52 protein-coding genes, 7 tRNA genes and 1 pseudogene (1 of these 60 cut by a window edge) are annotated in these 55,948 nt (G+C 72.2%); 21 read left to right on the top strand and 39 right to left on the bottom strand.

The features are described 5' to 3' along the window. From AC069X_RS23955 to AC069X_RS23940, 4 genes are all read right to left on the bottom strand, one after another. Positions 1-334, bottom strand: partial view of a replication-associated recombination protein A gene (locus AC069X_RS23955; protein WP_478731227.1) — the beginning only. 1,016 nt of this gene lie to the left of the window's left edge; only the first 334 of its 1,350 coding nucleotides appear in the window; the start codon lies at positions 332-334; its stop codon lies beyond the left edge, outside the window. A gap of 44 nt (positions 335-378) precedes the next feature. Then, entirely contained in the window at positions 379-993 is a 615-nt protein-coding gene (locus AC069X_RS23950) for a vitamin K epoxide reductase family protein (protein WP_478731225.1), read from the bottom strand. 185 nt (positions 994-1,178) lie between these two features. Next, positions 1,179-2,441 carry a histidine--tRNA ligase gene (gene hisS, locus AC069X_RS23945; protein ID WP_478731223.1) on the bottom strand — a complete coding sequence of 421 codons (1,263 nt, stop codon included), beginning with the start codon at positions 2,439-2,441 and terminating at the stop codon, positions 1,179-1,181. Between the two features lie 10 nt (positions 2,442-2,451). Continuing rightward, positions 2,452-3,162 (bottom strand): MBL fold metallo-hydrolase, encoded by a 711-nt coding sequence (locus tag AC069X_RS23940; protein WP_478731221.1) that lies wholly within the window; start codon positions 3,160-3,162, stop codon positions 2,452-2,454. Between the two features lie 152 nt (positions 3,163-3,314). Between AC069X_RS23940 and AC069X_RS23935 the strand changes: the two genes are divergently transcribed. From AC069X_RS23935 to AC069X_RS23925, 3 genes are all read left to right on the top strand, one after another. Continuing rightward, positions 3,315-4,097: a peptidylprolyl isomerase gene (locus tag AC069X_RS23935; RefSeq protein WP_478731219.1), complete on the top strand. Its 783-nt coding sequence runs from the start codon at positions 3,315-3,317 to the stop codon at positions 4,095-4,097. Between the two features lie 187 nt (positions 4,098-4,284). Beyond that, positions 4,285-5,514 (top strand): DUF349 domain-containing protein, encoded by a 1,230-nt coding sequence (locus tag AC069X_RS23930; RefSeq protein ID WP_478731217.1) that lies wholly within the window; start codon positions 4,285-4,287, stop codon positions 5,512-5,514. Positions 5,515-5,800: 286 nt separating this feature from the next. After that, a complete protein-coding gene (locus AC069X_RS23925) occupies positions 5,801-7,051 on the top strand; it encodes a glycosyltransferase family 39 protein (RefSeq protein ID WP_478731215.1) in 1,251 nt (416 codons plus the stop codon). An 85-nt stretch (positions 7,052-7,136) separates the two neighbouring features. Here AC069X_RS23925 and AC069X_RS23920 read toward each other — a convergent pair whose 3' ends face one another. From AC069X_RS23920 to pgsA, 18 genes are all read right to left on the bottom strand, one after another. Beyond that, positions 7,137-9,560: a RelA/SpoT family protein gene (locus AC069X_RS23920; RefSeq protein ID WP_478731213.1), complete on the bottom strand. Its 2,424-nt coding sequence runs from the start codon at positions 9,558-9,560 to the stop codon at positions 7,137-7,139. A gap of 277 nt (positions 9,561-9,837) precedes the next feature. Next, positions 9,838-10,395, bottom strand: coding sequence for an adenine phosphoribosyltransferase (locus AC069X_RS23915; RefSeq protein WP_478731211.1), 558 nt, complete (start codon positions 10,393-10,395; stop codon positions 9,838-9,840). Then, the gene (gene secF, locus AC069X_RS23910; RefSeq protein ID WP_478731209.1) at positions 10,392-11,447 is read right to left on the bottom strand and encodes a protein translocase subunit SecF; all 1,056 of its coding nucleotides are present in this window, start codon (positions 11,445-11,447) and stop codon (positions 10,392-10,394) included. The genes AC069X_RS23915 and secF overlap by 4 nt, the downstream gene beginning before the upstream one ends. A 3-nt stretch (positions 11,448-11,450) precedes the next feature. Next, the gene (gene secD / locus AC069X_RS23905; protein WP_478731207.1) at positions 11,451-13,265 is read right to left on the bottom strand and encodes a protein translocase subunit SecD; all 1,815 of its coding nucleotides are present in this window, start codon (positions 13,263-13,265) and stop codon (positions 11,451-11,453) included. Between the two features lie 150 nt (positions 13,266-13,415). Beyond that, on the bottom strand, positions 13,416-13,865 hold the full coding sequence (yajC, locus tag AC069X_RS23900; RefSeq protein ID WP_478731205.1) for a preprotein translocase subunit YajC: 450 nt from the start codon (positions 13,863-13,865) through the stop codon (positions 13,416-13,418). 164 nt (positions 13,866-14,029) lie between these two features. Next, positions 14,030-15,091: a Holliday junction branch migration DNA helicase RuvB gene (gene ruvB, locus AC069X_RS23895; RefSeq protein ID WP_478731203.1), complete on the bottom strand. Its 1,062-nt coding sequence runs from the start codon at positions 15,089-15,091 to the stop codon at positions 14,030-14,032. Between the two features lie 97 nt (positions 15,092-15,188). Beyond that, positions 15,189-15,818, bottom strand: a complete 630-nt coding sequence (gene ruvA, locus AC069X_RS23890; RefSeq protein WP_478731201.1) for a Holliday junction branch migration protein RuvA — start codon at positions 15,816-15,818, stop codon at positions 15,189-15,191. Next, positions 15,815-16,351 (bottom strand): crossover junction endodeoxyribonuclease RuvC, encoded by a 537-nt coding sequence (gene ruvC, locus AC069X_RS23885; protein WP_478731199.1) that lies wholly within the window; start codon positions 16,349-16,351, stop codon positions 15,815-15,817. Before ruvC ends, ruvA begins: the two co-directional genes overlap by 4 nt. A gap of 115 nt (positions 16,352-16,466) precedes the next feature. Further along, entirely contained in the window at positions 16,467-17,219 is a 753-nt protein-coding gene (locus AC069X_RS23880; protein WP_478731197.1) for a YebC/PmpR family DNA-binding transcriptional regulator, read from the bottom strand. Between the two features lie 57 nt (positions 17,220-17,276). Beyond that, entirely contained in the window at positions 17,277-17,867 is a 591-nt protein-coding gene (pdxT, locus tag AC069X_RS23875) for a pyridoxal 5'-phosphate synthase glutaminase subunit PdxT (protein ID WP_478731195.1), read from the bottom strand. 8 nt (positions 17,868-17,875) lie between these two features. Beyond that, positions 17,876-18,793, bottom strand: a complete 918-nt coding sequence (gene pdxS, locus AC069X_RS23870; protein WP_007263067.1) for a pyridoxal 5'-phosphate synthase lyase subunit PdxS — start codon at positions 18,791-18,793, stop codon at positions 17,876-17,878. Between the two features lie 136 nt (positions 18,794-18,929). Next, positions 18,930-19,472: a LemA family protein gene (locus tag AC069X_RS23865; protein ID WP_478731193.1), complete on the bottom strand. Its 543-nt coding sequence runs from the start codon at positions 19,470-19,472 to the stop codon at positions 18,930-18,932. 48 nt (positions 19,473-19,520) lie between these two features. Next, positions 19,521-20,522 (bottom strand): aminoglycoside phosphotransferase family protein, encoded by a 1,002-nt coding sequence (locus AC069X_RS23860; RefSeq protein WP_478731191.1) that lies wholly within the window; start codon positions 20,520-20,522, stop codon positions 19,521-19,523. After that, entirely contained in the window at positions 20,510-21,514 is a 1,005-nt protein-coding gene (locus tag AC069X_RS23855) for a phosphotransferase family protein (RefSeq protein WP_478731189.1), read from the bottom strand. The genes AC069X_RS23860 and AC069X_RS23855 overlap by 13 nt, the downstream gene beginning before the upstream one ends. After that, entirely contained in the window at positions 21,514-24,015 is a 2,502-nt protein-coding gene (locus tag AC069X_RS23850; protein WP_478731187.1) for a hypothetical protein, read from the bottom strand. The genes AC069X_RS23855 and AC069X_RS23850 overlap by 1 nt, the downstream gene beginning before the upstream one ends. A gap of 83 nt (positions 24,016-24,098) precedes the next feature. Further along, positions 24,099-25,259, bottom strand: coding sequence for a glycosyltransferase family 4 protein (locus AC069X_RS23845; RefSeq protein WP_478731185.1), 1,161 nt, complete (start codon positions 25,257-25,259; stop codon positions 24,099-24,101). Continuing rightward, positions 25,259-26,161: a phosphatidylinositol mannoside acyltransferase gene (locus tag AC069X_RS23840; protein ID WP_478731183.1), complete on the bottom strand. Its 903-nt coding sequence runs from the start codon at positions 26,159-26,161 to the stop codon at positions 25,259-25,261. The genes AC069X_RS23845 and AC069X_RS23840 overlap by 1 nt, the downstream gene beginning before the upstream one ends. Next, the gene (pgsA, locus tag AC069X_RS23835) at positions 26,161-26,823 is read right to left on the bottom strand and encodes a phosphatidylinositol phosphate synthase (protein ID WP_478731181.1); all 663 of its coding nucleotides are present in this window, start codon (positions 26,821-26,823) and stop codon (positions 26,161-26,163) included. Before pgsA ends, AC069X_RS23840 begins: the two co-directional genes overlap by 1 nt. A gap of 254 nt (positions 26,824-27,077) precedes the next feature. Here pgsA and AC069X_RS23830 point away from each other — a divergent pair, with 254 nt between their 5' ends. The 3 genes from AC069X_RS23830 to AC069X_RS23820 all read left to right on the top strand — a co-directional run bounded on the left by AC069X_RS23830 (position 27,078) and on the right by AC069X_RS23820 (position 31,655). After that, the gene (locus AC069X_RS23830) at positions 27,078-29,282 is read left to right on the top strand and encodes an elongation factor G-like protein EF-G2 (RefSeq protein WP_478731179.1); all 2,205 of its coding nucleotides are present in this window, start codon (positions 27,078-27,080) and stop codon (positions 29,280-29,282) included. Positions 29,283-29,520: 238 nt separating this feature from the next. Next, positions 29,521-31,203 carry a hypothetical protein gene (locus AC069X_RS23825; RefSeq protein WP_478731177.1) on the top strand — a complete coding sequence of 561 codons (1,683 nt, stop codon included), beginning with the start codon at positions 29,521-29,523 and terminating at the stop codon, positions 31,201-31,203. Positions 31,204-31,244: 41 nt separating this feature from the next. Next, a complete protein-coding gene (locus AC069X_RS23820) occupies positions 31,245-31,655 on the top strand; it encodes a DnaJ family domain-containing protein (protein ID WP_478731175.1) in 411 nt (136 codons plus the stop codon). Positions 31,656-31,713: 58 nt separating this feature from the next. On the opposite strand, the gene AC069X_RS23815 is transcribed toward AC069X_RS23820, so the two are convergent. Together AC069X_RS23815 and thrS are read right to left on the bottom strand one after the other, a co-directional pair. Then, positions 31,714-32,262: an HIT family protein gene (locus AC069X_RS23815; RefSeq protein WP_478731173.1), complete on the bottom strand. Its 549-nt coding sequence runs from the start codon at positions 32,260-32,262 to the stop codon at positions 31,714-31,716. A gap of 174 nt (positions 32,263-32,436) precedes the next feature. Next, complete coding sequence (thrS, locus tag AC069X_RS23810) at positions 32,437-34,413, bottom strand: threonine--tRNA ligase (RefSeq protein ID WP_478731171.1); 1,977 nt, start codon at positions 34,411-34,413, stop codon at positions 32,437-32,439. Between the two features lie 295 nt (positions 34,414-34,708). On the opposite strand from thrS, the gene AC069X_RS23805 reads away from it, so the two are divergent. Both AC069X_RS23805 and AC069X_RS23800 read left to right on the top strand, forming a co-directional pair. Further along, a complete protein-coding gene (locus AC069X_RS23805) occupies positions 34,709-35,176 on the top strand; it encodes a GNAT family N-acetyltransferase (RefSeq protein WP_478731169.1) in 468 nt (155 codons plus the stop codon). Positions 35,177-35,303: 127 nt separating this feature from the next. Next, complete coding sequence (locus AC069X_RS23800; RefSeq protein WP_478731167.1) at positions 35,304-35,984, top strand: hypothetical protein; 681 nt, start codon at positions 35,304-35,306, stop codon at positions 35,982-35,984. 6 nt (positions 35,985-35,990) lie between these two features. On the opposite strand, the gene AC069X_RS23795 is transcribed toward AC069X_RS23800, so the two are convergent. Together AC069X_RS23795 and AC069X_RS23790 are read right to left on the bottom strand one after the other, a co-directional pair. Beyond that, positions 35,991-37,196, bottom strand: coding sequence for a hypothetical protein (locus tag AC069X_RS23795; RefSeq protein ID WP_478731165.1), 1,206 nt, complete (start codon positions 37,194-37,196; stop codon positions 35,991-35,993). Then, on the bottom strand, positions 37,196-37,774 hold the full coding sequence (locus AC069X_RS23790) for a DUF4365 domain-containing protein (protein ID WP_478731163.1): 579 nt from the start codon (positions 37,772-37,774) through the stop codon (positions 37,196-37,198). Before AC069X_RS23790 ends, AC069X_RS23795 begins: the two co-directional genes overlap by 1 nt. A gap of 224 nt (positions 37,775-37,998) precedes the next feature. Here AC069X_RS23790 and AC069X_RS23785 point away from each other — a divergent pair, with 224 nt between their 5' ends. Then, positions 37,999-38,724: an exonuclease domain-containing protein gene (locus AC069X_RS23785; RefSeq protein WP_478731161.1), complete on the top strand. Its 726-nt coding sequence runs from the start codon at positions 37,999-38,001 to the stop codon at positions 38,722-38,724. A gap of 134 nt (positions 38,725-38,858) precedes the next feature. On the opposite strand, the gene AC069X_RS23780 is transcribed toward AC069X_RS23785, so the two are convergent. After that, a tRNA-Val gene (locus AC069X_RS23780) sits at positions 38,859-38,930 on the bottom strand. A 38-nt stretch (positions 38,931-38,968) separates the two neighbouring features. After that, the gene (locus AC069X_RS23775) at positions 38,969-39,442 is read right to left on the bottom strand and encodes an SRPBCC family protein (RefSeq protein WP_478731159.1); all 474 of its coding nucleotides are present in this window, start codon (positions 39,440-39,442) and stop codon (positions 38,969-38,971) included. A gap of 118 nt (positions 39,443-39,560) precedes the next feature. On the opposite strand from AC069X_RS23775, the gene AC069X_RS23770 reads away from it, so the two are divergent. After that, on the top strand, positions 39,561-41,933 hold the full coding sequence (locus AC069X_RS23770; RefSeq protein ID WP_478731157.1) for an SCO7613 C-terminal domain-containing membrane protein: 2,373 nt from the start codon (positions 39,561-39,563) through the stop codon (positions 41,931-41,933). A gap of 89 nt (positions 41,934-42,022) precedes the next feature. Here AC069X_RS23770 and AC069X_RS23765 read toward each other — a convergent pair. Both AC069X_RS23765 and AC069X_RS23760 read right to left on the bottom strand, forming a co-directional pair. Next, positions 42,023-42,094: transfer RNA gene (locus tag AC069X_RS23765), tRNA-Val, on the bottom strand. 82 nt (positions 42,095-42,176) lie between these two features. Then, entirely contained in the window at positions 42,177-42,614 is a 438-nt protein-coding gene (locus tag AC069X_RS23760; RefSeq protein ID WP_478731155.1) for a TIGR02611 family protein, read from the bottom strand. A 177-nt stretch (positions 42,615-42,791) separates the two neighbouring features. On the opposite strand from AC069X_RS23760, the gene AC069X_RS23755 reads away from it, so the two are divergent. Both AC069X_RS23755 and AC069X_RS23750 read left to right on the top strand, forming a co-directional pair. Further along, a complete protein-coding gene (locus AC069X_RS23755) occupies positions 42,792-43,205 on the top strand; it encodes an SsgA family sporulation/cell division regulator (protein ID WP_030011909.1) in 414 nt (137 codons plus the stop codon). Positions 43,206-43,417: 212 nt separating this feature from the next. Continuing rightward, complete coding sequence (locus tag AC069X_RS23750) at positions 43,418-44,053, top strand: CGNR zinc finger domain-containing protein (RefSeq protein WP_478731153.1); 636 nt, start codon at positions 43,418-43,420, stop codon at positions 44,051-44,053. On the opposite strand, the gene AC069X_RS23745 is transcribed toward AC069X_RS23750, so the two are convergent. Further along, entirely contained in the window at positions 43,994-44,224 is a 231-nt protein-coding gene (locus tag AC069X_RS23745) for a hypothetical protein (protein WP_478731439.1), read from the bottom strand. The two genes, AC069X_RS23750 and AC069X_RS23745, sit on opposite strands and share 60 nt — an antisense overlap. Positions 44,225-44,570: 346 nt before the next feature. Between AC069X_RS23745 and AC069X_RS23740 the strand changes: the two genes are divergently transcribed. Continuing rightward, positions 44,571-45,251 carry a dioxygenase family protein gene (locus tag AC069X_RS23740; RefSeq protein WP_478731151.1) on the top strand — a complete coding sequence of 227 codons (681 nt, stop codon included), beginning with the start codon at positions 44,571-44,573 and terminating at the stop codon, positions 45,249-45,251. A 158-nt stretch (positions 45,252-45,409) separates the two neighbouring features. Here AC069X_RS23740 and AC069X_RS23735 read toward each other — a convergent pair whose 3' ends face one another. After that, a complete protein-coding gene (locus tag AC069X_RS23735) occupies positions 45,410-45,850 on the bottom strand; it encodes a hypothetical protein (RefSeq protein WP_478731149.1) in 441 nt (146 codons plus the stop codon). A gap of 152 nt (positions 45,851-46,002) precedes the next feature. On the opposite strand from AC069X_RS23735, the gene AC069X_RS23730 reads away from it, so the two are divergent. Continuing rightward, the gene (locus tag AC069X_RS23730) at positions 46,003-46,503 is read left to right on the top strand and encodes a DsbA family protein (RefSeq protein WP_478731147.1); all 501 of its coding nucleotides are present in this window, start codon (positions 46,003-46,005) and stop codon (positions 46,501-46,503) included. Between the two features lie 34 nt (positions 46,504-46,537). Here the strand turns inward: AC069X_RS23730 and AC069X_RS23725 are convergent, their stop codons facing one another. The 3 genes from AC069X_RS23725 to AC069X_RS23715 are packed head-to-tail and all read right to left on the bottom strand — an operon-like array spanning position 46,538 to position 49,336. After that, on the bottom strand, positions 46,538-47,362 hold the full coding sequence (locus tag AC069X_RS23725) for a GNAT family N-acetyltransferase (RefSeq protein WP_478731145.1): 825 nt from the start codon (positions 47,360-47,362) through the stop codon (positions 46,538-46,540). 58 nt (positions 47,363-47,420) lie between these two features. Further along, positions 47,421-48,242 (bottom strand): aminotransferase class IV, encoded by an 822-nt coding sequence (locus AC069X_RS23720; protein WP_478731143.1) that lies wholly within the window; start codon positions 48,240-48,242, stop codon positions 47,421-47,423. Continuing rightward, the gene (locus tag AC069X_RS23715) at positions 48,239-49,336 is read right to left on the bottom strand and encodes a chorismate-binding protein (protein ID WP_478731141.1); all 1,098 of its coding nucleotides are present in this window, start codon (positions 49,334-49,336) and stop codon (positions 48,239-48,241) included. Before AC069X_RS23715 ends, AC069X_RS23720 begins: the two co-directional genes overlap by 4 nt. Before the next feature lie 180 nt (positions 49,337-49,516). Between AC069X_RS23715 and AC069X_RS23710 the strand changes: the two genes are divergently transcribed. From AC069X_RS23710 to AC069X_RS23690, 5 genes are all read left to right on the top strand, one after another. Further along, positions 49,517-49,589: transfer RNA gene (locus AC069X_RS23710), tRNA-Gly, on the top strand. A gap of 39 nt (positions 49,590-49,628) precedes the next feature. Beyond that, positions 49,629-49,702, top strand: a tRNA-Cys gene (locus AC069X_RS23705). A gap of 1 nt (position 49,703) precedes the next feature. Beyond that, positions 49,704-49,775: transfer RNA gene (locus AC069X_RS23700), tRNA-Val, on the top strand. A 34-nt stretch (positions 49,776-49,809) separates the two neighbouring features. Then, positions 49,810-49,881: transfer RNA gene (locus AC069X_RS23695), tRNA-Val, on the top strand. A 49-nt stretch (positions 49,882-49,930) separates the two neighbouring features. Next, positions 49,931-50,005 (top strand) — tRNA-Val (locus AC069X_RS23690). 203 nt (positions 50,006-50,208) lie between these two features. Here AC069X_RS23690 and AC069X_RS23685 read toward each other — a convergent pair. Next, positions 50,209-50,418 (bottom strand): hypothetical protein, encoded by a 210-nt coding sequence (locus tag AC069X_RS23685; protein ID WP_478731425.1) that lies wholly within the window; start codon positions 50,416-50,418, stop codon positions 50,209-50,211. Between the two features lie 527 nt (positions 50,419-50,945). Here AC069X_RS23685 and AC069X_RS23680 point away from each other — a divergent pair. Then, positions 50,946-52,121, top strand: coding sequence for a serine/threonine-protein kinase (locus AC069X_RS23680; protein WP_478731423.1), 1,176 nt, complete (start codon positions 50,946-50,948; stop codon positions 52,119-52,121). 48 nt (positions 52,122-52,169) lie between these two features. Here the strand turns inward: AC069X_RS23680 and AC069X_RS23675 are convergent, their stop codons facing one another. From AC069X_RS23675 to AC069X_RS23665, 3 genes and pseudogenes are all read right to left on the bottom strand, one after another. Next, positions 52,170-52,985 (bottom strand): TrmH family RNA methyltransferase, encoded by an 816-nt coding sequence (locus AC069X_RS23675; RefSeq protein WP_007263096.1) that lies wholly within the window; start codon positions 52,983-52,985, stop codon positions 52,170-52,172. A 42-nt stretch (positions 52,986-53,027) separates the two neighbouring features. Continuing rightward, complete coding sequence (gene cobA / locus AC069X_RS23670) at positions 53,028-54,251, bottom strand: uroporphyrinogen-III C-methyltransferase (protein WP_478731139.1); 1,224 nt, start codon at positions 54,249-54,251, stop codon at positions 53,028-53,030. Positions 54,252-54,971: 720 nt separating this feature from the next. After that, positions 54,972-55,094: pseudogene (locus AC069X_RS23665) on the bottom strand (haloacid dehalogenase); the annotation flags it as partial. 198 nt (positions 55,095-55,292) lie between these two features. On the opposite strand from AC069X_RS23665, the gene AC069X_RS23660 reads away from it, so the two are divergent. Next, positions 55,293-55,598, top strand: coding sequence for a hypothetical protein (locus tag AC069X_RS23660; RefSeq protein WP_478731137.1), 306 nt, complete (start codon positions 55,293-55,295; stop codon positions 55,596-55,598). Positions 55,599-55,948: the final 350 nt, after the last annotated feature.

Genomic DNA, 55,948 nt, shown 5'->3' with positions numbered 1-55,948 from the left:
GCTTGGCGCCCTCGATGACGGCCCGGACCTCCTTGACTCCGGCCGTGATCGCCGACAGCTCGACGAACCGCTTCTGCGTGGCCTGGCTGACCACGTAGGCGAGGGTGGTCTTGCCGATGCCGGGCGGCCCCCACAGGATCACCGACGAGGCTCCGGCCGGTCCCCCGGCGCCCTCCCCCACCAGCCGGCGCAGCGGGGAGCCCGGCTTCAGCAGGTGCTGCTGGCCGACGACCTCGTCCAGGTTGCGCGGGCGCATGCGGACGGCGAGCGGGGAGCTCGCGGGGTCCTTCTCCTGGCGGTCCTCGGCGGCGGCGGTGAAGAGGTCTGGTTCCACACCGGAAGCCTAAGCCAGCCCACCGACAGGACGGCGGCCGCGGCTCAGGAGGTCCAGAAGTCCCACCAGCGGGTCAGGATCAGCATGCCGATGATCCCGATGTGCAGCACGGGCAGGACCCAGGTGAACTCGTCCAGGAAGCCGCGCAGCCAGCCGGGGGCGGGCAGCAGGCCCTGGCGGACGTTGTGCGAGGTGACGTACCAGAACATCAGGATGGTGGCGGCCCAGGCCAGGCAGCACCACAGGCACAGCGAGTTGATGTTGTACAGCGACTGGTACATCAGCCAGGTGCAGAACCCGACGCCGAAGAGGGTGCCGGCGTTCAGGGTGAGCCAGTACCAGCGCCGGAACCGGGCGCCGGCGAGCAGGCTCATGCCGACGCAGATCACGATGCCGTAGGTCACGAGGCCGAGCATCGGGTTCGGGAAGCCGAAGACGGCCGCCTGCTCGCTCTTCATGATGTTGCCGCAGGAGACGATCGGGTTCAGGGAGCAGCCGGGGACGAAGTTCGGGTCCTCCAGCAGCTTGAACTTGTCGATGGTGATCACCCAGGCGGCCAGCAGGCCCGCCGCTCCGGTTATCACCAGCAGCCAGGCCAGTGCCCGGCTCGCGCCGACGGTCCGCACGGTGTTGTCGCCTGTTGTGGTCATGCGCTGCATTCTGCCGCACGGACCTTTGTGCCCGGTCCGTGAGCAACCGTCGCCCCAGCCGTTCGTTGACCGGGCCGTGCTCCCCGCCCGTGCGGGGGTGACCCGGAGATCTACGCGTTCGACACGAACGGCGGCGTCCGCTCCCCGATCCCCCGGGGATCCGGGCCGGACGGCTGTGCCGTCCGGCCCTCACGTCACGCGAGCTTCGCGCGAATGCTCTCGACCAGCCCGTCGAGGGGAACGGCCGTCTGCTCGCCGGACAGCATGTCCTTCAGCTGGACGACTCCCTCGGCCAGGTCCCGGTCACCGGCGATGACCGCCAGGCGTGCGCCCGAGCGGTTGGCACCCTTCATCGCGGCCTTCAGTCCCTTCCCGCCGTACGAGAAGTCGGACGCGATGCCGGCCGCGCGCAGCTGCGTGACCGTACCGAACAGCACACGCTTGGCTTCCTCGCCCAGAGAGACCGCGAAGACCTCGGTGGCCGCCGGGATGTCCAGCTCGATCCCCTCGGCCTCGAGCGCCAGGACGGTGCGGTCGACGCCGAGCGCCCAGCCGACCGACGGCAGCGCCGGTCCGCCGATCATCTCGGACAGGCCGTCGTAGCGGCCGCCGCCGCCGACCGCGGACTGCGAGCCCAGGCCGTCGTGGACGAACTCGAAGGTGGTGCGGGTGTAGTAGTCGAGGCCGCGCACGAGCTTCTCGTCGTCCTCGAAGGCGACCCTGGCGGCCGTGATCAGCGCCCGGACCTCCTCGTGGTAGGCCTTGCACGCGTCGCACAGGTAGTCGCGCAGCAGCGGAGCGCCGACGAGCTGCTTCTGGACCTCGGCACGCTTGTCGTCGAGGACCCGCAGCGGGTTGATCTCCGCCCGGCGGAGCGTCTCTTCGTCCAGATCCAGATCCCGCAGGAAAGTCTGGAGGGCCTCCCGGTAGACCGGACGGCACTCCTTGTCACCCAGCGAGTTCAGCAGGATCCGGAAGTTGCTCAGGCCCAGCGAGCGGTAGGCCTGGTCGGCCAGGATGATCAGCTCGGCGTCCAGCGCCGGGTCCTCCGCGCCGATGGCCTCGGCGCCGACCTGCGAGAAGTGGCGGTAGCGGCCCTTCTGGGGGCGCTCGTAGCGGTAGTACGAGCCCGAGTACCAGAGCTTGACCGGCAGACCTCCGGCCTTGTGGAGGTTGGCCTCCAGCGCCGCACGCAGCACGGAGGCGGTGCCCTCGGGGCGGAGCGCGAGGTTCGCGCCGCCCTTGGTGGTCAGGGTGTACATCTCCTTGGTCACGATGTCGGTCGACTCGCCGACGCCGCGGGCGAACAGCTCCACGTCCTCGAAGCCCGGCGTTTCGACGTACCCGTATCCGGCCTTGCGCAGCGGGCCGGAAATGGCCTCGCGAACGGCCAGGTACTTCGCGGAGTACGGCGGGATCAGGTCGTACGTGCCCTTGGGGGCCTGAAAAGTAGCCACGAAACTCTCGTCACATTCCTCGTCGTGGGGCGGCGGTGCCGTCACCCAGGCCGGCGGCGACTTCCCGGAGGTACGGGTTGGTCGCGCGCTCGCGGCCGATGGTGGTCTGGGGACCGTGGCCGGACAGCACCACCGTCGAGTCGTCCAGCGGCAGGCACACGCGGGCCAGCGACTGGAGCATCTCGGCGTGGGAGCCGCCGGGCAGGTCGGTGCGTCCGATGGAGCCGGCGAAGAGCAGGTCACCCGAGAAGAAGACCGGCGGGATGTCGGCCTGCTCGGGCATCCGGAAGGTCACCGACCCCTTGGTATGCCCGGGCGCGTGCGCCACCGAGAACTCCATTCCGGCCAGTTTCAGGCTGCTGCCGTCGGTGAGCTCGCGGACGTCGTCCGGCTCGCCCACGGTCAGCTCCCCCATGAGCGGCATGCCGATGGAGCGTCCGAGCGCCTTCTCCGGGTCGCTCATCATGTAGCGGTCCTCGGGGTGGATCCAGGCCGGTACGTCGTGTGCTCCGCACACCGGGACCACCGAGGCCACATGATCGATGTGGCCATGGGTGAGGACGACCGCGACGGGCTTGAGACGGTGCTTCTTCAACGTCTCCTCGACCCCTTGGGCGGCCTGGTGGCCGGGGTCGATGATGACGCACTCCTCACCGGCGGCGGGGGCGACCAGGTAGCAGTTGGTGCCCCAGGCCCCGGCGGGGAATCCGGCAATCAGCACGTTCGTCCTCAATCGTCGTCCGGCGGGAGGCAGCGGATCGGAATCTGCTGCTCAGAGCCTACCGGCGCCCCTCATTACACAGCGAACCCATATACGGTACGGCCTAACCCAGCCCGGACAGCGGTACCAGAGACGCACAAGGAGACGACCCGGTGGTCACGAGCGATCAGCGTCGGCGACAGCTCGCCAGGGAGAAGTACGAGCGCCAGCAGAAGCGCCGCGCGGAGGCCCGCCGCAAGTCGCGGCAGCGCCTGGCGGTCATCGGCGCGGCCTCGGCCGTGGTGATCGCCACGCTGGTCGGCCTCGTCGTGGGCGGTGTCTTCGACGGTGAGGACACCAAGGACGCGGCGGCCGACCCGTCGGCGTCCCCGTCGGCGCCGACGCCCAAGAAGTCCCCCTCCCCCGCGATGGCCATCGACGACAAGGCGAAGTACACCTTCGACCTGAAGACCAGCGCGGGCGACGTGAAGTTCGAGATGGACGCGGCGAAGACCCCGCAGACGGTCAACTCGTTCAAGTCGCTCGCCGACAAGGGCTTCTTCGACAAGACCAAGTGCCACCGCCTGGTGACCGGCGGGATCTTCGTCCTCCAGTGCGGTGACCCGGAGGGCACGGGCATGGGCGGCCCCGGGTACAACATCCCCGATGAGAACCTGGACGCCCTGGGCAAGCCGAACGAGCAGGGCCAGGTGATCTACCCGGCCGGCACGGTGGCGATGGCCAATACCGGACGCCCCGGCACCGGCGGCAGCCAGTTCTTCCTCGTCTACAAGGACAGCCCGCTGGCGCCGTCCTACACGCCCTTCGGCAAGATCGACGCGGCCGGGCTGAAGGTGCTGGAGGAGGTGGCCAAGGCCGGGACCGCCGACGGAGCCCAGGACGGCGCCCCGAAGACCGCGGTGACCATCGAGAAGGGCACCGTCACCAAGAACTGACGGTACGCGCGGCCCCGGACCGGGCCGGCCCGCCGCCCGTGCGTCGATATTCCGTCGTGCGGGATGCGGACAGCCGGCCCGGCGGTCGCCTATGTTGGCGTTGTGCAGGGCGGGCGCTGCCCGCCCCAGGAAACTGTGGACGATGCCCGGGGGCCTCCCCCGGCGGGCATCAGGTGGAGGAGGCGCTGTGAGCAGCGACCCGTGGGGCCGAGTCGACGAGACCGGCACCGTGTACGTGCGTACTTCCGAGGGCGAGCAGGTCGTCGGCTCGTGGCAGGCGGGCACCCCCGAGGAGGCCCTGGCCTACTTCGAGCGCAAGTACGAGGGCTTGGTGGTCGAGATCGGCCTCCTCGAACGGCGGGTGCGGACCACCGATCTGTCCGCCAAGGACGCCCAGACGGCCATCGAGCACCTGCGGACGCAGGTGGACGAGCACCACGCCGTGGGCGACCTGGACGCGCTGCGCGTCCGGCTCGACAAGCTGGTGGCGACGGTGGACTCGCGCCGCGAGGAGCGCAAGGTCCAGAAGGCCAAGCAGGCGGACGAGGCCCGTACGGCCAAGGACGCCCTGGTCACCGAGGCGGAGCAGCTGGCGCAGAGCGACCAGTGGCGCAGCGCGGGCGAGCGGCTGCGCGCGCTGGTGGACATCTGGAAGGGCCTGCCCCGGCTCGACCGCAAGTCGGACGACGAGCTGTGGCACCGCTTCTCGCACGCCCGCTCCGCCTTCTCCAAGCGGCGCAAGGCCCACTTCGCCGCGCTGGACGCCCAGCGCGAGGACGCCCGCAAGGCGAAGGAGAAGCTGGTCGCGGAGGCCGAGTCGCTGTCGAAGTCGACGGACTGGGGTCCGACGGCCGCCCGCTACCGCGAGCTGATGGACAGCTGGAAGGCGGCGGGCCGGGCGCAGCGCGAGGCCGAGGACGACCTGTGGAACCGTTTCCGCGGTGCGCAGGACGTGTTCTTCGCGGCGCGCGGCGAGGTCTTCGCGGAGCGCGACGCCGAGCAGGTCGAGAACCTGAAGCTGAAGGAGGAGCTGGCCGTCGAGGCGGAGAAGCTCGTCCCGGTGACGGACCTGAAGGCGGCCCGTGCCGCGTTCCGCTCCATCAACGAGCGCTGGGAGGGCATCGGCCACGTGCCGCGCGACGCCCGCCCCAAGGTCGAGGGCCGGATGCACGCCGTGGAGCGGGCCATCCAGGAGGCCGAGGAGGGCGAGTGGCGCCGTACGAACCCGGAGGCGCGGGCCCGTGCGGCCGGTCTGACGGGGCAGCTGCAGGCGGCCGTCGACAAGCTGCGTGAGCAGATCGACGCGGCGCGCGCGGCCGGCAACAACGCGAAGGCGGACAAGCTGGCCCGTGAGCTGGAGGGCCGGCAGGCCCTGCTCGACCAGGCGCTGAAGGGTCTGGAGGAGTTCGGCGGCTGACTGCCGCCGACCCTGCCGCCCCCGGCGGTTCACGTGACGGGCGCCACCGGTTTCCTCCGGTGGCGCCTGTCGGCGGTTCCGGGGCGGGAGCGGTCGCGGCGCCCTTCGTGCGCGTTCCGTGGGCGTCGGACACGCGCTCCGTACGATCTTCTGACGCGTCCCATTTGTGCGTCCTATTCGTTACGTGAATTCGACGCAGGGTGCGCGCTGGTCGCACCTGGCACCTGTGTACCGTTGTACGGTGCCGCCTCGGCGGCCCTCTGCCGGGCGACGACCAGGATCGAATGTGACGCATACCCAGATACGCGCTGATGTCCCAGACTCCCTTCTCGTTGCCCGGCCGGTCGCCAACAAGAAGGAATCGGGACTCAGGGGGGCCGGACGGCGCGTACTCGCCAATCTGAAGCGTGCCCGGAAGGCGCTGCTGATCCACATCGCGCTGCGCGCCACCGGGCTCGCCGTGATGGCGATCTGGGCGGAGCGCAAGGACGTGCGGCCGCTGGAGATCCTGGGCGGGCGCTGGGACGCCGTCTACTACCTGCACATCGCCGAGAACGGTCTGACGACCCCGCTGGCGACGCCGTCGCCCTGCGCGTTCGCGGGGCCGAGCTGCCAGATGGCGTTCTTCCCCGTCTACCCGACGCTGGTGCGGTACACGTCGTACGTCACGCACCTGCCCATGAACTGGGTGGCGATGGGGCTGGCGCTGCTCGCGTCGGTGATCGCCGCGTGGGGCATCTTCGCCGTCACGGACAAGATCTACGGACGCCGGGTGGCCCTCTTCACCTGTGCCCTGTTCGCGATCGTGCCGGCGGCGCTGGTCCAGTCGATGGCGTACACCGAGCCGCTGTTCCTCGCCCTGTCGGTGTGGGCGATGTACGCGGTGATGACGAAGTCCTGGCTGACGGCCGGTGTGCTGGCCTTCTTCGCCGGTGCCACCCGGCCTTCCGGTTCGGCCATCGTGGCGGCCGTGGTGCTGGCGGGCGTCTGGGAGTACGTGCAGTGGCGCCGCAAGCGGCGTGCGCAGCGTCCGGCGGTGGGCAGGATCATCACTGCCGCGTTGATCGCGCCGCTGGGCTGGTTCGGGTACGTCGGCTACGTGGGCTGGCACTTCGGCCGCTGGGACGGCTACTTCGAGCTCCAGCGCCGGTGGGGTTCCGTCTACGACGGCGGTTTCGACACCCTCACCGAGCTGAAGAAGACCTTCACCGAGGTGCACACCACCCTCAACCACGTGGTGGTCTCGCTGACGGTGGTCACGGCCGTGGTGCTGTTCGTCCTGATGACCCGCAGGCGCCGGCCCCCGATGGTCGTGTGGATCTTCGCGGCGATGATCATGCTGATGGCGCTGGGCGGCGCGGGCTTCTACTTCTCGAAGATGCGCTTCATCATGCCGGCCTTCCCGCTGCTGTTCCCCTTCGCGCTGGCGCTCGCCCGGGCCCGCCGCAGCACCGTGGTGTGGATCATCGGCTCGGCCACCGCGGTCTCGGCGCTCTTCGGCGGCAACCTCAACTTCGTCTGGTGGGGCTGCCCCTGACCGGGCTCTCGCCGCTCCGGACATGACGGTGGGCGCCACCCCCCCAGGGGGGTGGCGCCCACCGTCATGCGGGGCTGCGTGCGGCCTACGGCCGGCGGGCCGAGGTGACGCGGTACACGTCGTAGACGCCCTCGACGCCGCGTACGGCCTTCAGGACGTGGCCCAGGTGCTTCGGGTCGCCCATCTCGAAGGTGAACCGGGAGGTGGCCACCCGGTCGCGGGAGGTCTGCACGGCCGCGGACAGGATGTTCACGTGCTGGTCCGACAGGACCCGGGTGACGTCCGACAGCAGGCGGGACCGGTCCAGCGCCTCGACCTGGATGGCGACCAGGAAGACGGAGGACTGGGTCGGCGCCCACTCCACCTCCAGCATCCGCTCGGGCTGCTGGGAGAGGGAGTCGACGTTGACGCAGTCCGCGCGGTGAACCGATACGCCACTGCCGCGCGTGACGAAGCCGATGATCGGGTCGCCCGGCACCGGGGTGCAGCAGCGGGCCAGCTTGACCCACACGTCCTCGACGCCCTTGACGACCACACCGGGGTCCGCGTTCCCCCGCCGCTTGGTGCGGGCGCGCGACGGCGGGACGCTCTCCTCGATGTCCTCGTTGGCGGCCTCCTCACCGCCCAGGGCCTGCACCAGCTTCTGCACGACGCCCTGCGCGGCCACGTGGCCCTCGCCGATCGCCGCGTACAGGGAGGAGATGTCCGGGTAGCGCATCTCGTGCGCCAGGGTGACGAGGGAGTCGCCGGTCAGGATGCGCTGGATCGGCAGGTTCTGCTTGCGCATGGCCCGCGCGATGGCGTCCTTGCCGTGCTCGATGGCCTCGTCGCGGCGCTCCTTGGAGAACCAGGCGCGGATCTTGTTGCGGGCCCTCGGGGACTTCACGAAGCCCAGCCAGTCGCGGGACGGGCCCGCGCCCTCGGCCTTGGAGGTGAAGACCTCGACCAGGTCGCCGTTGTCCAGGGTCGATTCGAGCGGTACCAGCCGCCCGTTGACCCGGGCCCCTATGGTGCGGTGGCCGACCTCGGTGTGGACCGCGTACGCGAAGTCCACGGAGGTCGCACCGGCGGGCAGCGCGATGACGTCGCCCTTGGGGGTGAAGACGAAGACCTCGTTGCGGGAGAGGTCGAAGCGCAGCGAGTCGAGGAACTCGCCCGGGTCCTCGGTCTCCTTCTGCCAGTCGAGCAGCTGGCGCAGCCAGGCCATGTCGTTGACGGTGTCCTGGCCGGCGCTGCCCTTGGCCGCCTGCGGCACGTCGGTGCGGATCTTGGAGGCGCCGGCGACGGTCTGCTGCTTGTACTTCCAGTGCGCGGCGATGCCGTACTCGGCGCGGCGGTGCATGTCGAAGGTGCGGATCTGGAGTTCGACCGGCTTGCCGTTGGGCCCGATTACCGTCGTGTGGAGCGACTGGTACATGTTGAACTTGGGCATCGCGATGTAGTCCTTGAACCGGCCGGGGACCGGGTTCCAGCGCGCGTGCACGGTGCCGAGGGCCGCGTAGCAGTCCCGCACGGTGTCCACGAGGACGCGGATGCCCACCAGGTCGTAGATCTCCGCGAAGTCACGGCCGCGGACGATCATCTTCTGGTAGACGCTGTAGTAGTGCTTGGGCCGGCCGGTGACGGTGGCCTTGATGCGGGCGGCCCTGAGGTCGACCATCACCTCGTCGGTGACCAGGGCGAGGTACTCGTCGCGCTTGGGCGCCCGCTCGGCGACGAGCCGCACGATCTCGTCGTACATCTTGGGGTAGAGGATCGCGAAGGCGAGGTCTTCGAGCTCCCACTTGATCGTGTTCATGCCGAGGCGGTGGGCCAGCGGCGCGTAGATCTCGAGGGTCTCGCGGGCCTTCTTCTCCTGCTTCTCCCGCTTGAGGTAGCGCATGGTGCGCATGTTGTGCAGGCGGTCGGCGAGCTTGATGACGAGGACCCGGGGGTCCTTGGCCATGGCGACGACCATCTTGCGGACGGTCTCGGCCTGCGCCGCCTCGCCGAACTTGACCCGGTCGAGCTTGGTGACGCCGTCGACGAGGAGGGCGACGGCGTCGCCGAAGTCGCGGCGGAGCTGCTCCAGGCCGTACTCGGTGTCCTCGACGGTGTCGTGCAGCAGGCCCGCCATCAGGGTGGCGGGATCCATGCCCAGCTCGGCGAGGATGGTGGTCACCGCGAGCGGGTGGGTGATGTACGGGTCGCCGCTCTTGCGCTTCTGGCCGCGGTGCCAGCGTTCGGCGACTTGGTAGGCCTGCTCGATCTGGCGCAGCGTCGCCGTCTCGATCTTCGGGTCGTTGCTGCGGACTATACGGAGCAGCGGCTCCAGCACCGGGTTGTACGGGTTGGAACGCTGCACGCCGAGGCGCGCCAGCCGGGCCCGCACCCGGTTGGAGGACCCGCCCGGCCTGGCCGGTACGGGCTTGACCGGCGGGGCCGGCGGGGGCGTGGCAGCGGCCGCCGCGGCCGGGTCGGCCTTCGGGTCGGGCTGAGCGGCGGAGAGTGGCTGGACCTCGTCTGGCAAGAGCGCTCCTCTGGGATCCGGGGCCCCGGTCAGGTCCGGATAACCCATGGTAGCGAGGGTTCCGCCGCCCCGTTCTCCGTGGTCGCTCCGCGGGACACGGCCCCAGGCCCGCTCCGGCCCGCCCCCAGCGACCACCGTTTCCGGCCCGCGGTCCGGCCCCCGCCCGGGGCACCTCGGGGAGGGTCCGGGCGGCAGGGCCCCCGGCACCCGCCCCGCACACGGGAACGGCGGGCCCCCGGGGTGTCCCGGGAACCCGCCGTTCCGGCAGAAGCGGTGGTCAGACCACGATCAGCGCGTCCAGCGGGGCGTCGCCCAGGGCCGGGGCCAGCTTGGCCCGCCCCGGGAGGAACGACAGCTCCATCAGGACCGCCACCCCGGCGACCTCGGCCCCGGCCCGCCGGATCAGCTCCAGCGAGGCCTCGGCCGTACCGCCGGTCGCCAGGACGTCGTCGATGACCATGACCTTGTCACCGGCCGACAGGTCCTCCGCGTGGACCTCGATCTCGGCGGTGCCGTACTCCAGCTCGTACGACTGCGCGAGCGTGGCGCCCGGCAGCTTGCCGGCCTTGCGGACCGGGACGAAGCCGATGCCCGCCTGGACGGCGACCGGGGCGGCGAGGATGAACCCGCGCGCCTCCAGCCCGACGATCTTCGTCGCGCCGTACCGGACGGCCAGCTCCACCAGCGCCTCCGTCAGCGCCGCGAAGGCCTTCGGGTCGGCGAGCAGCGGGGTGATGTCCTTGAACACCACTCCGGGCTTCGGGTAGTCCGGTACGTCCTTGATCCGGCCGAGGAGCAGCTCGCGGAGTTCGGGGGTGGAGGAGGGGGCCGTCACCGGCGACGCCTCCCCTGGCCGCCCTGGGACACGACCTGCGCGCCCTCGTCCGGCCCGGCGTCCTCGGCGTCCTCGCCCTTGGCCGCCGCGGCGGCGCGCTTCGCGAGCACCCGCTTGGTCAGCGCCTTCATCGCCGGCTCGCGCTCCTTCAGGTCCACGACCAGCGGGGTCGCGATGAAGATCGAGGAGTACGCACCGGCCGCGAGGCCGACGAACAGGGACAGCGAGATGTCGTTGAGCATGCCCGCGCCCAGGAAGCCGCCGCCGATGAACAGCAGGCCGGCGACCGGGAGCAGCGCGACGACGGTGGTGTTGATCGAGCGGACCAGAGTGCCGTTGATGCTGCGGTTGGCGATCTCGCTGAACGTGTAGCGGGTCTGCTTGGTGATGTCCTTCGAGCCCTCCTTCAGACCGTCGAAGACGACGACGGTGTCGTAGAGGGAGTAACCGAGGATGGTGAGCAGACCGATCACGGTGCCGGGGGTGACCTCGAAGCCGACCAGCGCGTACACGCCGACGGTGATGGTGAGGTCGTGGATCAGCGCGATCAGCGCGGCGACGGCCATGCGCCACTCGAAGGCGATGGCGAGGTAGATCACCACGAGGATCATGAAGACGCCGAGGCCGGTCCAGGCCTTGTTCGCGATCTGCTCGCCCCAGCTGGGGCCGACCAGGTCCGCGTTGATCTGGGCCGCGTCGACCTTGAGGTCGGCGCCGAGCTGCTTCTTCACGGAGGCGGCGGAGTCGGTGTCCAGACCGGAGATCTGGATGCGCAGGCCGCCGGTCCCGAGCTCCTGGACGATCGCGTCGTGCCCGGAGGCCTTCTCCGCGCTCTCCGTCGCCTTGGCCACGGAGACGGCCGTCTTCGGGGTGGTGAAGACGGCACCGCCCTTGAACTCGATGCCCATGTTGAGGCCCTGCACGGCCAGGGCCACGATCGCCGTGATGGTGATCAGGATGGAAACGCCGTACCAGAGAAAGCGCTTGCCGACGAAGTCGTAGCCGACCTCACCGCGGTACAGCTTGGCGCCGAGATCTCCCAGCTTCGACATCTCTCACGCCTCCTTTGCGTCGACGGGGGCGGGTACGGGCGCGCTGCGGCGGGACCGGCGCAGCGGCGGCTTGGCGCCGAGCCGCTGGGGGTCGAGCCCGGACCACGGGTGCCCGCTGGAGAAGAACTTCGTACGGGCCAGCAGGGTCATGACCGGCTTGGTGAAGAGGAACACCACGACCACGTCGAGGAGGGTGGTCAGACCCAGCGTGAAGGCGAAGCCCTGGACCTTGCCGACGGTGACGATGAAGAGCACGGCCGCGGCGAGGAACGACACGAAGTCGGAGACCAGGATCGTGCGGCGGGCGCGCGGCCAGGCGCGCTCGACGGCCGGACGCAGGGTGCGGCCCTCGCGGATCTCGTCACGGATGCGCTCGAAGTACACGATGAACGAGTCCGCCGTGATGCCGATGGCGACGATCGCGCCGCAGACGGCGGGCAGGTTCAGGGCGAAGCCGATGCCCTTGCCCAGCAGCGCCATGATCGTGTACGTGAGGATCGCCGACACCAGGAGGCTGACGATGGCGATGAAGGCCAGGCCCCGGTAGTACACCAGCAGGTAGATCACGACGAGGGCGAGGCCGATGGCGCCGGCGATGAGGCCCGCCTTCAGCTGCTCGCCGCCGAGCGCGGCGGTGACGGTGGTGACGCTGTCCTCCTGGAAGGACAGCGGCAGGGCGCCGTACGAGAGCATGTTGCCCAGGTCCTGCGCGGACTGCTGCGTGAAGCCGCCGGAGATCTCGGCGTTGCCGCCGGTCAGCGCCTGGCTCACGGACGGGTCGGAGATGACCTCGCCGTCGAGCACGATCGCGAACTGGTTCTGCGGGGACTGCTTGGTGGCGAGCTCACCGGTGATCTTGGCGAACTTGTCGGCGCCCTTGTCGGTGAACTGCATGGTGACGATCCACTGACCGCGCTGCTGGTCGATGACGCCCTGGGCGTCCTTCACGTCCGTACCGGCGACCTGGGCCGGGCCGAGGACCCACTTGCCCCACTGGTTGCCGCGCTGACCACAGGCGATCATCGGGTCCTCGGGCTTGACGCCCTGGCCCGCTGCGGCGCGCTGGTCCTCCTTGGTGCAGTCCAGCGCGGCGAACTTCGCCTGGAGGTCCGCGACGGCCTGGTCGGCCGACGGGGTCGGGACGGGGGCCGGCGCCGAGGCGGACGGCGTGGCCTTGTTGTCGTCTGCCTTCTTCGACTCGCTCGCCGAGGGCGAGGGAGTGGGGGTGCCCGGGGCCTTGAGGGCCTCGCTGAGCACACGGCCCTGGGAAGTGGCGCTGGACGACGGGGTGGCCGACGCGGAGGGCTTGGAGCCGCCCTCTGCCTTCGGGGCGCCCGAACCGCTCGCGGAGGGGCTCGGGGACGTACCCGGGGACGTGCTCGGCTTCGGCTCGGGAGCGGCGGGGGCGCCGTCGGCGAAGGCCAGCACGGGGCGGAAGTACAGCTGGGCGGTGGTACCGACCTGCTCGCGCGCCTGCTGCTCGTTCGTCCCCTTGGGGATGTTCACGATGATGTGGTCGCGGCCCTGGGTCTGGACCTCGGCCTCCGAGACACCGAGACCGTTGACGCGGCGCTCGATGATGCCGACCGCCGTGTTCATGTTGGTCTCGTTGACGGCGTCCGGCTTGCCGGGCTCGCTCTTGGCCTTGAGCGTGATGCTCGTACCACCGGCGAGGTCGATGCCCAGGCGGGGCGTCGTCTGCTTCGTGAGGAACATCCCCGCGGTGAGCGCCACCATCGCGATCAGGATGAAGGCCAGGGCGCGCCCCGGCCTCCCCTGAGCCCCCGTGGGCCGCCGGCCCTTCTTCGGTGCTGCCACCTTGTCGTTTCTCCCTGTCCAACCGCCCTGCGCCGGGTCAGCGCGCGGACGGCCAAGAAATGTGTGGTGGGGACCCCTGCCCCCCGCAGAAGTTCACTGCGGGAACCGCGGCGGACGCCGGTCGGACGCCGCCGCGGTCCCTGCCGGGCCCTACTTGGCGCCGGGCTCGCCGTCGGTCTTGCCGTCCTTCGGCTCGTCGCCCTTGGGCTCGTCGGCCTTGGGCTCGTCCTTCTTGCCCAGGTCGAGCTTGGGGGCGTCGCCCTCGGTCAGCGAGGAGGCGTCGTCGGGGACGACCGGAGCGTCCTCCACGGTCTCGGAGGTGCCGTGGACGATGCGGTTGTACTCGTCGTCCTCCAGCACGGCGCCGATGGCGTTCTTCGCGTAGACCGCGTGGACACCGGGGGCCACCTCAAGGGTGACGGTGTCGTCGCCGATCTCCTTCACCGTGGCGTACATGCCGCCGATGGTGCGGACGCCGGTGCCCGGCGTCATGTTGTCGCGCATCTGCGCGGCCTGCTGCTGCTTCTTCTTCGCGGAGCGGGTCATCAGGAACATCGCCCCGATGAGCACGATGAACGGGAGGAGTGTCACGAGATTCACGGGACGGAGATCCTTCGCACGACCGCACGGGAGACGGCCTTTTTCTACGGGGGTGGGCACGCCGACCTGAAGGGTCGGCATCGGCGGAGTCTAGGCGAGTCCGCACCGATGGAACAACGCCCAGCATGGCACCGCAGTTCCTGACCGGTCGAACCTCCGCGCCGTCAGGCCCCGAACAGGCCCTGTTGTCCGCTTGATCCGCCGCCCGGGTGCTGTGGCGGAACAAGCCCCAGGTGAGCCCATGCCGCCGGGGTCGCGACCCGGCCGCGCGGGGTACGGGCGAGCAGCCCCTCCCGTACCAGGAAGGGCTCGGCCACCTCCTCGACCGTTTCGCGCTCCTCCCCCACGGCGACGGCGAGGGTGGACAGCCCGACGGGCCCGCCGCCGAACAGCTTGAGCAGCGCCTCCAGCACGGCCCGGTCCAGCCGGTCAAGGCCGCGCGCGTCCACCTCGTACACCTGGAGGGCCGTGGCCGCCACCTCGCGGGTGATCACCCCGTCGGCCCTCACCTGCGCGTAGTCGCGGACGCGGCGCAGCAGCCGGTTGGCGATACGGGGGGTGCCGCGCGAGCGGCCGGCGATCTCGGCGGCACCGGCGGTGTCGATCTCGACGTCGAGGAGGCCGGCGGAGCGGCGGATGACGCGTTCCAGCTCGGCGGGGGCGTAGAACTCCATGTGGCCGGTGAAGCCGAAGCGGTCCCGCAGCGGCGGGGGCAGCAGGCCGGCGCGGGTGGTGGCGCCGACGAGGGTGAAGGGCGGCAGCTCCAGCGGGATGGCGGTGGCTCCCGGACCCTTGCCGACGATCACGTCGACGCGGAAGTCCTCCATGGCCATGTACAGCATCTCCTCGGCGGGCCGGGACATGCGGTGGATCTCGTCGAGGAAGAGGACCTCGCCCTCCTGGAGGGAGGACAGGATCGCGGCGAGGTCGCCCGCGTGCTGGATGGCGGGGCCGGAGGTGATCCGGATGGGCGCGCCCATCTCGGCCGCGATGATCATGGAGAGGGTGGTCTTGCCGAGGCCGGGCGCGCCGGACAGCAGCACGTGATCGGCGGTGGCACCGCGCTGGCGGGCGGCCTTCAGCACGAGGTCGAGCTGCTGGCGGACCTTCTCCTGGCCGACGAACTCGCCGAGGTCCTTCGGGCGCAGGGCCGCCTCGACGGCGGTGTCCTCCCCGTCGGCGGCGGCCGCCACGATCCGGTCGTCGCTCTCGTCGTCCCAGTTCACGGTGCTCAGTCTGCCTTCTACGTCGTTGCGGTGGTCGATCCGGACCCCGTCCCGGGGGACGGGGTCCCGCCGCGCGGTCCCGCGCGGCGGGAGCCGGTCAGCGGGCCCGGTTGAGGGACTGGAGCGCGGCCCGCAGGAGCTGCGGAACCGGCGCCGAACCGCCGGCGGCGATGGCCGCCTCGGCCTGCGGGGTCACCGAGACCACGGCCTCCTCCGCCTCGCGCGACGCGTACCCCAGCCCGATCAGCGCCGCCGTCAGCTGCTCGGTCCACGGCGCGGGCCCCGCGGCCACGCGCTGCGCACCGACCACCGGACCGGCGGCGGCAGGGGCGCCCAGCTTGCCCTTGAGCTCCAGCAGCAGCTTCTGGGCGCCCTTCGGCCCGATGCCCGGCACCGCCGTCAGCGCCTTCGCGTCCCCCGCGGCGAAGGCCACCCGCAGCGCGTCGGGGGTGTGCACCCCGAGCATCGCCTGGGCCACCCGGGGACCGACCCCGCTCGCGGTCTGGAGCAGCTCGAAGACCTGGCGTTCGTCGTCGTCCGCGAAGCCGTACAGGGTCAGGGAGTCCTCCCGTACGACCAGCGAGGTGGCCAGCCGGGCCTGCTCGCCCATCCGCAGCCCGGCGATGGTGCCGGGCGTGCACTGCACGGCCATGCCCACTCCGCCGACTTCGATCACGGCCAGGGTGGGGGTGAGCGCGGCGACCTGGCCGCTGACGAAGGCGATCATCGGGTACGGCCTTTCGGGGCTGTGGCGTGCTGGGCGACCGCCTGCCGGAGGCGGTTCTGGGCGGGGGCCCGCCAGATGTGGCAGATGGCGAGGGCGAGCGCGTCGGCGGCGTCGGCCGGCTTCGGGGGCTCGGCGAGCCGCAGCAGCCGCGTCACCATCGCCCCGACCTGCGCCTTGTCGGCGCGGCCGCTGCCGGTGACGGCGGCCTTGACCTCGCTCGGGGTGTGCAGGGCGACCGGTATCCCGCGGCGGGCGGCGCACAGCATGGCGACGGCGCTGGCCTGGGCGGTGCCCATGACGGTGCGGACGTTGTGCTGGCTGAAGACCCGCTCCACGGCGACGTACTCCGGACGGTGCGCGTCGAGCCATTCCTCGATGCCGGCCTCGATCGCGACGAGCCGGTGCCCGAGCTCGGCGTCGGCCGGGGTCCGCACGACCCCGACGCCGATCATGGTCAGGGGCCGCCCCGCGACTCCCTCGACCACGCCGACACCACACCGCGTCAGCCCCGGGTCCACACCCAGTACGCGCACTCCGCCCCCTCGTTCGACACCTGTCCGTGCAGGCTATCCGGCCCCACTGACAAAGCGGCGGGCCGACAGGGTGTGTCCTGTCGGCCCGCCGGAGGGAAGGGGGTACGGGCGCCGGTCAGGCGTCGACCTTCTCCATGACCTCGTCCGAGACGTCGAAGTTGGCGAAGACGTTCTGCACGTCGTCGCTGTCCTCGAGCGCGTCGATCAGCTTGAAGATCTTGCGCGCGCCCTCTTCGTCGAGCTCGACCTGCATGGTCGGGACGAAGGAGGAGTCGGCGGAATCGTAGTCGATGCCGGCGTCCTGGAGCGCGGTGCGGACCGCGACCAGGTCGGTGGCCTCGCTGATGATCTCCCAGGTCTCGCCGTTGTCGTTGACCTCTTCGGCACCCGCGTCCAGGACCGCGCCCAGGACGTCGTCCTCGGAGAGCTCGGCCTTGGGCAGCAGGATGACGCCCTTGCGGTTGAACAGGTACGAGACCGAGCCCGGGTCGGCCATGGAGCCGCCGTTGCGGGTCATGGCGACGCGGACGTCGGAGGCGGCGCGGTTGCGGTTGTCGGTGAGGCACTCGATGAGCACCGCGACACCGTTGGGGCCGTAGCCTTCGTACATGATCGTCTCGTAGTCGGCGCCGCCGGCCTCCAGGCCGCCGCCGCGCTTGACCGCGGAGTCGATGTTCTTGTTCGGGACCGAGCTCTTCTTGGCCTTCTGGATGGCGTCGAAGAGCGTCGGGTTGCCGTCGACGTCGACGCCGCCCATGCGCGCCGCGACCTCGATGTTCTTGATCAGCTTCGCGAAGAGCTTGCCGCGCTTGGCATCGATCACGGCCTTCTTGTGCTTCGTCGTAGCCCATTTAGAGTGGCCGGACATCCGCCTGTCTCCTTCGCGTAACCAACAGTGTTCACCGACGATCCTACCGGGACCTCGTCACAGCCCCGCGCGCACCATGTCGACGAAGTACGCGTGTACGCGGTCGTCGCCGGTCAGCTCCGGGTGGAAGGAGGTGGCCAGTACGTTGCCCTGGCGGACGGCGACCGTGTGGCCGTCGTACGTGGCGAGCACCTCGGCGCTCGCACCGACCGACTCGACCCACGGGGCGCGGATGAAGACGCCCTCGACGGGGCCTCCCGCTATGCCCGCGAAGTCGATCCGGGCCTCGAAGGACTCGTTCTGCCGGCCGAAGGCGTTGCGGCGCACGATCATGTCGATGCCGCCGAGCGTCTCCTGGTCCTCACGGCCGTCGAGCAGCTTGTCCGCGAGCATGATCATGCCGGCGCAGGTGCCGTAGACGGGCATGCCGGCGCGCACGCGCTCGCGCAGCGGCTCCAGCATGCCGAACAGCACGGCGAGCTTCGACATGGTCGTGGACTCGCCGCCGGGGATCACCAGGGCGTCGACCTCGGCGAGCTCCTCGGGGCGCCGGACCGGCCTGGCCACGGCGTCCGCCGCGGCCAGGGCGATCAGGTGCTCCCGTACGTCGCCCTGGAGGGCCAGGACACCAATGACGGGGGTGGTCATGACAGTGACTACCAGCCGCGGTTGGCGTAGCGCTCGGCCTCGGGGAGGGTGTCGCAGTTGATGCCGACCATGGCCTCGCCCAGGTTGCGGGACGCGTCCGCGATGACCTTCGGGTCGTCGAAGAAGGTGGTGGCCTTGACGATGGCGGCGGCGCGCTTGGCCGGGTCGCCGGACTTGAAGATGCCGGAGCCGACGAAGACGCCCTCGGCACCGAGCTGGCGCATCAGGGCGGCGTCGGCCGGGGTGGCGACGCCACCGGCGGAGAACAGCACGACCGGGAGCTTGCCGAGCTCGGCGACCTCCTTGACGAGCTCGTACGGGGCGCGCAGCTCCTTGGCGGCGGCGTACAGCTCGTTGTTGTCGTAGCCGCGCAGCTGGGCGATCTCGTTCTTGATCTGGCGCAGGTGGCGGACGGCCTCGACGACGTTGCCGGTGCCGGCCTCGCCCTTCGAGCGGATCATGGCCGCGCCCTCGGCGATGCGGCGCAGGGCCTCGCCCAGGTTGGTGGCGCCACAGACGAAGGGGGTGGTGAAGGCCCACTTGTCGGAGTGGTTGATCTCGTCGGCCGGGGTCAGGACCTCGGACTCGTCGATGTAGTCGACGCCGAGGGACTGGAGGACCTGGGCCTCGACGAAGTGGCCGATGCGGGACTTGGCCATGACCGGGATGGAGACGGCCTCGATGATCTCTTCGATCATGTTCGGGTCGGACATGCGGGCCACGCCGCCGTCCTTGCGGATGTCGGCCGGAACCCGCTCCAGGGCCATGACGGCCACGGCGCCGGCGTCCTCGGCGATCTTCGCCTGCTCGGCGTTGACCACGTCCATGATCACGCCGCCCTTGAGCTGCTCGGCCATGCCGCGCTTGACGCGGGACGTGCCGATGGCCGACTCAGCGGACTGGGAAGAGGTGGGAAGCGTGCTCACGGGTTGACCTCACTCGAAACGAACTCGAACGGAAGACGGGTGGTACTTGGCTGAGAAAACCCCACCGACCAGTCCACTACAAGGGCCAATGTGGAGCCGGTGGCTCTTTCATTTGTCCCCTGCGGCACTGGAACACTCAGGCGGGACGGTCCGCGAGGTCCGCCGGAGGCTCATCGTCCATTTCGAAGGCCAGCGGGAACGGCGCGTGTCCCGCCAGTCTGAACCATCGGACCTTGCGGTGGCGGCGCAGCGCGCGGGCGGCCCGTACGGCGTCGTTGAGGAACCGGCGGGCCATGGGGACGCGGCGCACCGCGGCGGCCAGCTCCTCGGCCGCCGCCTCCCCGCCCGGGGCGGCCTTGAGCACCTCCACCTGGTCCGCGTCGGCGAACACCGCCCGCAGCGCCTGGCTGAGCTCGCTCTCGGCGACCTCCCGGTGCTCCTCCTCGGCCTGCCGCGCGGCGTGCGCGGCCTCGTACAGCACGAGGGAGGAGGCGGGGTCGAGCGCCCCGGAGGTGGCCACCTCCAGCACCACGGAGGCCCGCCGCACGAGCTGTGCGTCCAGGGCGGCCCGGGCGGCGTCCATCCGCGTGTGCAACCGGTCCAGCCGCCCGGCGGTCCAGCTGAGGTAGACCCCGACGACGGCGAGCGCCACCGCGATCCAGACAAGGTTTTCGATCACGGGCGGCGACACTACCGTCCCGGATGGCCACAGGACGAAGGAGGCGGCTCAGGCGACCCAGCGGGCCACGGCCTCCACGACGTCACGGGGCTCCGGTTCGGTCCGCATGCCCACCTCCCAGTGGGGGCGGGCCGCGGCGAGTTTGGCTGCGAGCTCCCGTGCGAGACGGCTTCGTTCAGCCATGTCCTCCGCGCGGGCGATCCGCCTCCCCCACCGGACGGTGTCGACCACGGCCGACTTCACCGCCTCGAACGCCAGGTAGTGGCCGAGGTCGGGGCGCCAGCCCACACGGCACTCCGCCGGTGCGGCCCTTTCCCATCCGGCGGTCACCTCACCCGCCTCGTCTTCGGTGTATCCCATCTTGTGCAGGTGATCGGCCAGGTCGTAGACGGGGTCCCCCCACAGGGCGAGCTCCCAGTCCAGGAAGGACACGCCCCCGCCCACGGTGAGGATCATGTTCTGCCGGTGCAGGTCTGCGTGCAGCAGCCCCGTCCGGCGTGCGGCCATACCGCGGAAGCGTTCCCTCAGCAGGCCGCAGGGGTCCTTTGGCACGCCGAGCTCCTCGTACAGTCCCATGGCTTCCCGGCCGCCCCTGTGACGGATCGTCTGGACGAGTGTGATGAGGCGGTCGGCAAACCCCGCCGTGTCTGCCCCTCCCGGCCAGCCCCGGGGCAGCTGCGGCAGCGCCGAGAGCGGCACGCGCAGCAGCTCCGCGAAGAGCCCTTCCACAGCCTTGAGCACGGCCTCGGGCACCCTGGCCCCGTCAGGGGCCAGGGTGTCGAGCCGTCGGCCCGGGACGAAGCCGTGGATCTGGAACTCCGGGTCCACGCCCGCGTAGAGGAGGCGGGGCGCCGAGGGAACGTAGGCGGCGACGGCCGCCAGTACCTCGGCTTCCGGCCACAGGGTCAGGTCCATGACCTCGGCCCCTCCGCTGCGCATCCGCACGATGACCGGGCCTTGGGCCGTCTCCACCCTCACGTTCCGGTTGTAGTACCCGGACTGGCCGGTGTCCCGCCCACGGGCCTCCTCGTACAGGGCTACAGCGTCCACGGCCGTCCTTTCCACCAGGGAGCCAGGGCTTCCGCAACCCGCTCGCGGGTCAGTTCCGGCGGTGTGCCCCATACCCGGTGAGCCGCGTTGATCTTCTTCACAAGCCGCATGACGAAGAAATCACGCTCCGTGGGTGGGGCCGTCGCCAGTTGCTTCGAGTAGCGGACCGTGTCGACGACAGCCGATTTGATCTTCTCGTGGGCCATGTACAGCTCGAGGTCCGCTACGGGACCGGTGGTGTACTCGGCCCGCATCCTCTGCTGCCACCGGCGGAGGACTTCGGCCCGCTGCTCGTCGGGGTAGTCCATCTTGTGGAAGTGGATCCCGATCTCGTACACCGGGTCTCCCCACAGGGCCAGTTCCCAGTCCAGGAACCAGGTCCCGCCGTCGGCGACGATCATGTTCTTACGATGCAGGTCTGCGTGCAGGAGGGCGAACGGCCTGGCGGTGAGTTCGTCCCAGAGAGGCCGGACCACTGCCAGCGGGTCATCGGGGATGCCGAGCAGGCCGAAGGCCTCGCCGTACTCCCCGACGTGAGCGGAGTGGACCTCCTCGGTGAGGGCGGCCAGCAGTCGTCCGAAACCCGGGCTGTCCCCCGACGCCGGCCAGTGGGCGGGCAGGGCCGGAGCCTTCTCGCGGGGAATTCTGCTGAGCTGTTCCATCAGGCTGACGACATCGTCGAGGACGTGTGCGGGTACCGCGGCGCCGCGGGGCGAGAACTCGTCCAGGACGCGTCCTTCGATGAATTGGTGGACCTGGAAGCGCGGCGCCCGGCTGACGTGCCGCAGCTCGGGCGCCCGAGCGACGTACGGGCGGATGGCTGCGAGTACGTCCTCCTCCTGCCAGAGCCGGACATCCATCGTGTCCGCCGCCGCGATCGGGATGCGTACGTTGACCCTGCCTTCGGGGGTCGGCAGCCCCACGTTCCGGTTGTAGTAGCCCGCCGCCGCTTCGCCGGAGTACACGGCCCGCTCGTACAGTTCCCGCCACATCACGGATTCACCTCGACGAACATCGACAGCACGGCCTCCGTGCGCCTGCGCACGGCTTCCGGGCCGCCCAGCGGCCTGACGACCGGCGCGGCACGGTCGGCCATCGCCGTCAGCTCCGGATCGCTCAGGCCCGTCCGCTCGGCGGCCCGTTGGATGGCCAGGATCAGCGAGGGATAGACCTGACAGATCTCGAACTCGCGCGCCGCGTGCAGGAGCAGCTCCCGGGCCCTGGCTCGATCGCCCCGCCGCAGACACAGGAAAGCCCGGAACATGTCGGCCCGGGCCCGGCCCGACCGGTAGCCGGCCAAGTCCAGTGCGGCATTGGCGTTGTTGAACGACTGCTCGGCCCTGTCAAGCTGGCCAAGCCTGGTCTGCGCGATCGCCATGGCGGTGTAAACCTTGCCGACCTCGTGCTGGGCTCCGAGCTCTCGCTGGATCTCCAGCGCCGCCCCCGCTTCGGCCACTGCCTCTTCGGGATGGGTGAAGGCCAGAAGTTCGGCCCGGTTGGTGCGGACGTTGGCGAGTCCGATGGCCGCGCCGGCCTCCCGATACTGGGTCTCGGCCTGCGACAGCAGTGCTTCGGCCCGTCCGAAGTCCATCAGGAACCGATGCCCTAGGTGCATGAGGCGTTTCAGGTCGCCTCGGATGACCTCCTGCCCGGGGGAGCAGATTCCCTCGACCTGCTCGGCGAGGGCGAATGCCGCGGCGAAATCACCCTGCCACATCCGGATGTCAGCCAGGCAGAAGCCGGCGAAAGCCCGGGCCTCTCCTTCGTGGCCGTCCCACACCTTCTCGAAGATCTGCGCGGCCAGCGCGCTCTCCCCCGCGATCCTGCGGGCGTTCGCGCCGGCCAAGGCCAGCCGGGCGGATACGAGCGAGCCCACAGGGATATCGCGTACGGGCGCCAGCGCCATCGCGCCCGCCGCATCACCCAGTTCGAGCTTGGCCTCGGCCTCGAGGCAGTCGGCGGCGTTGCGGATGCCTGTGACCAAAGCCCCCTCCCGGCCCGTGTCGGCGGCCCCGGCGAGGTAGTCCCGCAGGTCTTTGACCATCCCGTCGACCGCCTGCCGACTGCTCATGCCCAGGGCGCGGTCAGCGTGCCCGAGGATCTCCTCAGGTGGCAGGTTCCCCGCGTGGATGCCGTGGAAGACCGCCTCGCGCAGCGGGGAGGAACGGCTCACCCCTGCCTCTTCGACTCCGCTGCCCACGCGGTCGGCCAACCCTTCCCAGTGCTCTCTCAACACCGCGTGCACCTGGCGGTTCACCGCTGCCGAAAGGTGCCGTCGGAGGGCCGCGACCATCAGTTGGTGCAGTCTGTACCAGCCCTGGGAGAGCGGGTACGCGAAGGAGTAGGCGGTCAGCGACTCCCAGGTCAGCAGGTTCGTGGGCAGGTCGAACGTCCGACCGACTGTACGGAACACCTCCAGATCGAAGGTCCGCGCGATGCTCAGCAGTTCGAGGATGCGCACCTCGTCCGGAGCCACGTGCTGGAGGAACCGCTGGACGATCTCCTCCGAGGTTCCCGCGTCCTCGACGGCACCGGGGTTCTGCACATGGGTGTCCACCGCCAAGTGCAGGTAGAAGGGGACCCCCGCGCTGGCCTCTGCGATCGAACGCTGGCGCGGGATCTCCACGATGCCAGCCTGGGTCAGCAGGTCGAGTCGGGCGTCCATCGGTAATCCACCCAACGGGGCCGTGCGGATCACACTGGCCCACTCCGCGTCGTACGCAGCCCATGGCAGCGGCTCGCGACTGGCCAACACCGTCAGCCCACCGTGCAGCTGGCCCAGCAGATCGCGCACCCAGGCATCGGAGGCGAAGCTCCGTCCCCCCGGCAACGGCGTCGGCACCATCGCCTCGTAGGCGTCCACGAACAGGACGTACGGACTGTCCTGGGCCGACTCGCGCAGTTCTTCCGCGAACAGATAGGTCACGGCATGCCCCAGCTCGGCGTTCGTCAGGCTGTCCAGTTCCTGCAGCGTCTGGTCCGCCTCGATGCGCTGCCTGCGCTGCCGGTTGGAAATGGACCGCTTCGTCAGGCGCACCAAGCCGGCCGCGGTCCCGAAGACCGGCAGTCCCATGGCGTCGTCCAGGATCTTGGACAACACCTCGCTCTCCTCGGCGAAAGGCGTATTCCTCCGGTCCATCTGCAGCTGGGGGTGAACCCGCTGCCAGAGGACCGCATAGGCGATGTCGAAGCGGTCGAACCTGACGCCCTGGGCTCCGTACTCCGTTCGCAGCACCGCCAGCGCGTCCTCCTGCTGCCGCAGGGTGGGCAGCTGCAGGTCCAGCCGTGCCGTCCGGCAGGTGTCGGGCGTCCTGACCCGCAGCTGCTGCAGCAGACGTGACTTGCCGATCCCGCCGACCCCCACCAGATTCAGGATGCGGGGACCGTCAGAGATGCCCGCCAGCTCCTCGTCGTACCTGGCGAGCAGTCCCTCACGGTTGAAGAACTGCCTCTGTAACCCCGAAACGCGTCGGTAACGCGGCCTGATGGACACGATGGCTCCCCCTGATCACCCAGCCCTTGCAGGGGCGAGGCTACCCACACCGCCGCAGGTTCTACGCACGGCGACGCGGCCCGTCAGTCCCGCGAGAAGCCCAGGCGGGTGCGGAGGGGGACGCGTTCGTCGGTGGCCACGGCCGCCGCGCCCGCGGTGACCGTCTCGTAGACCGCCAGGATGTCCGCGCCCACCGTCGACCAGTCGAAGCGGCGTACGTGCGCCGAGCCGCGGGCGCTCAGTTCCGCGCGGCGGGCCGGGTCGCGCAGCAGGGCGACCGCCGCGCCGGCCAGGGAGGCGGCGTCCTCGTTGGCGAACAGTTCGCCCGCCGCGCCCTGGTCCAGGACCTGGGCGAAGGCGTCGAGGTCCGAGGCCAGGACGGCCGCGCCCGCCGAGAGGGCCTCCACCAGGATGATCCCGAAGCTCTCGCCGCCCGTGTTGGGGGCGACGTAGACGTCCACGCTGCGCAGCAGGCGGGCCTTGTCCTCGTCGGAGACCATGCCGAGGAACTCCACCCGCGAGCGCAGGTGCTCCGGGAGGGAGGCCACGGCCTCCTCCTCGTCGCCGCGGCCGGCCACGAGCAGGCGTACGTCCGGGCAGGCCTCCACGATGGCCGGGAAGGCGGCCATGAGCACCGGGAGGCCCTTGCGGGGTTCGTCGATGCGGCCGATGAAGCCGAGGGTCTGCCCGCCCCACTCGGCCTTCGGGTCGGCCCCGGCGAAGAAGTCGACGTCGACGCCGTTGGGGATGACCACCGCGTCACCGCCGAGGTGCTCGACGAGGGTGCGGCGGGCGTACTCGCTCACCGCGATCCGGGCGCTGATCTTCTCCAGCGCCGGCTGGAGGATCGGGTACGCGGCGATCATGGCGCGCGAGCGGGGGTTGGAGGTGTGGAACGTCGCCACGATGGGGCCCTGCGCCGCCCAGCAGGACAGCAGGCCGAGGGAGGGCGAGGCCGGCTCGTGGATGTGGATGACGTCGAAGACGCCCTCGTGCAGCCAGCGGCGTACGCGGGCGGCGGAGAGGAAGCCGAAGTTCAGCCGGGCGACCGACCCGTTGTAGGGCACCGGCACCGCCCGTCCCGCCGAGACCACGTAGGGGGGCAGCGGGGTCTCGTCGTCCGCCGGGGCCAGCACCGACACCTCGTGGCCCTGGCGGATCAGGTGCTCCGCCAGGTCGCGGATGTGGAACTGGACGCCGCCCGGGACGTCCCACGAGTACGGGCACACGATGCCGATCTTCACTACGGGCGCTCCTCCAGGTCGTCGAGCCACAGCCGCTGCAACATGTGCCAGTCCTCCGGGTGCTCCGCGATGCCCTCCGCGAAGGCGTCCGCCACCGCCTGGGTCATGGCGGCGGTCTTCTCGGTCCGTGTGCCCTGCTCCGGCACCTCCACCGCGGGGTGGAAGCGGCCGTACATCTTCGGGGTGTCGCCGTAGTACAGGGTCACCGGCAGGAGGACCGCACCGGTCTGCTGCGCCAGCAGCGCGGGGCCCGCGGGCATCCGGGCCCGGGAGCCGAAGAAGTCCACCTCGACGCCGGAGGCCGACAGGTCCCGGTCGGCGACCAGGCAGATCAGCCCGCCGGAGCGCAGCCGGCGCGCCAGGGTGCCGAAGGAGGCGCCGCCGTTGTGCGGCAGGACCTCCATGCCCAGGCTCTCCCGGTAGGCCACGAAGCGGTCGTAGAGGGACTCGGGCTTGAGCCGCTCGGCGACGGTGGTGAAGGGAACGCCCAGGTGGCCGGTGACCCAGGCCCCGGCGAGGTCCCAGTTGGCCAGGTGCGGCAGGGCGGCGATGACCCCGCGTCCCGAGGCGATCGCCTCGCGCAGGATGTGGTCGTCCTTCAGCCGGACGTCCTCGCCGAACCGTTTCGGATCCATGGCGGGCAGCCGGAAGGACTCCATCCAGTAGCGCATGTACGAGCGCATGCCCGCGTGCGACAGCTCGCGCAGCCGCTCGGGCGTCGCGTCCGGGACCACCCGCGCCAGGTTGGACTCCAGGCGCAGCACGCTCTTGCCGCGCCGCTTCCACGCCACGTCCGCGATCTTTCGGCCGAGGGCCACCGCCGCCGGCTCGGGCAGCTTCTTCACACCCGCCCAGCCGAGCCCGTACAGCCCGTCGACCAGCTTGTCCTGTGCCGTGCCCATCAGACCGCCCCGCCCTCGACCGCGGACGCCGCGTCGGCCTCGGCCGCCTCACGGCGTACGGTGACCACCCGCTGGACCAGCGTGACGAGCGAGCCCGCCGCCACGATCCACAGCGCGACCGGCAGGAGCACCCCGATCCACGAGGGCACCCCGAAGGTCTGGAGCCCGGACAGGCCCGCCGCGACCAGCGAGATCACCAGCCGCTCGGCCCGCTCGACGAGCCCGTTGACGGCGACGGGCAGCCCGATCGCCTCGCCGCGGGCCTTCGTGTACGAGACGACCTGCCCGCTGGCCAGGCAGAAGATCGCCACCGCGCACAGCACGTTGTCGTCGCCGAGCCCCGCGTACCAGAGCGCCAGGCCGCCGAAGATCGCCGCGTCGGCCACCCGGTCGAGCGTGGAGTCGAGGAACGCCCCCCACCGGCTGGAGGTCCCGGCCTGGCGGGCCATGTTGCCGTCCACCAGGTCGGAGAAGACGAAGAGGGTGATGGTGATCGTGCCCCAGAAGAGCTCGCCCCGGGGGAAGAAGACCAGCGCTCCGGCCACTACTCCGGCGGTGCCGATGAGGGTCACGGCGTCCGGGCTCACCCCCCGGCGCAGGAGAAATGCGGCGAACGGCGTGAGAACACGCGTGAAGAACGCACGCGCGTACTTGTTCAGCATGGCCTTCCCAGAGGGTCGCTGGGCCGAGGGGCCACCACGGCCACCGGCTGGCCCATCGTAGCCAGCGCCCCGCGCCCGCAGCGCCGCGCACCCACCGGTTCACCCCGGCTCCCCTCCCGCCGCGCGCCCCCGTCACCCTCCCGCCGCGCGGCCGGCCGTGGCCGGTACCACGTATGGACGCAGTGTGACGGCAGTGCAAAGCTCGAAGGGCCCCGATCACCCTCCTCACCGCGACACCAGGAGGCACGAGAACCATGGGAGCCACATCACACCAAGCCGGAGCCGCCGGCAGGGCACTGACGGCCGACCGGCCCGATTCCGTACGGAACGTCGTGCTGGTCGGCCACAGCGGCGCCGGGAAGACCACGCTGGTCGAGGCCCTGGCCCTGACGTCGGGGGCCGTGAACCGGGCGGGACGGGTCGAGGACGGGGGCACGGTCTCGGACTACGACGAGATCGAGCACCGCCGCCAGCGCTCCGTCCAGCTGTCCCTGGTGCCCGTCCAATGGGCCGGAATCAAGATCAACATCCTGGACACCCCCGGATACGCCGACTTCGTCGGGGAACTCCGGGCCGGTCTGCGCGCCGCGGACGCGGCCCTCTTCGTCGTCTCCGCCTCCGACGGGATCGACGGAGCCACCCGGATGGTCTGGGACGAATGCGAGGCGGTCGGCATGCCGCGCGCGATCGTCGTCACCCATTTGGAGGCAGCCCGCGCCGACTACTCCCAGATGACCGCCGTCTGCGGAGAGATCTTCGGCGCCGACGACCCGGACGCCGTCGTCCCGCTCTACCTCCCGCTCCACGGACCGGCCGGACCCGACGGCCACGCCCCGGTCCACGGCCTGCTCGGCCTGCTCTCCCGGCGCGTGTACGACTACACCTCCGGAGAGCGCACCGAACGCGACCCGGACCCCGCCGAACAGGCCCTCATCGAGGACGCCCGCTCCCGCCTCATCGAGGGGATCATCGCCGAGAGCGAGGACGAGACCCTCATGGACCGCTACCTCGGCGGTGAGGACATCGACGTCAAGACCCTGATCGACGACCTGGAGCGGGCCGTCGCCCGGGGCACCTTCCACCCCGTCCTGATGGCAGCCCCCGCCGCCGACGGCGCCCGCCAGGGCCTGGGCACCGTCGAACTCCTCGAACTGATCACCGGCGGGTTTCCCACCCCCGCCGAACGCGCCCCCCTCACCGTCACCGCCCCCGACGGTTCCCCCCGCCCCGACGTCACCTGCGACCCGGCCGGACCGCTCCTCGCCGAGGTCGTGAAGACCTCCTCCGACCCCTACGTGGGGCGCGTCTCCCTCGTCCGCGTCTTCTCCGGCACCCTGCGCCCCGAGGAGACCGTCCACGTCTCGGGGCACGGCCTGGAAGACCGGGGGCACGAGGACCACGACGTCGACGAGCGCATCGGCACCCTCACCTCCCCGTTCGGCAAACAGCAGCGCACCCTCGGCACCTGCATCGCCGGCGACCTCGCCTGCGTGGCCAAACTCACCCGCGCCGAGACCGGCGACACCCTCTCCGCCAAGGACGCCCCGCTCCTCATGGAGCCCTGGCCCATGCCCGAGCCGCTGCTCCCCCTCGCCGTCGAGGCCCACAGCAAGGCGGACGAGGACAAGCTCTCCCAGGGCCTGGCCCGCCTGGTCGCCGAGGACCCCACCCTGCGGCTGGAGCAGAACCCCCACACCCACCAGCTCGTCCTGTGGTGCCTGGGCGAGGCCCACCAGGACCTCGTGCTCGAACGCCTCAGGACCCGCTACGGGGTCCAGGTCGACCCCGTCCCCCACAAGGTCAGCCTCCGCGAGACCTTCGGCGCCAAGGCCTCCGGGCGGGGCCGGCACGTCAAACAGTCCGGCGGCCACGGCCAGTACGCCATCTGCGAGATCGACGTCGAACCGCTCCCGCCCGGCAGCGGCATCGAGTTCGTCGACAAGGTCGTCGGCGGCGCGGTCCCCCGCCAGTTCATCCCGTCCGTGGAGAAGGGCGTCCGCGCCCAGGCCGCCCGCGGGATCGCCGCCGGCTATCCGCTGGTCGACGTACGCATCACCCTGCGCGACGGCAAGGCGCACTCGGTGGACTCCTCCGACGCCGCCTTCCAGACGGCCGGCGCCCTCGCCCTGCGCGAAGCCGCCGCCGACATCCCGATCCACCTGCTGGAGCCGGTCGCCGAGCTCGACGTCGACGTGCCCGACGAGTACGTCGGCCCGGTCATGAGCGACCTCGCGGGCCGCCGCGGCCGCGTCGTCGGCACCGAGCAGGCGGGCCCCGGCCGGTCCCGGGTGCGCGCAGAGATCCCGGAGATCGAGATCGGCCGCTACGCCGTGGACCTGCGCTCCGTGTCCCACGGCACCGGCCGCTTCGGCCGCACGTACGCCCGGCACGAGCCCATGCCGGCCCATCTCGCGGACAAGGTGCGCGAACAGGCGGAGAAGGGAAGCCAGTTGACATAGCGTACGGGATACCGCCCACCCAACCCGCTTGCGGTGGGCGGTATTTCCCTGTCCCATGACCACGGGGGCGGGTACACCTATAGGCTCTTCGCCGCGACGGAGAGCACAACGGACCACACAGAGCGCGACAGCACAGAGCGCGACACGACCGAGCACGACACGCCGCGGAAAGCGGCGGCAGGACTAGCACGACGGCACCACGGGCAAAGAGCACAGTGGCACGGCGATGGGGGCAGCGGTGGCGGACGACGGTTTCGACTTCAGGCCCGGAGCACAGGTACCTCTCCAGGGAGGCGGCGGACAGACCGCCGCGACCAACGCGCTCGCCTCCGCCGCGTACCGCGACGGCGGCAAGGACACCGCGCTGTCCGTCATCCTCACGGCGAACAGCGAGAACCACCCGGCCTCGGTGAAGGCCCCGAAGATCTCCCTGTTCGAACCCAACCTCGGCGAGGCCTTCTGCCGCGCCGTCGAGGCGCGCACCCTCGGCGCCGGCCGCAAGCCGCTCATCCAGTCATTCGGCGCCGATCCCCAGACCGTCGTCGAGCACTGCCTGGCCGCCTCCCGGATCCGCAAGGAACGCGACCGCAAGCTCCGCCTGATCATGCTGGTCAGCGGAGTGGTGTTCCTGCCCGGCCTGCTGCTGTGGCTCGGCCTCTTCCAGCTCCGCAAGACCCTCTCCAAGGGCGAGGGCAAGAAGAGCACCTGGATCGGCACCGCCCTGCTGGTCGGCGTGGTCCTCTTCGGCGCGGTGCTGCTCTACCGGGTGGTCTACCGCCAGCCCGGCAGCGGCCTGCTGGAGCTCTACCTCCTCGGCGCGCTCATCGCCCCCGTCCTCGGCTGGTTCCTGGCCCGCCGGATCTGCGAGAGCACCGCCGCCGACCTGCGCTCCCGCTGGGACGGCCTGCTCGGCGGCGGCGCCCCCGTCGCCGCGAAGATCCCCGAGGCGGTCCCGGGCAACCCCGACGAGAAGGCCCGCGAGGACCTGCGCCACCAGCTGGCCAAGCTCACCGCCGAGGACCACAGCAACTCCGTCTTCTACGCCGGCCCCAAGGGCATCCTCGGCATGGGCACCCGCTGGGGCAGCTGGCAGATGGCCGAGGAGCTCACCCCGAAGACCGAGGGCCACGAGATCCACCCCTTCCGCAGCTGGGACGTCATACGCGCGATCGACACCCAGCTGCGCAAGCTGGAGCGCGGGCCCCTGCACACCGGAGGCTTCCCGCCCGCCTCGATCCGGCACTGGATCGTCACCCCCGTCGGCGAGGGCGCCGGCGAGGTGGCCCGCCCGAGCGGCGACACCGTCGACACCTTCCTGGTGAAGCCGCACGAGATCACCCGGATCTGCAACGAGCAGCAGTTCAGCGCCGGCAACCGGCACTACCTCGGGATCCAGTACCCCCTCTGGGACGGTCAGCTCGTCATCACGATGCTCGTCACCGTCACCGTCCTCTACAAGACCCTGCGCGTCGACGTCACCGCCCACGCCCTCGGCCCGGTGCACGGCCTGTTCACCACGAAGTCCAAGGCCCCGGTGATCGAGGTCCCCAAGTCGATCCGCTTCTGGGAGACCGTGGAGCGCCCGCTGCCGCTGGTGGACACCATGGAGGTGGTACGCCTGGCCGTGCGCGCCCCCCTGACCTGGTACCCGCCGCTGCTGGAGTACTTCGGCGGCAAGCTGGTCCTGCCCGAGCCCTTCGGCCTGCGGCACGTCTGGGCGGGCTCCATGTGGCGCCACCGCTTCATGGCGGACGACGCGCTGCGCACCGTGGCGCCGGTGCTGCGCGCGGTGCACACCGCGACCTTCAAGGTGCTGGAGGAGAACGGCGTGAACACCGCGGCCTTCACCAACCGCTCCTCGATCATGAACGGCCTGATCCAGGAGCCCGCCCCGCGCAAGGCCGACGTCTACGACGCGTAGGTACGCTGGAGGGGTCCCAACCGCCGCGGGGAGGTGCCGTCGTGACCGAGCGCAAGCCGCCTGGTGTCAGCTTCGAGTCCTTCGTGGACCGGCAGATCAGACAGGCCGCCGACCGGGGCGAGTTCGAGAAGCTGCCCGGCTGGGGCAAGCCCCTGGCCTCGCTGGACGCCCCGTACGACGAGCTGTGGTGGATCAAGGGGAAGCTGCACCGCGAGGGCTTCTCCCCGCTGCCGCCGTCGCTGGCGCTGCGCAAGGAGGCCGAGGACGCCCGCGAGGCGGCCCTGGCGGCCGGCAGCGAGCGCCGGGCCCGGGAGATCCTGGCCGAGGTGAACGGGAAGATCCGTACGGCCCTGCGCCGGCCGCCGCCGGGGCCCCCGCTGGGCATCGCGGAGTTCGACGTCGAGGCGGTCTTGGCGGAGCGGCGCGAGGACCGTACGCGCCGTACCGGCTGACCGGGCCGGGGCGGTCAGCCCGTCCGCCGTCCGGCGAACCGTCCGGCCGGCCGCCCGTTCAGTCGTTCGGCCAGGCGCCGGCGAGCATCTGGCGGGTGTCCGCGAGCAGTTGCGGCAGCACCTTGGTGTGGCCGACGACCGGCATGAAGTTGGTGTCCCCGCCCCAGCGGGGCACGATGTGCTGGTGCAGGTGCGCGGCGATTCCGGCGCCGGCGGCCGCGCCCTGGTTCATGCCGATGTTGAAGCCGTGCGCCCCGGAGGCCTTGCGCAGCGCGACCATGGCCCGCTTGGTCAGGTCCGCCAGCTCCGCCGTCTCCGGCCCGTCGAGCTCCGTGTAGTCGGCGACGTGCCGGTACGGGACGACCATCAGGTGGCCGCCGTTGTACGGGTAGAGGTTGAGCACCGCGTACACGTGCTTGCCCCGCGCCACGACCAGGCCGTCCGTGTCGGACATCTCCGGAATCCCGCAGAAGGGACAGCCGTCCCCGGCTTCCGGGCCGGTCGGCTTGTTCTCGCCCTGGATGTAGGCCATCCGGTGGGGGGTCCACAGACGCTGGAACGCGTCCTGCGTGCCCACACCGATCTGCTGCTCCGGCTCAATCGTCATAGGCGCAGCATATGACCTCGTCCGGACGGACGAAGAAGGCCCCCGGAAAGTGATCGCTTTCCGGGGGCCCGCTCCCGCCTCGGCCCGGCGTCGGGCCCGGCCTGCCGGGATCAGGCCCCGCAGGCCGGGATCAGACCCGGTTCAGACCGGGCTCAGACCCGGCTCGGACCGGGTTCAGACCTGGACGCGGTCGGCGACGACCTTGGCCAGCTTGGCCAGCGCCTCGTCCTTCGGGATGCCGTTCTCCTGCGAACCGTCGCGGTAGCGGAAGGAGACGGTGCCCGCGGCCATGTCCTCGTCACCGACGATGATCATGAACGGGACCTTGAGCTTCTGGTGGTTGCGGATCTTCTTCTGCATCCGGTCGGAGGAGGCGTCCACCTCGACCCGCAGGCCCTGCTTCTTCGCCTGGGCGGCGAACTCCTGGAGGTACTCCACGTGCCCGTCGCCGATCGGGATGCCGACGGCCTGGACCGGGGCCAGCCACGGCGGCATGGCGCCCGCGTAGTGCTCCAGCAGCACGGCGAAGAACCGCTCGATGGAGCCGAACAGCGCGCGGTGGATCATGACCGGGCGCTGGCGGGAGCCGTCCGGGCCGGTGTACTCCAGGTCGAAGCGCTCCGGCAGGTTGAAGTCCAGCTGGACGGTCGACATCTGCCAGGTGCGGCCGATGGCGTCGCGCGCCTGCACGGAGATCTTCGGGCCGTAGAAGGCCGCGCCGCCCGGGTCGGGGGTCAGCGGGAGGCCCTGCTTCTCGGCGACCTGCTGGAGGACCGCGGTGGCCTCCTCCCACACCTCGTCCGAGCCGACGAACTTCTCCGGGTCCTTGGTGGACAGCTCCAGGTAGAAGTCGGTCAGACCGTAGTCGCGCAGCAGGTTCAGCACGAAGGTGAGGGTGCGGTCGAGTTCCTCGGCCATCTGCTCACGGGTGCAGTAGATGTGCGCGTCGTCCTGGGTGAAGCCCCGGGCACGGGTCAGGCCGTGGACGACGCCCGACTTCTCGTACCGGTACACGGTGCCGAACTCGAACAGGCGCAGCGGCAGCTCACGGTAGGAGCGCCCGCGCGCGTCGAAGATCAGGTTGTGCATCGGGCAGTTCATGGGCTTGAGGTAGTAGTCCGTACCACCGTCGAGCTGCATGGGGGGGTACATGCCCTCCGCGTACCAGTCCAGGTGGCCGCTCTTCTCGAAGAGGGCTCCCTTGGTGGCGTGCGGGGAGTAGACGAACTCGTAGCCCTCCTCCTCGTGCCGGCGGCGCGAGTAGTCCTCCATGACCCGGCGGATGATGCCGCCGCGCGGGTGGAAGACGGCGAGGCCGGAGCCGATCTCGTCCGGGATGGAGAAGAGGTCCAGCTCGTTGCCGAGCTTGCGGTGGTCGCGCTTCTCGGCCTCGGCGAGGAAGTCGAGGTGCGCCTTCAGCTCCTCCTTCGAGGGCCAGGCGGTGCCGTAGATGCGCTGGAGCATCGGGTTCTTCTCGCTGCCGCGCCAGTAGGCGGCCGCGTTGCGCATCAGCTTGAACGCCGGGATGTTGCGGGTGGTGGGCAGGTGGGGACCCCGGCAGAGGTCCTTCCAGCACAGCTCGCCGGTCTTGGCGTCCAGGTTGTCGTAGATGGTCAGCTCGCCGCCGCCCACCTCGACGTTCGCACCGTCGTCGGTCGACGCGGAGCCCTTGATGCCGATGAGCTCCAGCTTGTACGGCTCGTCCGCGAGCTCCTCGCGGGCGGCCTCGTCGGAGACCACGCGGCGGGCGAACTTCTGCCCGCGCTTCTGGATCTCCTGCATCTTCTTCTCGATGGTCTTCAGGTCATCGGGAGTGAAGGGCTTGGCGACGTCGAAGTCGTAGTAGAAGCCGTCTCGGACCGGCGGGCCGATGCCCAGCTTGGCCTCGGGGAACAGCTCCTGCACGGCCTGCGCCATGACGTGCGCGGTCGAGTGGCGCAGGATGTTCAGGCCGTCCTCGGAGGAGATCTCCACCGGCTCGACGGTCTCGCCGTCCTTCACCTCGTAGGAGAGGTCCTTCAGCTCACCGGCGATGCGCGCGGCGACGATGGTGCGCTCGCCGGCGAAGAGCTCCGCCGCCGTAGTGCCCGTGGCCACCACGCGCTCGTCCCGCTCGGAATCGCGTTGGATGATCACACGGACGTCTGACACCGGTCTCTCCTGACTCAGGGGGTACGCGAGCGAACGCTGCGCGCCTGAATCGTACCGAGCCGAGCGGCCGCGCCGCGAAACGGTTACCGGGGGCGCACCGAGTCCCGCCGCGAGGGCGGCCGGCGGGCCCCGTCGGCTACGTGCGGGCCGGGCGGAGCGCCGCCTCCGCCCCGGCCTTCCGCGCGGGGCGGCGACGGGCCGGAAAACCATCCGGTCCGTCGCCGTCCCGCGGGGTAGCGTGGGCCGGTCCCGCCCCCGCCCCGCCCCTGCCCCGCCCCTGGAAGGACCTGCCTCCATGCCTCGTCCGCGCCCGCTGGACCTCACCGACGACGCGACGGCCGCCGCCGTGCACCGGATCGGCCGGGCCGCCTACGCGGTCGAGGCGGAGCTGATCGGCTTCGACGGCATCCCCGCGCTGGGCGAGGGCCTGGCGGCGATGCGGGCCCTGCCGCTGCGCTGGCTGGGCGCGGTCACCGGAGAGGGCACGGTCGCGGGCTTCCTGGCCTGGGAGGAGACCCGGGGCGGCGTAACCGTGGACCGGCTGTGCGTGGACCCCGCCTGGTTCCGCCGGGGCGTCGCCTCGCTGCTGCTGCGCCACGCGGTGACGGAGCTCTTCCCGGGACGTCCGGTCGAGGTCGCCACCGGCGCGGACAACGCCCCGGCGGTCGCCCTGTACGAGCGCCACGGCTTCATCCGGGGCGCGGACTTCTCCCCGGCGCCGGGCCTGCGGATGGCTTCTTTCACCCTGGGCGGGGCCGCGTAGGGCCCGTCGTCGGACTGCCGTCCGCCCCGGCTGCCGGAAGGGGCGGCCCGGGTGGCGGAACCGGTCGGCCGGCCCGTACGTCACAGGGGCGCCCGATGCACGGGGAACCCAGGGGGATCGAGGGATCATGCGCCGTACCGCCGCCAGACTCGCCTGCTTCGCCGCCGCCGCGCTGCTGACCGGCTGCGCGGGCGCCGCCGGCTCCGGCCCGGTGGCCGAGCCTCCCGCGCCCGCACCGCCCTCGGGGACCGCGCCGGCGTGCCCGGCCGGCCGGACCGTGCCCGGTGCGCCGCCCACCACCATCGACGGGACCCCCGCGAACACCCCCGAGGCCGCGAGCCTGTCGCAGGCCGTCGGCGCCCAGGGCGAGGGCCCCTTCGCGGACGTGTACGGCACCCACGTGACGGACCTGCCCGCGGGCCGGGTCGCGGTGTGCGTCACCGACCTGGCGCGGGGCCGGCTGCTGCTGGAGGCCGCGCGGCAGCGGGACCCCTCCGTGGACCCGGCCCGCGCCGACCTCTACCTGAGCCGCTACACGCACCGCGCGCTCAGGGCCGCCGTGGAGCGGCTCACCGCCGACCAGGGGCGGCCCGCCTTCCCGCTGTACAGCTTCTCGCCCGCCCCGGACGCCTCCGGGGTCGTGGTGACGAGCACGGACGCGGGAGTCGCCTCGAAGGACCTGAAGGCCCGCCTGGAGCAGATCACCGGCGGTGTCCCGGTCACGGTCGAACGCGGCGACCCGGCGGAACCCCTGGTGGGCGGCGGGCCGCCCAAGAGCCCGGACACGGCGGAGCCGGTGGCTCCGTAGCGACGGCTACTCGTCGGACGGGAGGACGTCCTCCGGGTCGAACGCCGCGTCGAGGGACTTCATCAGCCGGTCCCGCTCCACCTCGTCCAGCGGGACCGGCGTCACGTCCGAGGCGCGCGCCAGGCGGCGGAAGCCGCCCCGGCGGGTGAGCCGGCCGCTGACCCGGACGGGCAGACCGGCCAGGTGGGCGTGGACGGCGATGCGGTACCCCTCCTCGTCGAGGGCGGCCCGCACGTACGGCACCTCCGCCCCGGCCAGCACCCGCAGCCGTACGGTCCCCCCGCCGCCCGACGCCGAGCGCCGCATCCGGACCACGGCCCCCGCGAGCCGGACGGCGACGGCCGGCTCGGACCGGGTGTAGCGGGCGGCGGCCTCCCGGAGCACGGGCAGGTCGCCCGGGGAGAACTCGACGGGCTCGGGCCGCGCCGCGCATCCTGCCGGGACCCCGGCCGCCGGCGCCCAGGCCAGCGCGACGCTGGCCCCTTCCGAACCCCGGACGAGGGAGATCAGCGCCTCGGCGAGCTCCCGGCTGACCCCGGCGGCCACCGCGGCGTCGAAGGCCTCCATCCCGCCGGTCGCCCTGCGGTAGTCCACCGCCTCCCGCGCCGCGTGCAGCGCGTGGTGCAGCCGCGTCACCGCCCCGCGGCCCCCGTCCACGGGGACGTACGCGGCGAGCCGGCGCCCGCCCGGGGCGGGCCCCACCAGCACCCGGTCCAGGAGGCGTTCGGCCTGCGCGCGGTGGCGGGCGCCGTAGTACCCGGCGCGGGCGCGCTCGGCGAGGGCCCCGGCCAGCAGCAGCCGGCGGGCGGCCGAGCGCAGCCGCTCCTGCGCGGGCCAGGCGGCCTCGCCCTGTAACCCGTACGGCCCCTGCGGCACCTCCCGCTCCCAGCGGACCTCGTCGCTCGGGACGCTCAGCCCGAGGAGTACCTCCCGCGCGGAGGGCACCCCGCTGCGGGAGAGCGCGGTCAGGGCCTCCTCCAGCAGGTCGGCGCAGTCGGGGAAGGCGCGGGTCTCCGGGACGAGGAGGCTGGTCCCGGCCCGGTCCGGCGGGGTCCAGCGCCCGTAGCGGCCCGCCGCGCCGCCGCGCCGCAGCCAGCCGTGGCGGTGCAGCAGTGCCCCGAGGACCTGAGGGTCGACCTGGCCGGGATCGGGGGTGCCCGGGGTGGGTCCCGGGCCGGGCAGCGGTTCGAGGTGCGGCGCGTACCGGTCCATCAGGGTGTCCCTCCCGACCCGACCCGGGTCATGATCTCGCACAGCGCCCGGTCGTCGAAGATCCGCTCGGTGGGGATCCGTACGGTGGTGCGGCGCCGGCCGGTCACGGGGTGACCGGCGAGGTTGGTCCAGTAGCAGCAGTGCCGCAGGTCGAGCCGGTCGTGCCCGGCGCTCAGCCACCGGTCGCGCTCCCGCGGTACGAGCATCACGACGAGGATCTTGTGGACGGCGACGGGCGTCCGCGCGAGCTTCACCAGGTGCTCGTTGTCCAGGGTGAAGCCGAAGCTGGCTCCGGCGGGGCGGGGCGGTATCTGGTAGGTCGCCTTCAGCTGCACCTTGATGGTCACCTCGTCGTCGACGACGTGTTCGGGCGCGCCGTGGCTGACGTGCCAGTCCACGCCGTTGTCCGGGAAGGGCTGGGAGAGCGAGCAGCCGGCCGCGGCCGCCACGGCGTGCAGGTAGCCCACCTGGAGGGTCTCCATGCAGGCGGTGGTGGCGAGTGTGCCGCGCAGCGGTCCGGTCCGCGGATCGCCCTGTCCGTGCAGCACCCCGCCCGGTTCGGGCTGTGTGAGCGCCATGGCCGGCTCCCCATGCCTTCCGGGCTCTGCCGTGAACGGTGAACGGGAGTGGGAGGGATGACGACCGGTCATGCGTACGTCCCCCCACGGAAGTTGTCTCCGCACCTGGCTGCCCCCAAACGGCGTACGGGGTGAACGGCCCGGGTATCACGGACTCGGCGGGGGTTGGCGCGTTCCGTGGCGGAGGTGCCCGGTGCGACCCCGACCGGGGACGAGGAGTCGCCATGACACGCTGGTACGAGGGGCCGTTGGCCGCATTCGACACGGAGACCACCGGGGTGGACGTCGAGCAGGACCGGATCGTGTCCGCCGCGCTCGTCGTGCAGGAGTGTGCGGGCGGCCGGGTCCGTTCCACCCGATGGCTGGTCAATCCCGGCATTCCGGTGCCTCCGGGCGCCACGGAAGTGCACGGCCTGACCGACGAGCACCTCCAGCGGCACGGCCGCTGGCCGGCGCCGGTGGTGGAGGAGATAGCCCGCGCGCTGGGCGAGCAGCTGGTGGCGGGGCGGCCGGTGGTGGTGATGAACGCCCCGTTCGATCTGACGCTGCTGGACCGGGAGTTGCGTCGGCACCGGGCGTCGACGCTGGCGCGGTACCTGGACAACAGGCCGCTGACGGTGCTGGATCCGCGGGTGCTGGACAAGCATCTGGACCGCTACCGCAAGGGCCGCCGCACGCTGACGGACCTGTGCGCGCACTACGGGATAGAGCTGGAGGGGGCGCACGACGCCTCGGCGGACGCGCAGGCGGCGCTGGAGCTCGTACGGGCGGTCGGGCGCCGGTTCGCGGCGCGGCTGGAGCGGCTGAGTCCGGCGGAGCTGCACACGCTCCAGGCGGTGTGGCACGCGGCACAGGCGCGGGGGCTCCAGGCGTGGTTCGCCCGGCAGGGCACGCCGGAGGCGGTGGACCCGCACTGGCCGCTGCGTCCGGACCTGCCGCAGGCTGCGTGAGGGGAGACGGGCGGGCCGGGCGCACGGAAGCCCGAGCGAGGGGGCGGACGGGAGCCCGGACATGCGGCCCGGCGACAAGCAAGGCCGGGAATGCGGAAGGCCGGTCCGTCATCAGACGGACCGGCCTGTCCCGGTGGGCGATACTGGGATCGAACCAGTGACCCCTTCGGTGTGAACGAAGTGCTCTCCCGCTGAGCTAATCGCCCGGGAACGCACTGAACAATACAAGAGCCTCGGGGCCGGATCAAACCGCTTCGGGCGGGGCGGTCAGCAGGGCCCGCAGTCCGCGCCGGCCGGCCCGCATCATCAGGGCGTGGTTGAGCCGGAACAGCGGCCGCCCGGCGAGCGCGAACCGCCGCAGCGGGGCGGCCCGTACCTCGACCTCCTGCTCGTACACCGCCCGCGTGCGGCCGGTGCCGGCGCCGCCCCGGGGACGTACGGTCCACCGCGCCCAGCCTTCGAGGTCCCCGCCCAGCTCCGCTTCGAGGACCCCGCGCGCGGGGTCGCGGAGCAGGTCGGTGACGGTGACGCGGATCCCGTACGGGAGGGCGGAGCGGATCAGGGCGGTGCCGGTGCGTTCGTCGATCCGCTCGACCCGGCGGACCTGGGGCCACCACTGGGGGTAGCGCGCGGGGTCGGCAAGCAGGGAGTAGACGAGGGCGGGCGGGGCGTCGAGGTCCCACACGCTGCGGAAGCGGTAGTGGGTCCAGGGCGGCATGGTTCCAGTCTGGCCCGCGGGCGGGGGCGGCGGGGGCGTTGTCGCGCGTAGGTACTCAGCGTTCATCTGAGTACGCACGCCCATGTCCTGATGGCGTGACCGGCGCCACACTCCGGCTATGGACTCCCCCCTGCCGCCGGCCCACGAGCTGGCGCTCATCGACGGCGAGCTGGCCCAACTGGACACCCGGCGCGCCTACTTGCTGGCGCGCCGGGACTGGCTGCTGCGGTTCCTGGCCGCGCAGCCGGTGCCGTCGGCGCAGTTCCCGCAGCCCGCACACCTCTCGCACGCCGCGCAGGCCGCTCAGTTCCGGCCGGCCGCGCCCGGCGCGGTGTCGAAGCCGAGTGCCCAGAACGTGCTGCTGGCGCTCGGCGCGGTCCTGCTGGCGGTGGCGGCGCTGGCGTTCACCCTGGTCAGCTGGGGTTCCCTGGGCATCGGCGGTCGCTCCGCGGTGCTGGCGCTGCTGACGGCGGCGGCGCTCGCGGCGCCCGTCGCGCTGCTGCGGCGCGGGCTGCGGTCGACGGCCGAGGCGGTCGCGGGGGTGGCGCTGCTGCTCACGGTGCTCGACGCGTACGCGGTGCACGCGGTGGGGCTGGCCGACACCGACGGGGTCGCGTACGCGGCGTGGGCGTCGGCGGCGCTGGCGGGACTCTGGGCCGGGTACGGGGCGGCGCTGGGCCGGCTGCGGCTGCCGCTGCTCGCCGCGGTGGGGGCCGCGCAGCTGCCGTTGCCGCTGGCCGCGGCCGCCGCGGGCGCGGACGCGCTGGGGGCCGGCGCGGCGCTGCTGGCGACGGCGGCGGGGGACGCGGCCCTGGCGGTGCTGGTGGCGCGCCGGGCGGTACGGGTGCCCGCGTGGGTGTGCTCGGGGGTGCTGGGCGCGACGGCCCTGGCGGTGGGGCTGGCCGGGTCCCTCGCGGAGCCGGGTGCGGCCGGGCCGGCGCTGCTGCTGGCGGCGGGGGGCCTGCTGGGCGTGGCGGTGGCCTGGCGGGAGCCGCGGGCTTCGGCGGCCGCCCTGGTGGGGGGTCTGGCGGCGGTGTCGGCGGTGGGGGCGCTGCTCCCGGCCGGGGACGGCTCCGGCTGGTGGGCGGTGGCGGTGCGGGTGGCGGCGGCGCTCGCGCTGTCGGCGGTGGCGGTGCGGGCGGCCGTGGTCCCGGAGCCGGTGCGGCGCGGGCTGCTGTGGGCCGGGGCGGGGGTGGCCGCCGTCGGGGCGCTGGCCGGGCTGGCGGCGGTGGCGCTGGTGCCGGCGGCCCGGGCGGCCGTGCTGGGCGAGGTGTGGGCGGCGTCGGCCCCGCAGCAGGCCGGGCCGGGCGTCGGCCTCGTGGTGGCGCTGCTGCTCGCGGCGGGGGCGCTGTGGCTGCCGGGCGGGGTGCTGCCGCGGCCCGCGGCGGGGGCGGCGGCGGTGGTGTGCGGCTGGGCGGCGCTGTTCGTGGCGCCGCTGGGGCTGCCCGCGGGGGCGGTCCTCGCCGCGCAGCTCGGGGTGACGGCGGCGGCGGGGGTGGCGGCGCTGCCGGCCGCGGCGGGGCCGGTGCGGCGTGCCGTCGGGTTCGCCGCCGGGGGGTGCGCCGCCGTCGGGGCCCTCGGGGTCTCCCTGGCCGCCCTGGACGGCCGTGCGGCCACCTTCGCGGTGTTCGGGCTGCTGGGCGCCGGCTGCGCCCTGGGGGCCGCCCGGGGGACCGCCGCGCCGCTGCTGCGGGCGGGCTGCGCGGTGGGTGCCGTCGGGTACGCGGCGGCCCTGGTGGTGGCGCTGGGCGCGGTGGCGGGGTGGTCCTGGCCGTGGCGGGCGGTGGCGCTGCTCGCGGTCCCGGCCCTGGTGGTGGCCCTGGGGCCCCGGCTGGGCCCGGTGCGGGTGACGGCGGAGGCCGCGGCGGGCTGGGCGGGGGCCCTGGCGGTGGCGCTCGCGGCGGGGGACCTCCCGGTGCTGGCGCTGGTGCTCGCGCTGGCCGGGGTGGTGTGCGCGGGCGCCGCGGTGCGGGTGGAGCGGCGGCCGCTGGGCTGGGCCGCGGGGGCATTGTTCGCGGCGGCCGTGTGGGCGCGGCTGGCGGCGTCGGGGGTGGCGGTGCCGGAGGCGTACACGCTGCCGGTGTCGGTGCTGGCGCTCGCGGTGGGGGTGCTGCGCCGTCGCCGGGATCCGGAGGCCTCGTCCTGGCCGGCCTACGGACCGGGGCTGGGCGCGACGCTGCTGCCGAGCCTGGTGGCCGCCTGGGGCGACGCGCACTGGACGCGGCCGCTGCTGCTGGGGACGGCGGCGCTGGCGGTGACCCTGGCGGGCGCGCGGCTGCGGCTGCAGGCGCCGCTGCTGCTGGGCGGCGCGACGCTGGCGGCGGTGGCCCTGCACGAGCTGGCCCCGTACGTGGTGCAGGTGGCCGGGGTGCTGCCGCGCTGGCTGCCGCCGGCGCTGGCGGGCCTGCTGCTGCTGGTGGTGGGCGCGACGTACGAGCGGCGGCTGCGGGACGCGCGCAGGCTGCGGGACGCGTTCGGGCGGCTGCGCTGAGGGGGCCCGGCGGGCTGCGCGGGCCGGCCGGGCGCCGGGTACGACAGAGGCCCGGAGACTCTTGCGAGTCTCCGGGCCTCTGCTCCGGGTGGGCGATACTGGGTTCGAACCAGTGACCCCTTCGGTGTGAACGAAGTGCTCTCCCACTGAGCTAATCGCCCGGACGCACCGCAAACATTACCGCATGTCAGCGGTGCTCCGTGACCAGCACCGGGACGGCACCGGACCGTGGCCGGCCGCCGGTCACTGGTCCTTGATGTTCCACGGCATGGTGAGGCCGTACTTCCACAGGTAGAACCCGATCAGCGCAGCCGCGATGGCGAGGCCGACGCTGGTGAGGATGATGTTGCGGCGCCTGACCTTGGGGTCGAGGGCCCGCTGGGCGGCCTCGCTGACCTTGCGCTTCGTCCAGCGCAGGACGAGGGACGCCCAGGCGAACTCGGTGGCCCAGATCGCCAGGCCCGCGAAGATCGCGACCCAGCCGGGGCCGGGCAGGACGAGCATCGCGACGCCGGCGCCGATGACGGCGAGGCCGACGACGAAGACGCCGACCTGCCAGCTCAGGTGCAGGCTGCGGTTGGCCTTGATGAAGGCGGGCGCCTTCGACTCGTGCGGCGCCTCTTCGGCGGCCGGCTCACTGCTGGCGGATTCGTTGGTTCCGCGGTCACTCCCCGTATTCATGGCGCCGAATCTACCGGAGCCCGAAGCACACGTGAATGCCGGTTTGGATCCGCCGTCCGAGGGACCCAGAGGTCCGCAAAACGGTCAGAGGGGTTTACAACGGCATCGTAGGTGGCATGTCGATTTCGCCGACGTGCGAATCCCCGAGCGCACACTGAGCGAAAGGCCCTGGCGCTTATGAACACCACGGTCAGCTGCGAGCTGCACCTGCGCCTCGTTGTGTCGAGCGAGTCCTCACTGCCTGTTCCCGCGGGCCTGCGGTATGACACGGCCGACCCCTACGCCGTGCACGCCACCTTCCACACCGGCGCCGAGGAGACGGTCGAATGGGTGTTCGCCCGCGACCTCCTCGCGGAGGGCCTCCACCGGCCCACCGGCACCGGCGACGTCCGCGTCTGGCCGTCCCGCAGCCACGGTCAGGGCGTCGTCTGCATCGCCCTGAGCTCACCGGAGGGAGAAGCGCTGCTCGAAGCACCCGCCCGAGCCCTCGAGTCGTTCCTCAAGCGGACGGACGCCGCGGTCCCACCCGGGACCGAGCACCGGCACTTCGACCTCGACAAGGAGCTGTCCCACATCCTGGCCGAAAGCTGAGCCAGGCCCCCAGCCCGCCACCGTCCGACTCGGGGCGACGGTGCGGGACGGACAACCACATACGGCAGTGCCGGCGCTGTCCTCGCGGGAGCCACCCGCGGGGGCGGCGCCGGTGCGCTCGGGTACCTTTCCCGCGGTAAGCGCTATTGTCGGCCCCCAGCGGGCGGCAGCGGCCCGCCGCCGCAAGGCCCGGCCCCCAGGGAGCGACCCCCGTGCAGATTCCCCACGACACCCGTCGCGCGCTCGACGTCGTCGTCGCGCTGGTGAACACCGCGGCCGAGTCGGAGCAGCCCGACGGGCTCTCCGACATCGGGGCGCTGCAGGGCTTCGTCGAGGAGCACGCGATCAGCGACGTCGGCGAGCTCGCCGCCCGCGACCTCGCCGGGGTGCGCACGGTACGGGGCAAGTTCGCCCAGGTCTTCGCAGCACCGAACTCCCGTGCGGCGGCCGCACTGATCAACGAACTCGTCGCCACGGCGGGCACCACCCCGCAGCTGACCGACCACGACGGCTACGACTGGCACGTGCACTACTTCGCCCCGGGCGCCTCGGTGGGAGACCACCTGGCGGCCGACGGCGGCATGGCGCTCGCCTTCATCGTGGTCTCCGGCGAGCAGGAGCGGCTGCGCCGCTGCGAGGCGCCCGACTGCCGCCGGGCCTTCGTGGACCTGTCCCGGAACCGCTCCCGCCGCTACTGCGACAGCCGGACCTGCGGAAACCGGCTGCACGTGGCCGCGTACCGGGCCCGCCGCAAGGAGGCGGACGCGCACCCGGAGGGCCCGGGGCGGTCAGAGCAGATAGAGGTCGTGCAGGGCGGCGAGCAGCAGCAGGGTCCCGATCACCGTTAGGAAGATCATCAGCGGCGGCTGGGACAGCGCGAAGAGACAGCCGCGCCCTTCCGTCGCCTCGGCGGCCGGGGCGGCGGCGGCCTGGGAGGGCTGGGGGACCAGAGCGGCGGCCCGGGCGATGGGGGCCTCGGGGGCGGGAGCCTGCGGCTCACCCTGCGATGTGTCGAGCATGTCGGGGCGATGATCGCGCAGCCCGCCCGGGTCCGGCCCCCAACACGCCATGATCGGCGCGGCAGTTCGCCGTCTCTCGTCAGTTCAGGTGGTTCCCCGCGGCTTCTCCCCCGCTCCGGGCCCCTGATCCGCTAGGGGTGTCCGGCGGATCAGGGCCGCCCCGGGCCCGGCCATGATCCGTCGGACACCCCCTGAGGGGCGGGCGGAACGACGGTCCAGGCCGCTGCGAGGACCCCCGGTCGGCCGTGTGTCGCTCGCGGGCCCGGCCGCCGGTGTGCGGGACGGTGGGCGCGGTGGACGGCCGTCCGCACGCGACGGCCCCGGGCGCACGCGCGAGAGGCTCCGCATGACCGACGAGGACACCTTCCCGACCAGCCGGCGAGCCCTCCTGCTCACCGCCGGATCCGTCGGCATGGCCGCGCTGACGGCGGCCTGCGCCCGCCCCGCCACACCCGGCCGGGCCGCGCCCGCGCCGTCGGGCGGCGCCACACCGGGCTGCGTACTGGCCGTGACCTCAGGGGCCGGCCCGAACTACTCCGGCCGCGGCCGGACCCGCTCGGACGTCACCGAAGGACGCGAGGGCGTGCCGCTGCGGCTGGAGCTGACGGTGGTGCGCGCCAAGGACGGCTGCCTGCCGCTCAAGGGCGCGGCCGTGGACATCTGGCAGGCCGACGCGGCCGGCGTGTACTCGGAGGGCAAGGAGACCTGGCTGCGCGGGATCCAGACCACCGACGCGGCGGGCCGCTGCACCTTCACGACGATCGTGCCGGGTTGGTACGCGGGACTCGCGCCGCACATCCACTTCAAGGTCCGCCCCGACGAGCGTTCCGAGACGACCTCGCAGTTCTTCCTGCCCGACGCCTTCCTCCGGGAGGTCTACGGAAGGCAGCCGTACGCGCGCCGCAAGGCCCCCCGCGACCCCAACGGCAACGACGACCGCTACCGGGCCTCCGACGGCAGGATGACCCTGACCCCGGCCCCCGACGGCACGGGCTACCGCGCCGCCTTCACGGTGGGCCTCGCCTAGGCCGTGTCTTTTGGATCAGGCCGGGCTCGCGGCGTCCGGCACGCACGCTCGCCGCGTTGTCGTCGGTCGCCAACGCTCCGCGTTGGCTCCCTCCTCCGCCTTGCGATCGCACGCACCAGACGCCGCTCCCTGATCCGGCCTGATCCAAAAGACACGGCCTAGATCCCGTGCTTCTTGAGGATGGCCTCGATGTCGGAGAAGTCGTCCGCCGGGGCCTGCGCGGGGGCGGGACGGGCGTCCTGACGGGCTCCCCCGCCCAGCGCCGGGGCCGAGGCGTCCGGAGCGACCGCCTCCCGGCCCGCGGCTCCCCTGGCGGCCTTCGGGGCCTTCGGGGTCCTGCCCAGGCCGCGGCGCTCCACGGCCCGGGTGGTCATGAAGAGCACCCACGCCAGGCCCAGCAGGCCGAAGCCGATCCAGACGGTCGGCTTGAAGACCATCCCGGACACCCACTGCACCACGCCGGTCAGCACCAGGCCCACCGGCACCAGCGAGTACGCCGCGATCCGCGTGGCGGCGAGGAAGCGCTTGCGGTACGCGGTCAGCGCGGCGATGCCCAGGCCCGCCGCGGACACCGCGGAACAGATGGTCTCGGCAAGCATGCGGTCCTCCGGCGGTCTGCGATGGGCGGTCTGTCCCTTCCATCCTGCACCGGCCCCCGCCGCCGGGGCCACGCCCCCGGCCCCCGCCGTGCGGATCTCCGGGACATCTCGGGGTCGGATCTCCTCCTCAGGGGGTCTGGGAGACTGTCCGCATGACCGATTCCGTGATCCTCGAAGTCTGGTGCGAACTCCAGTGCCCGGACTGCCACAGCGCCCTGGACGACGTGCGCGCCCTGCGGGCCCGCTACGGCGACCGGCTGGACATCCGGCTGCGGCACTTCCCGCTGGAGAAGCACAAGCACGCCTTCGCCGCCGCGCAGGCCGCCGAGGAGGCCGAGGAGCAGGGGCAGGGCTGGCCGTACGTGGAGGCCGTGCTGGCCCGCACCGCGGAGCTGGGCGAGCGGGGCGAGGCCGTACTGCTCGACGTCGCCCGTGAACTGGACCTGGACGCCGAGGAGTTCGACACGGCCCTGATCGACGGCCGGCACATCCTGATCGTCGACGCCGACCAGGCCGAAGGCAAGGCCATCGGCGTGACCGGTACCCCGACGTACGTGATCGGCGGCGAGCGCCTCGACGGCGGCAAGAGCCAGGAGGGCCTGCGCGCCCGCATCGAGGAGATCGCGGACCGGCTCCTCGCGGACGCCTCCTAGGCTCTCTCCCCCCCTCGCCCCCACCGGACTCCCCCTAGATCAGTTCCTTGGCGTAGTTGATGCCGGTCGGCCGGTAGCCGAGTGACTCGTACAGGCGCAGGGCCGGGGTGTTGGCGGTGAACACGTGCAGCGCCAGCGTCCGGTGGCCCGCGGCGATGGCCGTGCCCTCCGCGAGGAGCATCAGGTCCCGGCCGTGGCCGCGGCCCCGGTGCTCCTCGGCGACGGCGACGGCGAAGACGTACGCGCCCTCCCCCGACACCGCCACCCACACGTGGCCGACGGGGGTGCCCGCCGCCTCCAGGACCAGGAAGACGGCCCCCGGGGTGGCGAGCCCCCGCGGGAGCTGCCGGTCGTGGTCGGCCTCCGACTTGGCCCGCGCGGCCTCCTCCCGCATGCCCCGGGAGGCCCAGCTCGCCGCGTAGTCGGCGCGGGCGCGCACGTTCCAGGCCTCGTACTCGGGCTGCGTCATGGGACGGCCGAGGGCCCCCTCGGAGAGGGCGGGCGGGGTCGTGGGCAGGTCCTTGGCCATGTTCCGGCTGTACTCGGCGTACCCGAGGGCCGCCGCGAGCCGCAGCCCGCCCGGGGAGCCGGCCGGGACCGAGACGCGGACCCGGCGGCAGCCCCAGCCGCGCAGCACCTCCTCGGCGGCGAGCGCCGCGACGGTGGCGCGGCCGCGGCGGCGGTCCGGCTCGTCGACGACCAGGTCGCGGATCTCCCCCACCGTCGGCCCGAAGGGCGTGTCGGCGGCGATCAGCAGCGCCCCGACGCGCCTGCTGTTGACGCGGACCTCGTACGGGCGCGAACGCCCGCCGGAGTCGCTCTGCTGCAGCGGCCCGCTGGGCCGCAGGGTGGTGGTCATCGTCGAGTTCTACCCGCCCCGCGCCGCCGTGACCACGGGGCGTGGGGCGGGTGGGCGCTCAGGGGTCGATGTCGGAGGCGGCCCGCTCGTCGAAGACGCGCATGGCCTTGACGGTGACCGGGCCGGGGGCGGCGGTCAGGACGCGCCCGTCGACCCGGTGCACGGCCTGGACGTCGCGCAGGGTGGAGGTCAGGAAGACCTCTTCGGCCCGCTCCAGGACGTCGAAGGGCAGGTCGGTCTCCTTGGCCCCGGTCCATTCGACGGCCAGCGCGCGGGTGATGCCCGCGAGGCAGCCGGAGGCGACGGGCGGGGTGTGCAGCTCGCCGTCGAGGACGACGAAGACGTTGGAGCCGGTGCCCTCGCAGAGCTGTCCGACGGTGTTGGCGAAGAGGGCCTCGGAGGCGCCCGCCCGGTTGGCCTGCGCGAGGGCGACGACGTTCTCGGCGTAGGAGGTGGTCTTGAGGCCGGTCAGCGGGGAGCGCTCGTTGCGGACCCAGGGGACGGTGATCACGGCGGTGGTGTCGGGGCGGCGGGTGGTCCCGCCGACGGCCACGACGAGGGTGGGTCCGGTCTCGCCCCGGTCGGAGCCGAGCGGGGACAGTCCTCCGGTGTAGGTGATCCGCAGCCGGCCGAGCGGCATCGGATTGGCCTCCAGTACGGCGGCGCAGGCGCGGCGCACCTCGTCGAGGTCGGGGTCGGGCAGGCCCAGGCCGCGCGCGGAGCGGGTGAGCCGGTCCAGGTGCCGGGTGAGGGCGAAGACGGCCCCGTCCTGGGCCTTGAGCGTCTCGAAGACCCCGTCGCCCACGGTCAGCCCGTGGTCCAGTACGGACACCTTCGCGTCATCGGCGTCGCGCAGCGTGCCGTCGAGCCAGATCCTCACCGTACGGTTCCTCCACTCAGGTCGTGCGTCTCGTGTCCGGCGGCGGCCGCCGTGCCGGGTAGGGGCCCGCCGGAGGCGAGCGCGACCAGCCGGGCGGCCTTGAGCTCGGTCTCCGCCCACTCCCGTTCGGGGTCGGAGCCCCAGGTGATCCCGGCGCCGGTGCCGAAGCTCAGGCGGGGGCCGCCGGGGGCCTCGCGGTCGATCCAGAAGGTGCGGATGCCCACGGCGAGGGCGGCGGCGCCGCGGTCGGCGTCCACCCAGCCGATGCCCCCACAGTAGGGGCCGCGCGGGGCGGTCTCCAGCTCTTCGATGATCCGCAGGGCGGAGGACTTGGGGGCGCCGGTGACGGAGCCGGGCGGGAAGGTGGCCGCGAGCAGTTCGGGCCAGCCGGCGCCTTCGGCGAGTTCGCCGCTGACGGTGGAGACCAGGTGGACCAGGCCGGGGTGCTCCTCGACCCGGCAGAGCTCGGGGACGGTGACGGTGCCTGTGGCGCAGACGCGGCCGAGGTCGTTGCGTACGAGGTCCACGATCATGACGTTCTCGGCGTGGTCCTTGGGCAGCAGGTCGGCGGCGGTGCGGCCGGTGCCCTTGATGGGGCCGGACTCGACGTGGCGGCCGGTGCGGCTCAGGTAGAGCTCGGGGGAGGCGGTGGCGATCTCCACGCCGTGGGCCGGGAGCCGAATCGTTCCTGCGTAGGGCGCGGGGTTGCCGCGCGCGAGGAGGGCCGTGAGGGCGTCCACGTCGGCGGCGGCCGGATCGGGCAGCGGCGCGGACATCACCCGGCAGAGATTGGCCTGGTAGACCTCCCCCGCCGCGATGTACCCGCGGATCCGGCGGACGCCCGCGACGTACGCGGAGCGGTCGAGCGAGGAGGACCACCGGCCGGCGTCCGGCCCGCGCCAGGCTCCGGGCACGGGCGCGGGTACGGGGTCGGTGCGTATGTCGCCGAAGCGCGCACAGACCAGCCGGCCTTCGAAGTCTGCGGTCACCGCCCAGAACCCGGTGGAGTCGAGGGCCGAGGGGTCGCTGGTGACGTCTCGGAGGTCGGTCGCGAGAAGGCCGCCGAAGCGGGCCAGGGGAGGCAGGTCGTGCACGGCTGCGAGTCTATGACCGGTGGCGCGATGGCGCCGGTGAGGTGACCGACGGGTGACCTCCGGTGATCGGGTGGCAGCACGCTGCGGAAACGCGTTTTTGAGCTGGCCCGGGAATCCGCTAGAGTTCAACACGTCGCCAGGGAGCGCCGGGAAAAACCCCGGAGCGAACACGGTGACACTGCGGACGTAGCTCAGTTGGTAGAGCACCACCTTGCCAAGGTGGATGTCGCGAGTTCGAGTCTCGTCGTCCGCTCTGAGTGGGGGATCTTCCCGAGAACCCCGCACACTCCGAGGTGGAGTGGCCGAGAGGCGAGGCAACGGCCTGCAAAGCCGTCTACACGGGTTCAAATCCCGTCTCCACCTCCAAGGACGATTAGCTCAGCGGGAGAGCGCTTCCCTGACACGGAAGAGGTCACTGGTTCAATCCCAGTATCGTCCACTGGTCCGAAAGGACCCGATCCGCAAGGATCCCCGCGCGATTAGCTCAGCGGGAGAGCGCTTCCCTGACACGGAAGAGGTCACTGGTTCAATCCCAGTATCGCGCACGCAACACCAGCAGCACCCTGTTTGACCTGCGGTTCCTTACCGTAGCCCGCGCGATTAGCTCAGCGGGAGAGCGCTTCCCTGACACGGAAGAGGTCACTGGTTCAATCCCAGTATCGCGCACCATCCGGAAGCCCCGGCCGTCTCGAACGGCCGGGGCTTCCGCGTTGCCGAGAATGGTCCGGGCACGCGAAAAAGGGTGCTGCCCGTCCGACTCCCCAGTCGTACGGGCAGCACCCTTCACCTGCCGTCCGTCGCGCCCCCGTCCCCACGGGGTGCGACAGGCCGATGTCCCGGCCCGGACCGCTCTTCCGGGCCCGGGGCGCCACTCAGCGCCCCAGCATCACGCCCACGGACGACGCCTGCGCCGCCACCTGCTCGAACCCTCCGAAGACGAAGAGCAGCAGGGCGGCCAGGGGGAGGACCATGGCCGCGGCCACCAGTGGATGGCGCGTACCGGACTCATGGCCGTTGAACGCGAATGCCTTGCGTCCCTGCCGTGCGATGCCCGCCATGGTCCTCTCCCTGTCGTCTGGCAGCGGCGGGCTTGTGACCTCGGGGGACGAGTGCGCCACCCGCCGCTTGTCTTCAACACTAGGTGGCCGAAAGGCTCCTGGCCTCATGCCCTCGTACCCATTGCCGGGCCTCCAGGAGGATGACGGGACCACTCCCCGCCTACTCCCCTGGGTGGAGATCCCTCCCCCGTGATGGGGGTCTTCCCGGAGGGGATGACCGGAGGGTAGTGACTTCGCTCACTTCCGTCACTCCCTGCACACGCGTGTCTTCGTACGGGCCGTTGACGGTCTCCCCCGCGCGGGCCGGCCGGTCTCCTGCGGTACGGCGTGCCCGTGGGGCGTGCGCGGGGGCCAATCCCCTTGGCCCGAGGGGTGTTTGGGGTGGCCGGCGGGGGGTGGGCCGGGGGCGGGCGCGGAAGCTGTCGCACCCTCAAGTGGCCTGCCCCGCACTGACAATCGAACCCCCCGGTGAGGGCGCGGCCTCTGAGCGCTCGTGCCGGATGGTCCGTAAGCTGTACCAGGTCAACAGGACGACCGTCAGCGGGGTGGACATGGCGATGATGCGGCTCCGGCGCGAGGACCCGCGTGTCGTCGGCTCGTTCAGACTGCACCGGCGGCTCGGTGCCGGCGGCATGGGCGTCGTCTACCTGGGATCGGACCGGCGCGGCCAGCGTGTCGCCCTGAAGGTGATCCGGCCGGATCTCGCCGAGGACCAGGAGTTCCGCTCGCGGTTCGCCCGCGAGGTGTCCGCCGCACGGCGGATCCGCGGCGGCTGCACCGCGCGCCTGGTGGCCGCCGACCTGGAGGCCGAGCGCCCCTGGTTCGCCACCCAGTACGTGCCCGGCCCCTCGCTGCACGACAAGGTCGCCGAGGAAGGGCCCCTGACGGCCGCGCAGATCGCCGCCATCGGCGCCGCCCTCTCCGAGGGGCTGGTCGCCGTGCACGAGGCGGGGGTGGTCCACCGGGACCTGAAGCCCTCGAACATCCTGCTCTCCCCCAAGGGTCCCCGGATCATCGACTTCGGCATCGCCTGGGCCACGGGGGCCAGCACCCTCACCCACGTGGGCACCGCCGTCGGCTCCCCCGGCTTCCTCGCGCCCGAGCAGGTGCGCGGCGCCGCCGTCACCCCGGCCACCGACGTGTTCGCGCTCGGCGCCACCCTCGCCTACGCGGCCACCGCCGACTCCCCCTTCGGGCACGGCAGTTCCGAGGTGATGCTGTACCGGGTGGTGCACGAGGAACCGCACCTGGTCGGCGTACCGGACGCCCTCGCGCCGCTGGTGCGGGCCTGCCTGGCCAAGGACCCCGAGGAACGGCCGACCACCCTCCAGCTGTCGATGCGGCTGAAGGAGATCGCCGCCCGCGAGGCGCAGGGGCTGGGCGACGGCCGCCCGCCGGCGCAGCGCGTACGCGTCGAGCGGCCCGTGGCACGGCCCGCGGAGCGGGGCCCGGGGCAGGCGGACCGGAGCACGGAGCGCCGTACCGGGGGCGCGACCCCCGTGGCCAGGCCGCAGGGGCCCCACAGCGGGCCCCCGTCGCGCCCCTCGTCCTCCCGGAACCCCGGATCCACCGCCGGGCGCTCGGGGGGCCGCCCCGGCCCGCGTACGACCGGCACGGGACGCCGCCCGTCGCGGCCGGACCCGAAGCTGCTGCGGCAGCGGCTGATCGTGTTCGTCGTGGTCACCCTGATCGTGGCCCTGGGCATCGCCCTCGCGCAGAAACTCTGAAGGGGTGCCCCGCCGGCCGGCGGGGCACCCCTTCAGGGCGGGTCCGTACTACGCGCGGCCGCTGCCGGCCACCGCGTAGAAGGCGACGGCCGCGGCCGCGCCCACGTTCAGCGAGTCCACGCCGTGCGCCATGGGGATGCGCACCCACTCGTCGGCGGCGACCAGCGCCTGCGTCGACAGCCCGTCGCCCTCCGCGCCCAGCATCAGCGCGACCCGGTCCAGGGTCTGCGGGGCGGCCACGTCGATCGGCGAGGCCTTCTCGTGCGGGGTGAGGGCAAGGAGCTTGAAACCCGCCTCCCGGACCGTGTCGAGGCTCTTGGGCCAGGCCTCCAGGCGAGCGTAGGGGACGGAGAACACCGCACCCATCGACACCTTCACCGAGCGGCGGTACAGCGGGTCCGCGCAGTCGGGCGACAGCAGCACCGCGTCCATGCCGAGGGCGGCGGCGCTGCGGAAGATGGCCCCGATGTTGGTGTGGTCGTTGACCGCTTCCATCACGGCCACCCGGCGCGCCGAGGCCAGCAGCTCCTGCGCCGTGGGCAGCGGCTTGCGCTGCATGGAGGCGAGGGCGCCGCGGTGCACGTGGTAGCCGGTGACCCGCTCCGCGAGGTCCGGGCTGACGGCGTAGACCGGGGCGGGCAGCTCGTCGATGACGTCGCGCATGACGTCGACCCACTTCGCCGAGAGCAGCATCGAGCGCATCTCGTACCCGGCGTCCTTGGCCCGCCTGATGACCTTCTCGCCCTCGGCGATGAACAGGCCCTCGGCGGGCTCGCGGCGGCGCCGGAGCTCCACGTCGGTCAGGCCCGTGTAGTCGCGCAGGCGCGGGTCGTCGGGGTCTTCGATGGTGATGAGATCAGCCACAGGGTGATACTGCCTTGTCCTGGGTGCGGTGCCAACGGCCTGTCAGGCGCCGGCGACAGGTGCGTTGACGCGTACGACGTCACCGATCACGATGACGGCGGGCGGGCGGACCTCCTGCGCCTTGACCGTCTCGCCGACGGTGGCGAGGGTGGCGTCCACCCGGCGCTGGGTGGCGGTGGTGCCCTCCTGGATCACCGCGACGGGCGTGTCGGCGGAGCGGCCGTGGCGGACCAGGGCCTCGGCGATCAGGCCGATCTTGTCGACGCCCATCAGGATGACGATGGTGCCGGTGAGCTTGGCGAGGGCCGCCCAGTCGACGAGGGAGCGCGGGTCGTCGGGGCCCACGTGGCCGCTGACCACGGTGAACTCGTGCGCCACCCCGCGGTGGGTGACGGGGATGCCGGCGGCGCTGGGCACCGAGATGGAGCTGGAGATGCCCGGCACGACGGTGCAGGGGATGCCGTGCTCGGCGAGGGCCTGGAGCTCCTCCATGCCACGGCCGAAGACGTACGGGTCCCCGCCCTTGAGCCGGACCACGGCCTTGCCGGCCTTGGCGTGCTCGATCAGGGCGTTGTTGATGGCCTCCTGGGCCATGAACCGGCCGTACGGGATCTTCGCGGCGTCGATGACCTCGACGTGCGGCGGGAGCTCGTCGAGCAGGTCGCGGGGGCCGAGCCGGTCGGCGATGACCACGTCGGCCTCGGCGAGCAGGCGGCGGCCGCGCACGGTGATCAGGTCCGGGTCGCCGGGACCGCCGCCGACGAGGGCGACGCCGGGGACGCGGGGACGGGCGGCGGTGAGGGAGCCGTCGCGCAGCCCCTCGACGACCGCGTCGCGGACGGCGGCGGAACGGCGGGGGTCGTTGCCGCTGAGCACGGCGACGGTGACGCCCTCCACCCGGCCGGTGGCCGGGGTCCAGGCGGTGGCGGCGTCGGCGTCGTCGGCGCGCACGCACCAGACGCGGCGCGCCTCGGCCTCGGCGGAGGCGGCGTCGTTGGCGGCCCGGTCCCGGGTCGCGATCAGCGCGTACCAGGCACCGTCGAGGTCGCCGTCCTGGTAGCGGCGGCGCTCCCAGCGGATCTCCCCGGTCTCCGCCATCGCGTCCACGGAGGGGGTCGCGGAGGGGGAGACGAGCAGCACGTCGGCCCCGGCAGCGATCAGCGCGGGCAGCCGGCGCTGGGCGACCTGCCCGCCGCCGATGACGACGACGCGGCGCCCTGCCAGACGGAGTCCTACGGGGTAGGCGGGGTGTGCCGGGTTTGCCATGGCGGTTGCGGCTCCTGATGCGGCGGGGTGTGGACGGCGGCTGCCGCTGCTGCGCTGGAGCGGCTGGTCGGGCACGCGGTGCGGGGCGCCCGTCCGGGACCACGATACGGCCCGTCGGCGCTGGTGGTACCTGCGGGGGCGAAGTTGGGGCGAGGGGTTTCGGCTGGTCGGGGTGGGGGCGGCACCCCCTGGGGCGGGGTCGGGGAGGGGCTGGGGGTTTCCCGTCAGTCCCATCGTCGTTCCGTGTCGTGCCGGGCCGTCAAGGGCGCTCCCTTCGGTCGCGTCACTTCGTGATCGCCTTCGGCGACCCTTGACAGCCCGCCCCGCCCCGGAAAGCCGAAAGACTGCCGGGAAACCCCCAAAAGAACGGTCACGGGGCACGAGGGGGAGGAGCGGGTCTCTCAGGGATCAGGCGAGGGGCCGGGGGCCGGCCCGCCGGGCATCCGGGCCCCAGATCCCCGCCGCCAGGGCCAAGGGGCCCGGCTACCTGCACGGAAGGACGACCAGATCAGCCTACGGACCACCCAAGCGCGTCAGATCGCCACACGCTCCTCATCGATGGGCGTCCGGCGGCCGTGCGGGGCTGATACCCGCACCAGAAGGCGGAACGAGGAGCACGGGAAGCCCCCAGACGCACGAGATCGCTACGCGCTCCTCCTGTCCCGGCGCCTGCGGGCCGCCTGGGGCCGGTCTTCGGCCTGTCCTTCGGTGCGCGAATCCGTTGAACTCGGCAATCCGACCGGACAGTTCCAGGAGGCAGTCGACTCTGAAGGTCGGCAGCTCCACGGCCTCGAACGTCTCCCACTGAATGGTGGCCCACGGCCCCCGACGAACGAGTGCGGTCGGCAGCAACAGCGGGCCTCAGGTCGGCCCAAGTCCCGTACTCCCGCGTCTCGTCCACCAGGCACTCCCACACATCAACGACCACAGCGCGAATCGTCATACGGGCACCCCGATACCCCTCCTCCAAGATCTTCGGAGGCCGCCGTGGGCCGCATACAGTGGCGTGGGCCATCGGGTCGCCGGTCTTGGGGGAACGAAATGGGACGCAACAAACTGCCGGTGCAGAACGCCGGCGATAGCGCCATCTGTCTCTTCATCGAGCCGTACGGTGAGGACTATTACCTCAAGCCCGGCGAGGTCTTCACGGTCGCGCCGGAAGCCGAGGGAATCGACGTCTGGTTCACCACCCTCGTCTGGGAGGGCGGTATCACCGTCTGGCCCTACGAGGACGGCGACCCGCACAAGATCGTCCTGGAGTGCGCGGTGACCGACGCCCAGGGAAACCGGCTGGAGTGCGGTCACCAGAGGCCTCCGGAGCCGGCAGGATCCGGCACTGACTCCTAGAACAGCCCCAGAGGGGCCGCGGACGCCGAGACATGGGAAGCGCGTGGCGATCTGCCGCGCCTGCCGTGGCCTTTCGCCGTCCTGGTCGCCGTGTCAGGACAGCAGGAGCCCCTGACGGCCGACGGACGCCGGGGAATGCGAAGCGCGTAGCCATCTGTCGCGCCTGGGTGGTCTGCAGGACGGTCCTGTCGTCCTTCCGTGCAGGTAGAGCCCCTGTGGTCCCGGATCTCGGCTCCTGGGGCCCGGATGCCCGGTCGGCCATGGCCCGGTCCCTCGTCTCGTCCATGACAGGCCCGTCCCTCCCTCTTCTGCCCCGTGACCGTTCTTTTGGGGGTTTCCCGGCAGTCTTT

The sequence above is a fragment of the Streptomyces sp. NPDC043896 genome (genome assembly GCF_056435605.1).
Note: the sequence above shows the minus strand (reverse complement) of the source record. Positions and strands in the feature narration are given on the sequence as shown.

Excerpts from the sequence above, each read along its gene's own strand:
- pgsA (WP_478731181.1), bottom strand. The coding sequence starts at position 26,823 with ATGCTGAACAAGTACGCGCGTGCGTTCTTCACGCGTGTTCTCACGCCG.
- cobA (WP_478731139.1), bottom strand. The coding sequence starts at position 54,251 with ATGGCAAACCCGGCACACCCCGCCTACCCCGTAGGACTCCGTCTGGCA.
- AC069X_RS23880 (WP_478731197.1), bottom strand. The coding sequence starts at position 17,219 with ATGTCCGGCCACTCTAAATGGGCTACGACGAAGCACAAGAAGGCCGTG.
- AC069X_RS23950 (WP_478731225.1), bottom strand. The coding sequence starts at position 993 with ATGCAGCGCATGACCACAACAGGCGACAACACCGTGCGGACCGTCGGC.
- AC069X_RS23660 (WP_478731137.1), top strand. The coding sequence starts at position 55,293 with ATGGGACGCAACAAACTGCCGGTGCAGAACGCCGGCGATAGCGCCATC.
- ruvA (WP_478731201.1), bottom strand. The coding sequence starts at position 15,818 with ATGATCGCCTTCGTCAGCGGCCAGGTCGCCGCGCTCACCCCCACCCTG.
- AC069X_RS23790 (WP_478731163.1), bottom strand. The coding sequence starts at position 37,774 with ATGGCGCTCACACAGCCCGAACCGGGCGGGGTGCTGCACGGACAGGGC.
- AC069X_RS23680 (WP_478731423.1), top strand. The coding sequence starts at position 50,946 with ATGGCGATGATGCGGCTCCGGCGCGAGGACCCGCGTGTCGTCGGCTCG.
- AC069X_RS23805 (WP_478731169.1), top strand. The coding sequence starts at position 34,709 with ATGCCTCGTCCGCGCCCGCTGGACCTCACCGACGACGCGACGGCCGCC.
- AC069X_RS23830 (WP_478731179.1), top strand. The coding sequence starts at position 27,078 with ATGGGAGCCACATCACACCAAGCCGGAGCCGCCGGCAGGGCACTGACG.
- AC069X_RS23725 (WP_478731145.1), bottom strand. The coding sequence starts at position 47,362 with ATGACCACCACCCTGCGGCCCAGCGGGCCGCTGCAGCAGAGCGACTCC.
- AC069X_RS23730 (WP_478731147.1), top strand. The coding sequence starts at position 46,003 with ATGACCGATTCCGTGATCCTCGAAGTCTGGTGCGAACTCCAGTGCCCG.
- AC069X_RS23760 (WP_478731155.1), bottom strand. The coding sequence starts at position 42,614 with ATGAATACGGGGAGTGACCGCGGAACCAACGAATCCGCCAGCAGTGAG.
- AC069X_RS23795 (WP_478731165.1), bottom strand. The coding sequence starts at position 37,196 with ATGGACCGGTACGCGCCGCACCTCGAACCGCTGCCCGGCCCGGGACCC.
- AC069X_RS23735 (WP_478731149.1), bottom strand. The coding sequence starts at position 45,850 with ATGCTTGCCGAGACCATCTGTTCCGCGGTGTCCGCGGCGGGCCTGGGC.
- AC069X_RS23855 (WP_478731189.1), bottom strand. The coding sequence starts at position 21,514 with ATGTGGCGGGAACTGTACGAGCGGGCCGTGTACTCCGGCGAAGCGGCG.
- AC069X_RS23815 (WP_478731173.1), bottom strand. The coding sequence starts at position 32,262 with ATGACGATTGAGCCGGAGCAGCAGATCGGTGTGGGCACGCAGGACGCG.
- AC069X_RS23785 (WP_478731161.1), top strand. The coding sequence starts at position 37,999 with ATGACACGCTGGTACGAGGGGCCGTTGGCCGCATTCGACACGGAGACC.
- pdxT (WP_478731195.1), bottom strand. The coding sequence starts at position 17,867 with ATGACCACCCCCGTCATTGGTGTCCTGGCCCTCCAGGGCGACGTACGG.
- AC069X_RS23740 (WP_478731151.1), top strand. The coding sequence starts at position 44,571 with ATGACCGACGAGGACACCTTCCCGACCAGCCGGCGAGCCCTCCTGCTC.
- AC069X_RS23770 (WP_478731157.1), top strand. The coding sequence starts at position 39,561 with ATGGACTCCCCCCTGCCGCCGGCCCACGAGCTGGCGCTCATCGACGGC.
- AC069X_RS23745 (WP_478731439.1), bottom strand. The coding sequence starts at position 44,224 with ATGCTCGACACATCGCAGGGTGAGCCGCAGGCTCCCGCCCCCGAGGCC.
- AC069X_RS23755 (WP_030011909.1), top strand. The coding sequence starts at position 42,792 with ATGAACACCACGGTCAGCTGCGAGCTGCACCTGCGCCTCGTTGTGTCG.
- secF (WP_478731209.1), bottom strand. The coding sequence starts at position 11,447 with ATGTCGAAGCTGGGAGATCTCGGCGCCAAGCTGTACCGCGGTGAGGTC.
- AC069X_RS23840 (WP_478731183.1), bottom strand. The coding sequence starts at position 26,161 with ATGGGCACGGCACAGGACAAGCTGGTCGACGGGCTGTACGGGCTCGGC.
- AC069X_RS23775 (WP_478731159.1), bottom strand. The coding sequence starts at position 39,442 with ATGCCGCCCTGGACCCACTACCGCTTCCGCAGCGTGTGGGACCTCGAC.
- AC069X_RS23800 (WP_478731167.1), top strand. The coding sequence starts at position 35,304 with ATGCGCCGTACCGCCGCCAGACTCGCCTGCTTCGCCGCCGCCGCGCTG.